Source organism: Mesorhizobium bavaricum (assembly GCF_056781655.1).
In genome coordinates this window covers 4,246,790-4,303,928 of record NZ_CM165566.1, presented here as the reverse complement: position 1 = coordinate 4,303,928, position 57,139 = coordinate 4,246,790, and the positions used below count along the sequence as shown (strand labels likewise).

Genomic DNA, 57,139 nt, shown 5'->3' with positions numbered 1-57,139 from the left:
GAAGCAGTTTGTTTTTCCTCGCCTCTTCTCGGCCGACGGCAGGGCGCCACTCAACGTTCCGGCTCAGATGTCATCTCCTGAAAAGGCTGCCCGCACTTGCGCACGGACTGCCGCGTGCGTGTCTGTTCCGGTGGTCGAAAGGCCAGAGCCGCTCCGGCTCAGTGATCCATGGCCTTGACGATTTCTTCGGTCATCTTCTTGGCGTCGCCGAGCAGCATCATGGTGCCGTCCTTGTAGAACAGCGTGTTGTCGATGCCGGCATAGCCGGAGCCGAGCGAACGCTTGACGAACAGGCAGGTGCGGGCCTTGTCGACGTCGAGGATCGGCATGCCGTAGATGGGTGAGCTCTTGTCATCTCGCGCGGACGGGTTGGTGACGTCGTTGGCGCCGATGACGTAAGCGACGTCGGCCTGCGCGAACTCCGAGTTGATGTCCTCGAGTTCGAAGACTTCGTCGTAGGGCACGTTGGCTTCGGCGAGCAGCACGTTCATGTGGCCCGGCATGCGGCCGGCAACCGGATGGATGGCGTATTTGACGTCGACGCCGTTGGCCTTGAGCTTGTCGGCCATTTCGCGCAGCGCGTGCTGCGCCTGGGCGACCGCCATGCCGTAGCCGGGCACGATGATGACCTTCTGCGCGTTCATCATCAGGTAGGCGGCGTCGTCGGCCGAGCCCTGCTTGACGGTCCGCTCAATGCCGTCGTCGGCTGCTGCCGCCGTCTCGCCGCCGAAGCCGCCGAGAATGACCGATATGAACGACCGGTTCATGCCCTTGCACATGATGTAGGACAGGATGGCGCCGGACGAGCCGACCAGCGCGCCGGTGATGATCAGCGCCAGATTGCCGAGCGTGAAGCCAAGTGCTGCCGCTGCCCAGCCCGAATAGGAGTTGAGCATCGAGACGACCACCGGCATGTCGGCGCCGCCGATCGGGATGATGAGCAGGACGCCTAGGGCAAGCGATGCCGCCACGATCAGCCAGAAGATGAGCTTCGACTCGGTGGTGACCAGCAGGATGATCAGCACGACCAGCGCGATGCCCAGCGCCGCGTTGATGAAGTGGCGGCCGCCGATCATGATCGGCTTGCCCGACATGCGGCCGTCGAGCTTGAGGAAGGCAATGACCGAGCCGGTGAAGGTGATGGCGCCGATGGCGACGCCAAGGCTCATCTCGATCAGCGCCTGAGCGTGAATGTCGGCGACGGTCCCGATGCCGAAACTTTCCGGCGCATAGATCGCGGCAGCCGCCACCATCACGGCGGCAAGGCCGACCAGCGAGTGGAAGGCGGCGACCAACTGCGGCATGGAGGTCATGGCGATGCGCCGCGCGGTGACCGCACCGACCGAGCCGCCGATGGCGAGGCCGAGGACGATCAGCCAGTAGCGGCCGGCTGAGGGGACAGACGGGGCCGCCAGCGCCAGCGTGGTGGCAATGGCGATGCCCATGCCGATCATGCCGTAGAGATTGCCCTGGCGGCTGGTGGTCGGATGAGACAGGCCGCGCAGCGCCATGATGAACAGGACGCCGGAGACGAGATAGAGGAAGGACGCGAAGTTGGCGTTCATGGCGCTCTACTTGTCCTTCTTCTTGTACATGGCCAGCATGCGCTGGGTGACGAGGAAGCCGCCGAAGATGTTGACCGAGACCAGCATCAGCGCGACGAAGCCGAAACCGGCGGCAACACCGGAGGCGGCAATGCCAACCGCAAGCAGCGCACCGACGACGATGACCGAGGAAATGGCGTTGGTGACGGCCATCAGCGGCGTGTGCAGCGCCGGGGTCACCGACCAGACGACATAGTAGCCGACGAAGATCGCCAGGATGAAGATGGCGAAGCGGAAGACAAAAGGATCGATGGCGCCGCCGGACAGAGCGTGCGCGGCATCGCCGGCCGCATCCGCACCGCCAGGGGCATTGGCCAGGTTCTGCACCGCGAGCCGGACGGCGGCGGACGCCTGATCGAGCTGATCGAGGGCTTTCTGCAAGGTCTGATCCATTACGCGATCCCCTTCGGCTTGGCAGCGGGCGACTTCCTGGGTCCTGCTTTCTTCGGCGCTGCGTCGGCAACCATCGTCTTGGCCGGGATTGCGGCCGGCTCGACATGCGGTTGCTCGTCAGCCTTGGCAAAAGCCGGATGCACGACCTTGCCGCCGTCGGTCAGCATGGTTGCCTTGACCAGATCGTCGTCGCGGTTGATGGCAAGCGTCTTCGTGGTCTTGTCGACCAGCGTTTCGACGAACGCGTACAGGTTGCGGGCATAAAGCAGCGAGGCGGACGCGGCGACGCGGCCCGGCACGTTGAGATGGCCGACAATCTTGACGTTGTTGGCGGTGGTTACAACCTGACCCGCCACGGCGCCCTCGACATTGCCGCCGCGCTCGACGGCGAGGTCGACGAGCACCGAACCCGGCTTCATCGAGGCGACCATCGCCGCCGAAACCAGTTTTGGCGCCGGCCGGCCGGGGATCAACGCCGTGGTGATGACGATGTCCTGCTTGGCGATGTGCTCGGCGGTGAGTGCCGCCTGCTTGGCCTGGTATTCCTTGGACATTTCCTTGGCGTAGCCGCCGGCGGTTTCAGCCGCCTTGAATTCCTCGTCCTCGACGGCGAGGAACTTTGCCCCGAGCGAGGCGACCTGTTCCTTGGCGGCGGGGCGCACATCGGTGGCGGTGACGACCGCGCCAAGCCGTCTTGCGGTGGCGATGGCCTGCAGGCCGGCGACGCCGACGCCCATGATGAAGACCTTTGCCGCCGGCACCGTGCCGGCCGCGGTCATCATCATCGGCAAGGCCCGGTCATATTCCGAAGCGCCGTCGATCACCGCCTGGTAGCCGGCGAGATTGGCCTGCGAGGACAAGACGTCCATCGACTGGGCGCGGGTGATACGCGGCATGAATTCCATTGAGAAAGCGGTGACGCCGGCCTTGGCCAGTGCTGCGACAGCGGCATCGTTGCCATAGGGATCCATGATGGCGATGACGGTGGTGCCCGGTTTGTAGCCCTTGAGCTCCGCCTCGCCCGGCCGACGCACCTTCAGCACCACATCGGCCCTGGCGGCGTCGCCGGCCTTGCCGATCGTAGCGCCCGCCTTGGCGAACTCCTCGTCGGGAATGCGCGACCTGGTTCCGGCACCGGTTTCGACAACCACGTCGAGACCCAGCGCCGCCAGCCGCTTCACCGTATCGGGTGACGCCGCAACGCGTGGCTCGTTGGCGTCGAGCTCACGAGGGATGAATATGTTGGCCACTCTTGTGTCCCTCTAACGATTTGTCGGTCCGCCCGATGGCATCGGATGATGCCATCGGGTCGCATGCTGCCTTGGGAGGCGAAATTCGCCGGACCGCTCTGAAAACCGAGCCCCTGAAATTGCGGATCAATAGGGTCCCCAATCGCCCTGCCACACTATGCCAGTTTCCTGCCCCGGAAATGCCGTCCGCACCATGTCCATCGTCGTGTCCGGATTACCCGGATCGTGAGGGGCGCACCGGTGTCACTTCCCGCTGTTTTTCTTCGATTCGCTTTCCATGTTGACGCCATTGAGTGCGCCTACATGGTCACTCAGCATCGGCACATAGTCGTCCGCTCGACCGATCGCCTCGACGTGTGCGTAATAATGCCGGGCCGCCGAAGCCATGACGGTTACCACGCGGGCATCCGCCGCAATATTGCTGATGTAGCGAAGGTCCTTAGCGGCATTCGAGATAGCGAACTTGTGGGCGTCCCTGTCGCGATCGACGACGTAGCGCATGAAGGTCTCGAAGAACCCGTTGCCCATACGGCTTGGGCCGATCACATCCCTTATGGTCTGTGGCGGTATGCCGATCTTGGCACCCAGGACAACGACTTCGGAATAAAGCGCCCCGTACGACATGCCGATGAAATTCATCAGCAGCTTCATTTTGTGACCGCTTCCTACGGGACCAATTCGCTTGATAGTACCTGCCCAGCATTCGATCACTGGTTTGACGATGTCGAAAAGAGCCTCGTCGCAGCCGACCATCGCATCGAGCGTGCCAGCCTCGGCCTCTTTCGGAGTTCGCCCCAACGGGGCGTCGACCATGTGCGCTCCCCTCGACAAGAGCTCATCGGCGAGCTTCACCGTCGAGCCTGGATCGGCGGTAGAAGTGTCGATCACGATCAAGCCGGGACGAACACCCGCGAGGATGCCGTCGCTCCCCCTCAGCACGTCTTCGACCTGAGCCGAAGTTGACAGGCACAGGTGGATGACATCGCATTTGGCCGCCATGTCGGCGGGGCTGGCAGCTTCTTTCGCGCCCATTGCCAGAAGGCTTTCGATAGGCGCGCGGTTGGAGCGACCACGCACCCATAGCTCATAGCCCTTTTGGCGGATGTTCTTGGCCATGCCGTGGCCCATCAGGCCCAACCCGATAAAACCGATAGCCGGTTTTTCTACCATGGTTCTTTTTCTCCTTCGACCTCCGACCGCCAGGTCAGATCTGCCGTGTATTCAGTTGTCGATACTTGCTGAGCCAACTCATGTCGGGTTCGACATTGGCTTCCGGTATGTATTCCGCCCCGATCGGCTTGTCCCAGCCCAGGTGCGCCACGCGCCGCAGCACGTAGTCGTAGTCAAGTTCGCCATGGTCCGGTTTCCCTCGATGCGGCACCGCCGCGATCTGGACGTGCCCGACCAACGGCAGCATTGCTTCGAACCGCCTGGTCACGTCGCCCTCCATGATTTGAACATGGTAGAAGTCGAACATCATCCGGAGGTTGGGAGCACCGACTTCGCGGATGATCTCGGCGGCCAAAGCTGTGTCGCTCAAGAAGTAACCGGGCGCGTTGTAGTGGTTCAGCGGCTCGATGAGAATCGTGACCCCCTCACCTGCCTTGTCGCAAGCGTAAGCAAGATTGTCGCAGAACGCCTTCCGCGCAAGCGGCCCACTCGAGTTGCCCGCCATGACGTGGACAGCGCTAGCGGACACTTCCGAAGCGTAGGCAAGAGCCTCCTCGATCGCCGCGCGTGCCGAAACCTCCCGGCCCGGCAGCGCAGAGAGGCCGTTCTCTCCAGCCGATGTGTCGCCGCGACGCGTGTTAAGGCCCAACATGCTGAGCTCCGTTTCATCCAGTGCCGCTTTCACGGATGCGGCCGACGCGTCATAAGGCCAGTGGCACTCTACCGCGTCGAATCCGGTTGACTTGGCCTCTCTGATAGCGGCCGGCAGCGGGCGGTCCTTCCAAAGGAAACCCAGATTGGCCGAAAACTTCATACGTCCCACTCCACGTTGAACGTCGTGACGACATCCTGGATCTGCCGCTCTGTCAGCAAGCGCGGCCGATGGCCATGCATCAGCACAGCCAGCCTCGCGGTGGCCTCCAGTTCCTCGATGGCGTAGCACGCGGCCTCGACGTCTTTGCCCGCCACGACCGGGCCGTGGTTGGCGAGCATCACTGCCGACCTCTTGCCAGCTAGCCCACGCACTGCCGTACCCATCGCTGCATCACCCGGCCGGAAGAACGGAAGCAACTTGACGCGGCCCAACTGCATGACGGCATAGGGCGTGAGTGGCGGAAGGAAGTCGTCTTCGTCGGCATCGGGCATCATCGACCACGCGACGGCGTGACAGCAATGCAAATGGACGACAGCGCCAGTCTGGCTTCGCGTGTCGTAGAACGCGGAGTGCAGGGGCATTTCCTTGGTGGGTTTGTCACCTTCTATATGCCGACCATGCGCGTCAAAGCGGCTCAGCCGGGACGGATCGAGCCGACCGAAGCTGGTCCCGGTAGGCGAGACAAGCAGGCCTCCATCGGACGACCGCGCCGATATGTTGCCGGTTGATCCGTGGGTCAATCCCCGCTCGAACATCGACCTGGCCAGCGAGCATATCTGTTCGCGCAGTCGGGCATCTTCTGTCACGTTCCCAACCTTTCAAGCGCGTCGGTGAAAAAGCCCTCACCGCCGAAATTGCCGGACTTAAGCGTGATCGCGACTTCATGTCCGGCTGTGCGGGCGAAACACCACGGAACACCAGGCGCGATTTCGGAGCCAATGTCGAGTTGCCGTATCTCGAGGGCTTTCGTGACAGCGCCCGACGTTTCTCCGCCGGCCACTACGAAGCGCCTGAAACCCAGATCGCGGGCCTTGACGGCGCAAGCCGCCAGAGCGCGCTCGACCACCGCTCCCGCGCGTTCCACGCCCAGCCTTTCTTGCGCCCGTCGCACTTCATCCGGCTCGGCCGTAGCATAGATGATCGGTGTCTGGTCCGGGGATCGGCTAGACAGCCATTCGGCCGCACTCCCCTCCCCCTTTTCCGCAAGATTCAGGGGATCGAGCCGGAGCCCGGGATGACCACCTGCGAGATATGCGGAAACCTGGCGATTGGTCATCGCCGAGCAGCTGCCAGAAAGAACAATCGCCGGGCCAGCCTCCGCGCGCGGCCTGCCGACCGCTTGATCCCAGCGGAGGAGCCCTTCCTCCAGCCACAGTTTGGGAAGCGGCATGGCTACCGCACTCCCTCCGGTCATCAGCGTCATGTCGCGACACGCGTCCGCGATGACATGAAGATCGTCATTGGAGACAGCATCCACGACAACGTGGGCGACGCCGTCAGCGCGAAGCCGCTGCAGCTCGCCGCGAAGCGCAGCCGCGCCCTTGGCAACGGCGAGTCTGTTCACGAGACCAACCGGGTGGGTTACCTGGGGCCGCAAGAGCCGCATCAGATTGGAGTCGCGCATGGGAGTCAGAGGATGGTCCTTCATCGGACTTTCGGAGAGCGGCTGCTCGCCGACGAAAAGGTTCCCCATGAAGATCGCACGGCCGTTCTCGGGAAACGCCGGGCAGTATATCGTTTGGTCCGTCCCCAAGGCGTTCATCAGGGCTTCGGCCACGGGGCCGATATTGCCCCGTGCGGTCGAGTCGAAGGTTGAGCAATACTTCCAGAAAAACCTCTGCGCGCCCGCCCGGCGGAGCCAATCGAGGGCTGCCTGGGTTTCGGACACCGCTTCTTCGACCGGAGCCGTCCGACACTTCAAAGCGATGATCTCGAAGGGCGATGTGTCATTGGGAGGCGTTTCGGGAACACCCATCCGCAGAGACACCGGGACACCTGATCTCGCGAGAAGACCCGCGAGATCAGTCGCTCCAGTGAAGTCGTCCGCTATAGCGCCGAAAAAGGTCTTGTCGACGTTGTTTCGGGCCTGGCTTGTTCCTGCAAACTCCATCACGCGCCCTTCTCCGGCAGCGTGAGGCCAGCATTCCGTGCGTAGACCTTGGCCACCGCGGCGTCGTCCTCGCGTCCGAGCCCCATGCCTGAAGCCGCGACGAATTGCTGGAGCGCCGCCGCCGTGATAGGCGCGGAGAACTTGGACAAGCGCGCGACATCCATGACAATTCCTAGGTCCTTGAGCCAGATATCGACGGCGGAATGGGGCGTGTAGTCGCCTGCCGCGATATGCGGCGCTCGGTTCTCGAGCATCCAGCTCGTGCCGGCGCAATTCGGAATGACCTTCAGGAAGGCGGCTGGATCGATCCCCTGCGTCATCCCAAAGGTGATGGCCTCGGCCATCACCGCGATGTGGGTGCCTGCAAGCAGCTGGTTGACGGCCTTCATGGCAGAGCCAGCGCCCGCCTTGTCGCCGACCTCGAACACGTTTTCCGCCATCGCATCCAGAGCCGGGCGCGCGACGGCGAATGCCTCCGGCGTGCCTGAAGCCATAACCGAAAGCTTGCCCTGCGCCGCCTTGACGGAGCCACCCGAGATCGGCGCGTCGAGAAAGTGCACACCCCGATCGCCGCATCGCCGCGCGACATTGCGCGCGTAGTCCGGCGCGACGGTGACGCACAGCACAACGACGGATGCCGGGGAAAGCCTGGCTACCAAACCACGATCGCCGAAAAGAACGTCTTCGGCCTGCGCGGCGTTGAGAACCACAACCACCAGCGCCTCAAGTTCGGAAGCGGCGGATGAAGCATCGCCCTCCGAGGCTCCTTCCGAGCGCAAGCGCTTAATCGCTTCCGGGTTGATGTCAGCGCCGAAAACGCTGTGCCCCGCCCGGAGGAGCGACGCGGCGATCCCATACCCCATGGAGCCCAGTCCGACGACACCGACTTTCATTTCTTGCGCTCCATGCCATGACCGAACATATCGGACGCTTTACAGTCGGAACCGATCGGCAAGCGCATCGGTAGCGTTCCGTCGCCTGGCGGAAACCAGGAGACCGCCCGCCAGCACGTGCCCGTGCCGCATTGGCATCTTTCCGTCTTCGACTCGCAGGACGACGCACCTGCCGCAGACCCCACCGCAGTCACCGGATGAATTCGGGCAATTGGCCCGCCTCTTCTTCGAAGCCGTAGACAGACTTGATCTCGAGATACTCCTCGAGGCCGAAGGCTCCCATGGAGCGGCCGATGCCAGATTCCTTGTATCCGCCCATGGGGCTGTAAGAGTTGGTTGCCGCGCCGTTGAAGCAGATACGTCCCGCCTTGAGGTTGCTGGAAAATTCGTAAGCCTTCTTCCGGTCGGCGCCGAAGACGTAACCACCGAGACCGTAGGGAGTATCGTTGGCGATCCGGAGCGCCTCCTCTTCCGTCGAGTAGGGCATTACCACCAGGACCGGCCCGAAGATCTCTTCCCTGGCGATCGTCATTTCGGGGGTGACGTCCGCGAAGACTGTGGGCCTCACGAAGAAGCCTTGGTTGACGCCGTCGGGCTTGCCCGAACCGCCGCACACTAAACGCGCGCCTTCGTCCAGCCCGGACTGGATGTAGTTCTGGATGCTGTCGTACTGCGCCTTGTTGACCACTGGTCCCATCGTGGTGGCGGGATCGCGCGGATCGCCAAGTTTGTATTTTGCGACTTCATCTGCCAGATAGGGCAATACCGTTTCCATCTGGCTTTCATGCACCAGCATGCGGCTCGGCGCGTGGCAGGATTGTCCGCTGTTGAAGAAGCAACGCTGGATGTTCCAGCGTGCCGCTCGCTCCAGGTCAGAATCCATAAGGACGATGTTGGCCGACTTGCCGCCTAGTTCGAGCGATGTCCGCTTGATGGTCTGCGCGGCGGCCTCTCCCACTCGAGTGCCCGCCCGGGTAGAGCCGGTGAAGGATATCATGTCTACCTCGGGATGCCTGCACATGGCTTCGCCGACGACGCTTCCACGCCCGATAACGAGGTTGAAAACGCCCTTCGGAACGCCCGCCTTCTCGAAGATCTCCGCCAGGATGACGGCACTGACCGGGGACGCGTCTGACGGCTTGAGCACCAAGGTGCAACCGGCCGCGATGCCGTAAATGGCCTTGATAACCGGTGTCTGCGTGGGCCAATTCCAGGGTGAGATGAGGGCGCATACGCCGATAGGCTCACGCCGTACGATCGTATCACCGATTTGGGTCTCAAACCTGTAGGTCTTGAGCAGATCGCGCGCCACTTTCATATGACCGACCGGACCTGTCACTTGCGCCTTGGCGCTTACCGGAATGCCGACCTCTTGGGCCATCGCCTCCGCAAGATCGTCGGCGCGCGTTTCGTATGCCGCGATGATACTGTCGATAAGCGAAATCCTCTCTTCGAGAGAAGTCTCAGAATATGCAGCGAATGCCCGGCGTGCAGCTCTTACGGCTTTGTCGACATCTTCCGCGTTGCCGCCAGTGGCGACTGTCGCGAACGGCTCCTCGGTGTACGGATCGACGAGAGGTCTCTGGCCGGGGGTCGAAGGATCCACCCACGCCCCGTCGATGTACAGTTTGCCAAAATGTTTCATAACGCTCTCCGCCTCCGGCCGTTAGAAGCTGTGGGTGTACCCACCGTCGCAGGCGATCGTCTGCCCGGTAATGAAAGAGGCCGCGGGCGTTGAAAGGAACATCGTGAGGCCAGCAAGATCGGAGGGCACGATGGTTCTCGGGATACATTGGAGGTCGATGTTGCGCTGGCGGACTTCCGGAGTGAGGCTGGCGGCGCGCTCCGCGACTTCCGTCGCCACCGTGCCGGGGCGGATGCAGTTGACGGTTATTCCTTCGGCCCCGAGTTCGCGTGCCAGGGAGTTCGTCATGCCGATCAGCGCCGACTTTGAAGTGACGTAGTGGAGGTAGTTCTTGGTTCCGCGATGCACCGAGTCCGACGAAATGTTGATAATGCGACCGAAGCGGTTTTTGCGCATGCTGCCGACGACCGCGGAGGCGCAGAAGAACACCCCGTTTATGTTGACGTCCATCACCCTCTGCCATTCGCCCTGCGGAATCTGGTCGAAAGGACGTTTAGCCAGGTTGGAAAAAAGCGAGGCGTTGTTGATCAGGACATCCACGCGGCCGAATTCGGCCAACGTCGCCGCCACCATCTCGTCCACCGAGTCCTTCTTGGCCACGTCCACGACCAGCGCGAGGGCTTTGCCTCCCGAAGCCTTGATCTCCTTCGCCACTGACTGGGCGTTCTCGAGGCCGAGGTCAGCGATGACGGGGATGGCACCGGCCGCGGCGAACTGGCGTGCCAGTTCCCGGCCGATACCCTGGCCCGCGCCGGTCACGATAACGACTCGGTCTTGTACGCTGAAGTTGCGCGCCTCTGCCGGAACCTCGATTTCCGGAGCGATTTGTTCGGCAGTTCCAACAGTCACGGGCTTCCCTCCAGTAAGAGCACGGCCAACCAGGGGCCGGCGGATCGAAGAATGCTTGGACCGCAGCATGCCGCGGTCCAAAATGTCATCGGAACAACCGGGCGGTCGCGGTCGCCGCACTCATCAGGAAACCCGTATCGCTTCCCGCGGACACGTAGCGTCCCCCCAGACGGATCATTTCCTTGGCGAGTTCCGGGCGAGAATTCAGTCCTCCGACACCGAGATGCTTGCCCCTTGCCCGGCAAACCGCCGCCACATGCTCGTATGCCTCGCGCACCCGCGGGTGATCCAGTTCACCGGGCACGCCAAAGGAGTTGCAAAGGTCGTTGGTGCCGACCAACAGCATGTCCATTCCATCGACCGACGCGATATCGTCGGAGTTCTCAACCGCTGTCGCGGATTCGATCATGCCGACGACCAGCGTCGCCGCTTCCATCTTCTCCATGACCTCGGCCGCAGGCCCGCCACGGAAGAGAGTGTGGGCGTTGGTCGCGAGCAGAGAGCGACTTCCCCGAGGGGGGAAACGGGAGGCATCCACGATCTCCTCCGCCTGGGCCCGGTTTTCCACATGGGGCACGATCACCCCTTGGGCGCCCGTTTCCAAAACCCGGCCGATCTCGGTCTTGTTGATCCCGGGGACGCGAACCAATGGTGTAACGCCCAGAGCGGTTGCCGTCAGGCTGATCTGACTGACGGTCTCAAGCGAAAAGCTGCAGTGCTCCAGGTCTATGTAGAGGCAGTCGAAGCCCGCACTCTTGGCGATAGCCGCGATCTCGACACCGCGCATCAGTCGGACGACCATTCCGACGGCCACTCCGCCTGAATCCATCTTGGATTTCGTCAGGTTCTTCGAGGGCGTTTCCAAATTTAACATGGCTGATCCAGAAGACTCGCGAACAGATCGCGAGTTGCTTTAATTCGCCCGTTCAGGCGGTGCCTTAGGTTTTGCAATCAACACTTACGCTTATCAAGGCCTTACGCGCTCGAGACCCCACCCGGAATAACGTGATGTTATAGCTGCCGAAATTGGAGGATACCGAGACGCCCCCGTTTGGGTTTATCTGGGGACCGGCAGTTCGGTCCTGGAGACCGACGGTTTGGTCCACAAGACGAGAGGAATGAGAAGATGCGTATCGGAGAATTTGCAACAGCCGAGGGTGGCGCGGTCGGTTCGATGAGAGATGGCAAGCTCGACCAGAAGTTTCTTCTGCAGGGCGACGACGATTCCCCCAACAACTATCTGCTGAATGTCGGCCTTACCGGATCAGGCGGCTGGGGCACGCCCCGTCACCGCCATAACTTTGACCAGATCCGCTACGTGCTGAAGGGCAGGTATCCGGCAGCTCCTCACAAAATCATGGACGAGGGTTCGGTGGCGTATTTTCCTGAGAGCGTGCATTACGGTCCGCAGGACCGGCCCGAGGGGCTGGAAATGATGGTCTTGCAGTTCGGTGGTGCTAGCGGCGCGGGCTTTCTGAGCACACCCCGGCGGGAAGCAGCCAATGAGGCTCTGAAGGCAAAAGGCGAATTCAAGAGCGGCGTTTTCACCTGGGTGGATGAAAAGGGCCAAAAGCACAATATGGATGGCGCGGCCGCTTGCTACGAAGAAGCGACCGGAAGGAAGATGGTCCTCGCCAAGCCACGGTATGACGATGTCATCATGATGGATCCCGACTCGTACGATTGGATCGAAACGGGAAGGCCAGGTGTGTACTCGAAGCTTTTGGGCACGTTCACGGAACGCAATACCAAGATGAGCTTCATCAAGGTCGAAGCCGGGGCGACATACAATACGGGATCGCGGTCTCAGGTCGACGTGCTTTTCATGAGCAAGGGGAACATCACCGTCGAAGGCAAGACGTACGGCGACAAGACGGCGCTCGAATTGACCCCGTCGGACGCTCCGGTCGACATAAAAGCCAATGAAGACTCGCTGTTTTTCGTGGTGACGCTGCCGAAGTTCTGATCCATCCCTTTGCAACAAGGCACCCGCCGCCCGAAGTCGGCGGGTCATGCCCGATTGCCTGGGTCCACAGGTTGGCGCATTGCCGGGCGGAGATGCGCGGATGGTAGTCCCGCAGACTGAAAGACGTTCCCGCCCGCTAGGGACTGGGGCTCCCTGGAAGGCTTTTATTGGCCCGAAGATCTCAACGGCGATTAAACGTGACGAACGTCCTGATGCCCGTTGTGGTCGTGGCACAGCTCCAAGCCAACTTCCGCGATGCAGGTAACTAGATCCTTTCGCGGCTGGTCCATTTGGTAGCCTTCCCGAAAAAAGACGGCGATGTCGCGGCTGAGCACGGGATCGTCGAACGCAAGCGGAAGCAGGCGTTGTTCGGCGATCTCCTCATGAACAGCATGGGCCGGGAGCAAGGCTATATTATCGGTCTCGGCCACCAACGACTTTAGGAGCGATACTGACCCGCACACGGTCACCTGGCTCGGAAGCGCTAAGTTCATGGTTTTCAGGATGTGGTCGAGGACGGTGTGCGTGCGGCGGGATGTGGGACTTATCCACGGGTACTGCACGAGCTGCTCCCATGTCAGGGTTTCCAACTTTCGCAACGGGTGATCCACTCGAGCGATGACGCGCAGGGTATCCCGAAACAAAACCCTCTGGCGCAACCCGTCCAACATGTCGAAAACCTCGGTGAACCCGACCACGAAGTCAAAGTCCCGGCGCAGCAATCCGATCAGAAGGTCGACCTGAGCATTTTCGACGACCTGCAGCTGTCCGTCTTGATGTGCGTCGCGCCATTTACGCATGGCCATCGGCACGATCTTGCTCGCCAGGCTGGGCAGGCTTCCCAGCCTGATCGCCTCGTTGTGAACATCGAGCGAGTTCAAGAGATCTCGTTCGGCGAGCTCCACTTCCTCGCGGATCACTCTTGCGTGGCAGTAAAGAATATCCCCGCTTCTCGTTGTCACGATGCCCTTGGGACCGCGCTCGATCAGCTGCATTCCCAGTTCCGCCTCGAGCCTGTTCATGGAGGTGGACAAGGCGGGTTGGGAAACGCTGAGCAATTTCGCGGCGCGATTGAGGCTGCCCTGTTCGATGACAGTGGCAAAGTATAGCAATTTCTTAGGATCGATTTCCAACAGCACCGACACAATTCACGCCCGCCAACGCGGGCGACGCCTTCTGGTTTCTAGACTCGCACACGCCTTTCGGCAATCGTTTTGGAGACTGTGTAGCTGTTCCACATCTCAAGTCCGCCTTCCCTGCCGATACCGCTCTCCCGATATCCGCCGAAGGGAGCATCCGCCCCGGGGCTGGTAAACACGTTGAGCGCGACGGAGCCGACCTGCAGTTCGCGGGAGAGATGGTCCGCGCGCTCCATCGAATTTGTAAACACGAACGCGGCCAGACCCATGTCGAGACTGTTGCTGATCGAAAGCGCCTCATCCATGGAATCGACGGGAGCGCAGGGGGAAAGCGGGCCGAACGGCTCCTCTTTCATGATCCTCGCGTCCAGAGGCACGTCCGCAAGGACAGTGGGGGCGTAGAACCATCCCCGGTTACCGACGCGCTGGCCGCCTGTGACCACCCGCGCGCCGTGTGCGACCGCGTCCTCGACCAGACCGGACATTGCGTCCAGACGACGGCGATTGGCTACCGGTCCCATTTGCGTGTCTTTGGCAAACCCGTCACCGACTACAAGCCTGCTCGCCTTGGAAGCGAGGCTCTCGACGAAATCGCGGTAGACCGAGCGGTGAACCAAGAACCGTGAGGGCGCGGAGCAGAACTGGCCCGCCATCCGGTATTTCCAGTTCACTGCGAGCTGGGCGATCGCATCGGGATCAACGTTCTCATCCACCAGCACCGGGGCATGTCCGCCCAATTCCATCAGGACCGGCTTCATCGTCTCGGCGGCGAGCCGCGTCAGATGTTTCCCGACGTTGATCGATCCAGTCAGGGTGACGAGGCGGGTTATCGGGGAAAGCACGAGAGTGCGGGACACCTCGTCCGGATCGCCGAAGACCACATTCAAGACGCCCTTGGGCAAGCCGGCATCGAGGAAGCATTGGGCGAAAAGACATGCTGTCGCCGGTGTCTCTTCCGCAGGCTTGAGAATAACGGAACATCCTGCCGCCAACGATGCGCTGATCTTTCGCGACGGTGCGCTCATCGGCACGTTCCAAGGCGTGAAAGCTGCGACAGGACCGATCGGCTCGCGCACCACAAACTGTTGTATAGGCGGGTCTGTCGGAACGATGCGGCCATACAGGCGCCGGATTTCCTCCGCGTCCCAGTCGAGAAACGTGGCCGATCTTTCGATCTCGGCGAGAGATTCTGAAAGCGTCTTGCCGAGTTCCATTGTGAAAATCGGCGCGATATCGGCCGCCCGCGCACGAACGAGACCCGCCGCACGGCGCATGATCGCCGCACGCTCGCTCGGAGGTGTTCTGCGCCAGACCTCGAAACCTCGCGCCGACGATTCCAGAGCGTTCTGGAGGTCTTTCGCTGTAGCCTTTGGTACTTGGCCCAGGATGGACTCATCGCTGGGATTTTCCACATCACAAAGAGCCGGGCGGTCGTAGATCCATTCGCCATCGATGAGAAGGCCAATGGGTGGATACGGATGGTTGGGCTTGTCGCTCATTTCTGGTTTCGTCCCTTTTCAAGCCGTTTCGCTGGCCAGAGGTTCAAATGGTCCGACCTTCGCGCGTCGAGCTGTCGGACGGAAAGCCATTATGCTTCTTCGCCGTGGAGGAATCTCAGGACCTCGGTCTCTGCGATCCTGGCCCCCCGCGCCCGCTGGCCCCACGTCTGCCCCCCGATGTGCGGAGATAGGACGACATTGGGCAACGCGGCGAGACGTTCGGGAACATCGGGTTCGCTATCCAGTACATCCAGCGCCGCCCCGGCGATGATGCCCTTCTCCAGCGCTTCGATCAGCGCGTCCGTGTCGACGAGTTTCCCGCGGCCAACGTTTACGAGCCGGCCTTTGGGACCCAATGCGACAAGTTCCTCGGCGCCTATGACATGCTGGAGGTCAGGCGTCCCCGGCAGCGCCAGGACGAGTATGTCCGACGCCGCGCAAAGGGCCTTCCAGTCCGCGTGCAGAGACGCGCCAAGCCCCATGTTCGATGGACGGTCCAGCCCGGCGATTTTCATTCTCGATACGGATGCCCGCGCGGCGATCGCCTGACCGATCCGACCGCTGAGGCCCGCGATGCCCATTGTCATGTCGACCACACTGTCACCAACCTCGAATTGACCATTCTGCCATTGGCCGCTGCGCGCGAAGGCATCGGCGCGCACGAGCCCGCGGCAGGACATCAGGGTCAGAGCCATGGCAAGATCCGCGACATCGTCGGTCAAGGCTTCGCCAACGGGGCGCACCTTCACACCGCGTTTAGCCAATGCGTCCCCGTCGATAAGTTCGGTTCCGACCCCTTGCGATACGACAAAGCGCAAGTTCGGCAACGCTTGGGCAAGCTCCGCGCTGCAGCCGCGCGACGCGCTGGTCATCAGGACCTGGACGGCGCAGCGGTCGGCTTCCGGCAACGCAAGGACATCTCTCGGCCCAGGCACGATCCGCAGAAGGTCGCGCTCTTCAAGCGAGGGATAGGTCATTCCCGCGAGCGCGGGGAAAGAAAGCACGGGATGCATTTGGGCGCCGTTCCAACATATCGATGAGTGGCCACGCTATCGGCGCGCCCGTCCGCCGGCAACGCAAAGTCGGATGCACGGCAGGGAGTTATAATGGTTCCTTATATCCGTATCTAACACCTGGGCTTGGGCTACGCGCCAGCCGGGACGTCGACGTCGATCGTGAAGATCGCACTGTTGCGCTTGCCCGCCGCCATGTCGCGCTCGGTTCCGATGAAAGCGGTCATGAACAGCGTGCTGCCCGAGCTGCCCCCGAGCGTGCAGGAAATGCCGGAGCCTTCGAACTGAACGAAATCGGTGATCTTGCCGCCATCGAGGACCCGCAAGAATTCACCGGTGTTGTAGACACCGACCCAGATCGCCCCCTCGGCGTCAACGCAAATGCCGTCGGGCTGCCGTTTTCCAAGATCGGCGAATAGCCTTCTTTTGCTCAGCCTACCAGCTTCGTCGATGTCGAAGGCAGTGAGGCGGCCTTCCCAGGTCTCCGCAACAACGAGGGTTCTGCCGTTATCGATGACGACGGAACCATTTGGGAAATCGACTTCGTCGGCGACTTCTTCGACGGTGCCGTCCGGATCGACCCTGTGGAGCGAAGTCGTCTTGCGTTCTTCACCAGCCGCGAAATCGTACCCGAAGTTTCCGACGTAGATCCGGTCATGTTCGTCGATCGCGAAATCGTTCAGCCAACCGGCCGCGTGTTCTGACAGGTCGGCGTAGTCAACCAACTGTGTGCCAGGGAAATACCTGAGGAGCTTGCGATCCTTGGCGGAAACCACAATCAAGCTTCCGTCGGAAAGGAATCCCAGTCCGGAGGGTCGGTTGGGCACATACAAGAACGTCTTGGGGTGCCCTTCGGCCGAGAGGGCGCAGACCTTATGATCGAAAACGTCGGATACCCACAAGCGGTCATCTCGCCATTTCGGCGCTTCGAGGAACATGAAATTGTCCGCGAACAACGTAGGTTTCTGGGTTGCCAATTTCGTCCTCCCCGGCGAACTTGACCGGCGTCACCAACCGCCGTCGCAATGGATGTCCTGTCCCGTGATCAGGTCGGCCTCGGGCGACGAAAGGAACACGACCAGATTGGCAATGTCTTCGGGCTCGATCCTCCGCTTCAGGCTCTGCCGCTCCAGAATCCACTTGTGATATTCCTCTCGCTTCTCGCCGAAATGGCGCCATTCGGCCTCAGACACCACCGCACCCGGCGAAACGCCGTTCACATTGATGCCGTAGTGACCGAGTTCGCGCGCCAACGCCTTGATAAGACCGTACATCGCTCCCTTCGAGGCGACATAAGGGACGAAGCCTTCCCAGTGGCCGGTCAGGGTCGCGGACGTCATATTGACGATCTTGCCGTATTTCTTCTGCTTCATCATGGCGCTGCACGCCCGCGCTACGACGAAGGCAGCAGACGAATTAATCCGGACCTCGTTCTCGTATTCCTCAATCGTGAATTGCTCGTGCGGCTTGTTCACGACGAATGCCGCATTGTTCACGAGGACGTCGATGCCACCCACTTCTTCGGCCAGCGCGGTCACGGCCTTCTCCGTGCCAGCGAGGTCGCTGAGATCGCAACCGAAATAGCGGACATCGCGAGCGATCTTCCCAATTGTTTCGGAAGCATTTTCCACATGGGGGCGGTCCGAAGCGATGACCGTGGCCCCGGCTTCGTGATAGCGAGCCACCAAAGCCTTTCCGATCGTTCCCAACGCCCCGGTGATCAGAACTGTTTTTCCGGCCAGATTTGCCAACATATCCTCCCAATGTCTTGTCCAGGCAAAATTCCATCTCTCGATCGAAATGAGAACACGGAAACTCACCTTAGTATCGGCCCATATAGCGTCTTGTTATATCTCCGTCGGATAAAGACCTTGCCGCGTGAAGTTATGGATGCGGCACGACATGTGACGTGAGATTGCTGCAGATACGAGATGGCCGCCGGCGCGGGCGGGCGTGTATGGAGGAGATTGCGACTATGCCCACCGAACCCGATCTCGTGCATGTTTTTGCCCGGCACGCGGCGGAACTCTCGTACGACGCTCTGCCCCCAGTCGCGCGCGAAGCTGCGAAAAAAAGCGTTCTCGACACATTGGGTGTCATTCTCGCCGCGAGCGGGATGGAACCTGCGGTCAGGGGCGTAGTGGAAATCGTGGAGGAAGGCGGCGGAAAGCCGGAGTGTTCCGTGATTGGCTTTGGCGGTCGTCGCCCCGCAATGATGGCAGCGCTCGCGAACGGTGCGATGGCACACTGCCTGGATTACGACGACCAGACCCCATGGGGACAGCACACAGCGAGTTCCATCGTGCCTGCGGTGTTCGCAGTCGCCGAACGCCGGGGCGGCGTTTCCGGGAAGGATTTGATAGCCGCGGTCGCTGTAGGGCAGGATATCTTCGGCCGCTTGCGATGCAACGTGGATTGGAAAAAGGACTGGAACCTCTCGACCGTACTCGCTGTCTTCGCCGCAACAGCTTCTGCGGGCCGTACGATGGGACTGTCTTCCAGACAGGTCGCGCACGCTATGGGCATCGCTACCATGCAATGCAGCGGCATCATGGAGATGGTAGCAGGGCGCGGTAGCGATCTTCGTGGCATGTACGCCGGATTCTCAGCCAAAGGCGCTGTCCTGGCCGCCCTGATGGCAGAAAAAGGCATCACAGGCATCGATCGCATGTTTGAAGGCCAGTACGGTTTTATGAATACCTATTTTGGCGGCGGTTTCGATCGCGAAGCCATGGTTCGCGATCTGGGCCGGGATTTTCTTGGAAGTGGGACGCTGTACAAGCGTTGGCCATGTGTGGGTACCGCCCACAGCCATATGAAAGCCGCGATCGACATCGTCACGAAAAACGATGTGCAACCAGACCAAATAGCCGAAATCCGTCTCCATGTTGGCGACTACCACGAGTTGATGTGTCAGCCGCTTCAGGAACGGCGGAGCCCGGCGACATTGGCTGATGCGAAATTCAGCTTGCCATTTCTCGTTTCAATCGCCATCGCCCGACGGGGCATGAGCGTCTCGGATTTTACCGAAGATGGCCTTCACGATAGAGCAGTGCTCGAGATCGCGACCAAGATAAGCCTTGTGAACGATCCAAATCTCAATTGGAAACTCGAACTCCCACCCGGCCGCGTGGAGATTCTCACCCATGACGGCCGCCGATGGTCGGAGGAAGGCCGAAGCGTTCCTGGCAACGCGGACAACCCCATGGGCTGGGACGACATCTGCTCGAAATTCAGGGAATGCGCGACGATCTCGGTCACCAGATTTGCGGACGAAGTCGTGACCCGGGTAGCGGGTCTGGCCCGTCGGCTCGAGGAACTCTCTGATGCAACGGATCTGGTGAAACTTCTCTCTCCGCCGGCACGCGAGGCTTAGAACATGCGTCGAGCGCCATGACGCTCCATACAGACGTCCGGTGGAGTCAAAAATGCCTCTATCGAGACTGTTTCACTGCCGCTAAATGCCGGCGGTCTGCCCGCCATCAACAACCATGGCATGACCCGTCACGAAAGCCCCGGCGTCGGAGCAAAGCCAGAGGACCGTGCCAGCGATCTCTTCTGGGCGTCCCATGCGTCCAATAGGTTCTTGCGCAATCACGCGAGCCCGGCCTTCATCAGTATCGCCTGTGTAGCGGGCGATCATCGGCGTATCGATGATGCCCGGGCAGATCGCGTTCACCCGAATGTTCTTGTTTGCATACTCAAGGGCAGCGACCTTGCTTACGGCCACTACACCGAACTTGGAGGCACAATAGCTGGACTGCCCGCGGATCGCCAGGACCCCCGCGCCCGATGCGGTGTTGACGATTGAGCCGCCTCCTTGGCGCAGCATGATTTCGATCTCGTGCTTCATGCAGATAAAAACGCTTTTCAGGTTCACGGCGATGGTCTTGTCCCAAACGTCCTCGGACAATTCCGCGATCGGTTGCGCGGGCTGTTCGATGCCCGCGTTGTTGAACGCGATGTCCAAGCGGCCGAACTTATCCACGGTCTGGTCCAAAGCCGCCTTCACGTCAGAGCTTTTGGTCACGTCGCAGATGACGGGCAGCACCCTTCCGCCACGTCCTTCGATTTCGGCGGCTGTTTCCTTCAAGCCCTTCTCGGAAATGTCGGCGGCCGTCACAGCCGCGCCCGCCATGGCAAATGCGATCGCTGCGGCGCGGCCGATACCGCTACCTGCCCCGGTGACGAATGCGACTTTGCCGCCGAGATCCACTCTTGGTATGTCAGTCATGTCTATTGTCCGGTTTTCTGTTTTTTGAGGCAGAGCTAATGGGTTGCGGGCCGCCGGTCGCGCTGAAGCGCCGCCTGCTGCTCAGCCGCCAGTTTTGGATTTCGCCTTGGTGCCGCCTACGGTGTAAATTGCCGCTGCGACAACCACCACGACGCCCTCGATGAGGCCCTGCCAGTTCGCACCGAGGTTCAGAATGTTGAAACCGTTGGTCAACGAATAGAGCAGCAGCGCTCCAGCCAGTGTCTTGATGACACTGCCTGCGCCGCCGAACAGCGAAGTCCCACCGAGGATGGCAGCCGCGATAACCGTGAGTTCCGCGCCCGAAAGACCTGCCGGATTGATGGATCGCAAGCGACTCGCGAAAAGGACGCCGGCAAATCCGGCCGCGCCGCTACAGAAGACGAAAGCCATCAATTTATATCGCGTGACGTTGATGCCGGACAAGCGGGCCGCCTCTGAATTGCCACCGACTGCATAGACGCGGCGGCCAACCATAGTGAAGCTAAGCGTGAACCAGACGATCGCGGTGAAGACGACCATCATGATGACAGGATTCCGCAGGATCAACTCACCGCCGGAGGCCCAGGAGACCAGCAGGAAGAAAAGGCCAATGCCGACCATTCCGAGCGTCGCGGGCCGCAGCCTTTTCCCCGCCATGCGGGTCTGGAAAATCCGGAATGCGGCCACTGCCATGAGTGCAAGTCCCGCCACCAATACGAGCCAGAAACCATCATGGCGTCCACCTTCGAAGGATTTCATGGTGGCGATCACATCTGGATTTGCAACTGAAAGCGATCGTCCGTCGGTGTAGATCAACACCAAGCCGCGGACCGCGGTCATCGTGCCGAGGGTAACGATGAACGCATTGATCCCAACGTATTGAACGATAACTCCATTCAGAAGACCGATGCTCATAGCCACGGTCACGGCAAGTGCCGCTGCCGGCCAAAAGCCGATCGCGTCGGCATTGCCGATCAACATCACTGCGGCAAGAGCCGCGACCGACGCCACCGATAGGTCGAAATTGCCGCTGATCAGAACCACAGTCATTGCTACCGCCATGATTGCGATCAGCGAGGACTGATAGACCACATTGGAAAGATTTTGCACACTGAGATAGTTAGATTGACCGAGATAGGTTGTAATGATCGTCAAAGTGACGATCAATAGCAGCAGCGCGTAGTAAACGCCCATCTCTTGAAGTCCGAATAACCTCCGCCAGTTGGTTTTGGCGCTGGTTTGCACATCCTGACCAAGCACATCAGACTGATCCAAGCGATTCTCTTTTATTATGGTCATGTTCAAATCTCGCTGTGAGATGCCCGCCGGTCAGTGGCGCGCGGCTTCGGTCGCTGCGCTCTTGCCGCCAGCCAGCAGAAGCAATTCATGCTCTGAAGTGTCACGAGCGTTGCGTTCGGCAATGCACTGGCCATCACGCATCACAAGAATGCGATCGCAAACCGTCAGCAGTTCCTCGAATTCCGAAGATACGATCATGACTGACTTGCCTTCGCTTGCCAGTTGTCGAACCAGACGCAGAATGTCCGTCTTCGCCCCGATATCGATACCCGCCGTCGGCTCGTCGAGCAGGAACAGCTTGACGTCACTGAACAGCCATTTGGCGATTGTGACCTTCTGCGCGTTGCCGCCACTCAGTTCCTTGACGAGGATTTCCGGCGAGATGGCTTTGATCCCAAGCATCCTGATGGCTTCCCATCCTCGTTCCCGTTCGCGCTCGCCCACCGGAATCGCGTTCCACATTGAGACGCCGCCCAACGCGGGCAATGTGGTGTTTTTCCAAATCTCAAAGTCGGGAACCAGGCCTTGAGCCATTCGGTCCTCGGGAACCATGCCGATGCCAGCCTTGACCGCCGCGCCGGTGTCCCGCGCGACGCGTTTTCCATCGAGCACCACCTCGCCCGTCGCGCTCTTGTCTGCGCCGAAGATCGCATGGAGCAGCTCGCTCCGGCCGGATCCCAAAAGCCCTGCGACACCCACGACTTCCCCAGGCGCAACGCTCATCGAGATCTTCTGCAGCTTGCCCCTGGAGGCAAGATCACGGAGTTCCAACCGCGGGATCTGATCGTTGCCAACGACAGTCAACGGCACGCGGTTTTCAGCCTGACGCTCAAGAGCGACAATCTGCTTTCCAACGATTGCCTCAGCGATACGGCTTTCATCGAGATCACAAGTGTTGGCGCGCATCACAGCCAAGCCGTCGCGAAGCACTGTAACCTGATCCGTAAGCGCCATCACTTCGTCGAGGAAGTGAGACACAAACAGAATGGCTTTCTTCTCGCCTTTGGACAGACGCCTAACGGTGTTGTAGACCAGCTCACGCTCTTCTGATGCGAGAGACGCGGTCGGTTCGTCCATGACGATCAGATCAGCGCCAGTACCGAGCGCTTGGAATATGGATACCATTTGGCGCTCGCCGATCGAGAGCGAGCTGACCAAGGCGTCCGGATCCAACCAGTATCCCACGCGTTCGCACAGTTGGTTGAACTGGGTCCGAATGGCTGACGACCGTCGCCAGCGCCCCCCGTTGCCCAGAAAAACATTCTCGAGAATGGAAAGTGTCGGGACCAGTGGAATATGCTGGTGGACAGTTGCTACGCCCATGTCATTCGCGGCTTTGGGGCTATCCCATTGGACCGGCTGTCCACGCCAGATGATCTCGCCTAACGTGGCCCAGTAGGAACCGGACAGAATCCGGATCAGGGTCGATTTGCCGGCGCCATTCGCCCCTAGCAGACCGTGGACTTTGCCCCGCTCGATATCGAGATCGACACCGCGCAGGGCCAGTGTTCCATTGGGAAACCCCTTCACGATACCACGCAACTGCATGATTGGACCGTTGTCTTGCATCAGTTGGGTTTCCCAATCTGTTTTGCTATCGACGAAGGAAGTTTATCACCACTTCTCTGGGCAGTCGTCCAACTTGTCCTTGGTAATCGGCGGCATGTCGTAAGTCACGAAACGTCCCTTCGGCGTCTTGGGATCGGTCGCGGCCTCCTGCATTGCCTTGAACATCAGTTCGCCGAGCAACAGTGGACGGGTGCAAACCGAGCCGTACATTTCCCCGGCTTTGATTGCGTCATAACCCAGCTTTGAGCCCCCGCCGGTCGCGATGAGCTTCCCCTTCCAGCCTGCGGCTTCGATCGCACGTGCGCAGCCGATCGCCATGTCATCCGCTTGGCTGAAAATCACGTCCAGGTCCGCGTGTGCGGTCAGAAAGTTTTGGCACACCGCCTCGCCTTCATCCGGCGTCCAGTTTGTCGGCTGCTCGGCAACGATCTCATAGTTTGCATTGGCTTGTTTCAAAGCCGCTACGAAGCCGTCAGTGTCCAGCTTAACCACCGCGTAAGCGGGATCGCCTTGGACAATTGCGATTTTGGCTTTGCGGTCTTTGGGGAGCACCGCCGCGGTCATTTCTCCCGAGACGTAGCCGGCCTTAAAGTTGTCGGTTGCGACCAACGCCGACAAAGCGGGGTACGGATCTTTGACGTCGCGCTTTTGAGGGTCACCGACCTGTGCCGCGATAGCAACAACAGGGATTCCGGCATCGCTGATTTTGTCGACGAAGGATTCAGCCACGACAGAGTCAAGAGGCAAGAAACCAATGGCGTCGACTTTCTGGGAAAGAAGATCGTCCAAGGCGTTGCCCTGCTTCTCCACACTGCCGCGCGGATCGAGCACAACGGTCTTGACGCCCGCCTTCTTGGCCGCCTCTTGGAAGCCCTTCGCGGTCATAACATTGTAGGGATACTCAAGACTTGCGGGGACGTACCCGAAGGTGAGATCCTTCGCACCGGCCGTTCCGGCGCACAGAAGCGCCGCGATGGCAGCCGTGCCGAATTTCAGTTTCAATCCGCTCATGAGTTCCTCCCTGGAGCAAGTTTTGCTACGTGCCGGTTGAGATGGCATTGTCGGTTTCGGCACTATGAAACCGGGCCGTGCGTCGCCGCGCAGAACTCGAAACAAATGAGATTCAGCGAGAGCAACCGCCTTGGCCGATGACAATTAATGGTTCAACACGCAGTTGAAACTGACAATTGTCTCGGCAAGTATGTACAGTGGAAAGAAACGCCATCTGGATTTACTGAGTCCCGGCGCATTCTGATCCTCCCATAAAGTTCATTAAGCGCTAAAGTATCAAGTCGATGCTGCTAGCGGTATCGGCTGGTTTCCGCCTTATACCGAAGTTCGACCCGCCTCCTCCTGCGTTAATCTTCTCTAACATGATGAAATTTTGAGCGACAGAGGTCCGGGGCGACGGTTATAACACCAGCTTATGTCGCGCCCCCCCCGGACAAGGGTCGGCGGCTATCAGGACTGGAAGCCTTTTGCAGGGTATATCGGTTGTCCCACGCCAATTAGCCCTAGCATCGGAAAGCCACATATAAGATTAAGTTATATGATAGCTCCGCGACCGCAGCGAATGGGGCGAAAACGGTTGTCTCAAGAGTTCGGATTTGCGACCCAGCTTGGTAACAGCCCGATCACTTGAGCGTCGGCGTACCTGAAAGCAATGTTGGAGGTCATGGCGATGAGAGGGGTTGTTTTCCTCGGCGAAGGCGCAATGGAACTTCGCGAATTCCCAGACCCTGTTCCCGGGCCAGACGAGGTCGTTATCCGGGTGAAGGCCTCGGGCATGTGCGGGAGTGACTTGAACCACCTCTATGAGCCCAAGCGAACCGAAGACCAGATCGTCATCGAAGGGCATGAGCCATGCGGCGTCGTGGAGATGGTGGGTTCGGCTGTGAGACCTCATGAAGCGAAAGTCGGCGACCGGGTGATGATCCACCATTATGACGGCTGCCGCACGTGCTCCAATTGCCGTTCGGGCTGGACCCAGAACTGCGACAGGGGGCGGATCGCTTTCGGTGGAAATGGCCATGGTAGCCACGCGGACTTCATGAAAGCCCCCGTTCACACAGTAATCAAGCTTCCCGACGTGCTGTCGTTCAAGGCAGGTGCTGCGATAGGTTGCGGAAGCGGGACTGCTTACGGTGCTTTGAAGCGGATCAACCTGCTTGCCGAAGAAACCATCGCCATCTTCGGTCAAGGCCCGGTCGGATTGAGTTGCACCATACTCGCCAAGGCCTTCGGCGCGCGGGTCATCGCGCTCGACGTTGGCGAAGAACGCCTCGCGATGGCCAAAAGGTTCGGCGCTGATTTCCTCGTCAATCCATTGGAAGGCGATCCCGTCCAGGCCATCAAGGATGTCACCCGCGGTTTGGGTTGCGACAAGGCGGTCGAATGCAGTTCGAACCCGGTCGCGCGTGAGCAGGCGGTCAACTGCGTCTGCCAATGGGGTGTCACCTGCCTTGTAGGCGTTCACGGAAGCATGCAGTTCGATTGCAATGAGGTCATCACGAAGCAGAAGACCCTCGTGGGTTCGCTGACCTTCAGCAAGAACCAGCAAGAAGAATGCGCTCAGTTCATCAGCGAACGAGGCATAGACGTCGATTCCCTTTTCACGCACGAATTTAGGCTCGAAGACGCCGTAGAGGCGTATGCTCTTTTCGAGCAGAGAAAGATTGGCAAGGGCGTGTTCGTCTTCGACTGAACCGCGCCTTTCCAGTCAGACTTTCCGGATGCCGCGGTCGGTGCACCATATTTTCAACTGCCTGTTGTCTCGGTCGCGCCGATAGGATCGGGCGATAAGCTTCGCTATTCATTCGGCTTAGGTGATGGTCGCCCTGACTTCGCGACGGGTTCCAAAAGGCAAATGGGTGTTGACGCTCTAACCGGGTGATTTTGCCCAGCGCCACACCCCACCCCAAAGTCCGCCACAGTTGCCGGGCGTTGCGCGGAAACCGCCGGCAAGGCGGCCTGCGCGTTGAGAGCCCGTTCACATTTGCACCGGAGGCCAAGATGTTTGGCGTTCGGGAACATGTTTGATCGTTTCGGTATCCGCTACTTCTTAGAGATCGGCGCGCGGACGTATTTCGCACTAGCGGCGCGAACGCTTGGCCCGACCCGCGAATGATCTGGGACCCAGGCTGGTGGATTGGAGACGTTGCCATGAATATTGCCAGCAGTGTGGCAGCCAACGAGGCTGATTTCGCCGCGCGATGGCTGACGTCATTCGAAGCCGCGCTCGGAGCTGGAGACGCCGATGCACTTGGCCGGCATCTCGCAGACGATTGCCATTGGCGCGATCTGTTGGCTTTCAGCTGGAACATCACGCCTCACCAATCGAGGCAGCCGATCATCGATGGGCTTCTAAAGGCGCAGCCGGATGTGCGGGCGAGAAATTTCAAGCTGGCGGAAGACCGCACCCCGCCCCGCCGCGTAACCCGTATCGGCGTGGAATCGATCGAAGCGATCTTCACGTTCGAGACGAAGGTCGGGCGCGGCTACGGGTTTCTCCGGTTGGTGGCCGACGCGCCGGATACAGCATGGGCATTAATGACATCGCTTGAGGAATTCAAAGGTCATGAGGAACCGATCAACGATCAGAGGCCAAGTGGTTCTGCGTATTCGAGAAACTTTGGCGGCGACAACTGGAGCGACCTGCGTGCGAAGGAGCAAGCCTTCACAGACCGCGAACCCGCCGTACTGATCATCGGCGCGGGCCAAGGCGGGTTGAGCATAGCCGCCAGGCTGAGACTGCTGGGTGTGGATACCCTGATCGTGGACAAGATGCCACGCGTCGGCGACATCTGGCGCAGGCGCTATCACTCGCTAGCGCTCCACAACCAAGTGAAACTCAACCACCTGCCCTATTTGCCCTGGCCGCCAAGCTGGCCCAAATACCTGCCGAAGGACATGATCGCCAATTGGCTGGAAAGCTACGCCTGGGCCATGGAGTGCAACGTCTGGACGGAAACGACGTTCGTCGAAGGGACTTTCGATGACCAAGCTGGTCAATGGAACGCCAAGGTGCGGAGGGCGGACGGATCGGAGCGGGTTCTGAGGCCGAAGCACATCGTCTTTGCCAACGGCGTGGCGGGCCGCCCGCTGAAGCCGAAGGTCGCGGGTCTGGACTCGTTCAAGGGCGAAGTCATGCATACGCATGATTTCACGAGCGGCGAGGATTGGGGTGGAAAGCGCGTGCTGGTTCTCGGCGCGGGCACGAGCGGTCATGATGTGGCACAGGATCTCCACGGCCACGGCGCGCAGGTAACGCTGGTCCAACGGGGGTCCACCACTGTCACCAGCGTGACCGCCGCCGGGCTGGTGCATTCCGTCTACTATAACGAAGGTTTGCCCGTCGAAGACTGCGACCTGATCGCTGCCACAAGCACGTATCCGCTGCTCATCCGCAGTTACAAAGCAGCCGTCACGAAGATCAAGGAAATCGACCGCGAACTTCTCGCCGGGTTGGAGGCAAGGGGCTTCAAGCTGGATTTCGGCGACGACGACACTGGCCACCAAATGAAGTTTCGTCGCCGTCATGGTGGCTACTATCTCGACTGCGGATGCTCGGAGCTGATCATCAATGGCGAAGTCAGCCTCATGCAGTGGGAAGAGATCGACGAGTTCGTCGAGGATGGCGTGAAGCTTGCCACCGGAAAGGTCGCTAAGGTCGACCTGATAGTGATGGCCACCGGTTACCAGAGTCAGCAGGACCTGATCCGCGACCTTTTGGGCTCAGAAATGGCGGACAAGATCGGGCCGATCTGGGGTATCGCGCCCGATGGGGAACTAGCCAACATGTTCCGGCCCACGCCCCAGCAGGGCCTTTGGTTTACCGGAGGCGGTTTCGCGCACGCGCGCATCTACTCGAAATACATCGCCCTGCAGATCAAGGCCCGCGAAATGGGGTTGTTGAGCTGATGCCACTCGATTTGTCTGGCAAGATAGCCTTTGTAACGGGTGCCGGATCGGTCGGCGAAGGCTGGGGCAACGGAAAGGCGACGGCCGTGCTTATGGCGCGTCAGGGCGCCAGGGTGTTCGGCACCGACATAAACCCCGAAGCGCTGACCGATACCGGGTCGGCGATGGGTCGGGAAAACCTCAGCGGGCGATGGTCGTCCTGCCAATGCGACGCCACTAGCAGCGAGAGCGTCGAGGCGGCGGTTGCGCGGTGCGTCAGGGAATTGGGCCGTATCGACATTCTGGTCAACAACGTGGGTGGCAGCGCTCCTGGCGACCCAATCTCGATGAGCGAAGAGGTATGGCAGGAGCAAATCTCAATCAATCTCGACAGCGTTTTTCTCAATTGCAAGCATGTTCTTCCCATCATGGTCCGCCAGTTCGAAGAAGGCGGGAGCGGCGGCGCAATCGTCAACATCGGCAGCGTAGGGTCGATGACCTTCCAGATGGGTGGTCGCGTGAGCGCCGCCTACGCGGCATCGAAGGCTGCGGTCGAAGCCTTTTCGCGCTCTACAGCAATAGCGTTCGCCAAAAAGGGCATAAGGGTGAACACGGTGGTCCCCGGTTCCATGCACACACCGCTCGTCGAGAACAGGCTGGCTCGCCAACTTGGCAAGGACGACGTCGTCAAGCTCATCGCCGAGAGGAACGCGAGCGTGCCCATTGGGCGCATGGGAGACGCGTGGGACGTGGCGAACGCGGTGCTGTTTCTCGCAAGCGACGAGGCTCATTACATCACCGCTACACAGTTGGTCGTGGACGGCGGACTGACCGCGGCACGCCCGGCTTAATTTCCGGAAAATACATGTTCCGAGTGCGGAGGAAAAATGAGCCGACCAGTTATTATCACTTGCGCTGTTACCGGTTCGGGTGACACCACTGCGGCAAGCCCCTATGTGCCCATCACGCCCGAACAGATCGCCAATGATGCTCTCAGGGCGCATGAAGCGGGCGCTGCCATAGTGCATATACACGTTCGCGATCCCGAGACGGGCAAACCCAGTCGCGACATCCGCCTCTACCGGGACGTCGTTGGACGCATACGGCAATCCGGCGCCGATGTCGTGATCAATTTGACGACCGGTGTAGGGGCACGTTTCACTCCCGCCGAAGACGATCCTAACCGGAACGCGGTCTCGGGTCTGGCCTCCCCCGAGGAGCGTATGGAGCATGTGCTCGAGTTGCGACCGGAAATCTGCAGTCTGGACGTTGCAACGATGAACTTTGGCGCGCATGCGTTTGTCAACGTACCCGAACACATCGAGCGTATCGCGCGAGCCGTCCGTGCAGCCAACGTCAAACCCGAACTCGAGGTCTTCGATCTGGGTCATTGCGCGCTCGCCGCGCACCTTTTCAATCAGGGAATATTCACGGAACCTGCCATGTACCAGCTTTGCCTGGGCATTCCATGGGGGGCTCCCGCGACCACCGAGGCGATGTTGTCCATGAAGCAGATGGTCCCGGCCGCAAGCAACTGGAGCGCGTTTGGCATCGGCGCGAAGGAGTTCCACATGGTCGCCCAGTCAGTCATCCTGGGAGGGCATGTACGCGTTGGGCTCGAAGACAACCTTTTTCTTTCCCGTGGCGAGCTGTCCCAGGGAAATGGGCCCTTGGTCGAACGCGCGGCGAGGATCATTGAGGACCTGGGGGCGGAGGTTGCCACGGCTTCGCAGGCTCGCGAAATATTGGAGCTTGGTTGAGCTCATGACAGGAGGATTCATACCTCGCCTCGAACCGTTGTCCAATGACGAGATGACCGCCGCGCAGTCCGAAGTTAGCGCGGAAACAATTGCCGGGAAACGGGGACGCGTGCCCGCCCCGATGATCGCCTGGCTCAGAAATCCGGAACTCGCGCGCAGGGCACAGCGGCTCGGCGAGCTACTCAGGTACGACACCACACTGCATCCGCGTCTCTTGGAACTCGCGATCCTTGTTTGCGCCAGGCATTGGACGTCCCATCATGAATGGACGGCACACAAGCGGCTGGCGCTGGAAGCGGGGCTGAGCCTGCACGTCATCGCCGACGTGGCCGCTCGGCGTCCGCCCGAGATGGCTGGCGACGAAGACCGTCTCGTACACGATATCGCGTTGTGCCTCCTCTCGACCGGTCGTATCAGCCGCGCGCTGTACGATCGAGGCGTTCAAAGCCTTGAGGAACGGGGAATGGTCGAGCTGGTGGCAATCGTGGGTTACTACTGCCTGGTATCGGTGACGCTGAATGCATTCGAACTGGGCATTCCGGAATCGATCGCGACGGAACTCGACGATCCAGATTTTCCCGCGCCGGCGCCCGCTCCGTGAGCCGCGCGCATCCAGACTGCCATCTGAAGGACGAGGCGCCGATCGATCCCGGACTGCCGATCGTCGATGCCCACCATCACCTCTATGACCGACCAAATTTTCGCTATCTGCTAGACGAGCTCAAAGCCGATCTCGCAAGCGGACACAACGTGGTGGCGACGGTGTTCGTCCAGGCCCGCGCGATGTACCGCGACCGCGGCCCAGAAGCGATGCGCCCCGTCGGTGAAACCGAGTTCGCCAAAAGCGTTGCTGACGCGTGCACGGCCGATCCCGAGTGCCAGACGCAGGTTTGCGCGGGAATCGTCTGCCACGCCGATCTGATGTTGGGCGATAGCGTTGAAGAGGTTCTCGGGGAACACGTCCGCGCCGCCGGCGGCCTTCATCGGGGAAATCTGCGCGGTGTTCGACACATCGCAGCGTGGGATGGCGACCAGGAAATGCTCAATAACGCCTATCCGACGACTCCCGACATGCTTGACAACGCCCGTTTCCGGGCCGGGTTCGCCAAGCTCGCGACGTACGGCCTCCGGTTCGACGCTTGGCTTTACTTCCATCAAATCTGCGGCCTGACGGCGTTGGCAAGGTCCTTTCCGCATGTTCCGATCGTCGTCGATCACTGTGGAGGCATCTTGGGCACCAGGGGCTATTCGGGTCGTCATGCCCAGGTCTTCGCCGAGTGGTCGATGGCGTTACGCGAACTGGCGGCTTGCGACAACGTCGCGATCAAGCTTGGCGGCCTCGGGATGCCGATTTCGGGTCTCACCCATCCGGAACTCGGAAGACGGCCTGACTCGGCAGAACTGTGCACGGCTTGGCGACCATGGATGGAGACGTGCATCGAGATTTTCGGAACCTCGCGATGCATGTTCGAGAGCAACTATCCCGCCGACCGAAAGAGCCACACCTATGGCACCGGTTGGAACGCTATGAAATTGGTGGCGGCAGGCGCGACCGAGACAGAACGGGACGATCTCTTCTGGCGGACCGCCGCGAGATTCTACGGGCTGGAAATGTCCGGTACCGGCGACATCGCTCAGGCGGGGCGCTCGCCGTGATGACGGAACAAGGCTACCAAGAAGTCCAAAAATGCGCGCGTCTTGGGAGAAACTTTCCGGCTGCTCGGGTAGACCGCATAGAGGGCGGTGTCGAACTCGGTGGGACTTACTTCGTGGTCCGTCAGGAGAGGTATAAGATCGCCCTTCCTAACGGCTTCCCTGACGGTCGACTCCTGCATGATCACCAAGCCGAGACCGCTTATTGCGCTGGTGACCAGCGCGGCGCCGCTATCCGTCTGGAGGTTTCCCGACACCGGTATCTCCACAGTGGTCGTGTCCTTGGTGAAGCGCCATCGGTTGTCGTAATTCTTCGCCCGATAGACAAGGCAATTGTGTTTGACGAGGTCTTGCGGAGCGGTGGGATGACCGTTCCTTTCCAGATATCCCGGACTGCCGCAGAGAACCCGGCGGCTCGGGCTCAGGCGGCGCGCGATCAAACTCGAGTCCTCAAGATTGCCGAGCCACACCGCGACGTCTATCCCGAGCCCAACGAGGTCGGCCCGCTCGTCCGTAAGCGTGACGTCGATCATAACTTCGGGGTTGTCGACCAGAAAGTCCTTCAGCGCCGGAACGATCACTTCGTTTCCGACGGAAATCCTGAGATGCACTCGCAGCAGCCCTTTGACTGTTTTTTGGTAGCCGCTGACTTCCCGCTTCACGTCATCAATCTGGCGGATGAGTTCGGTTAGCCTCTGATAATACAGGTGGCCGACCTCTGTGAGGGATTGCCGCCGAGTTGTGCGGTTGAGCAGCCGGACACCCAGCGTCGCTTCGAGGCGATTGATTTGCCGTGCGATGGAAGTAACAGATGTGCCCAGATGCCGGGCAGCGGCCGAAAAGCTGCCGTGCTCGACAACGAGAACGAACGCCCTATCCAATTTGAGTTCGTCCATTGCCTCCCCCACCGGTTCTCCTCTCGCGTCGAGAAATGCCTGATCGCAAGCACTACCGCTATCTGGTCGCCCAACTAGCGGGATGCAACAACACACACACTGATAAGGCACCCGTTGAAATTTAACACGCGGCCCGGTTTACCTCCCAGTCAGGTCGCTCCTGGGTAGACATCTTGGCCGTAGGCATCCCTCACGTCGGTCAAGAGTTTTCCGGTCGGGGGCGCGTACGTCATGCGCTTGCTGGTAAAGACACCCGTCAACTGTTTGATTTGAACCGCCAGCTCGGCGGTCTTCACGAGTGCGAGCGGTCCGTTGAGCACGGGCGTGGAATTGATTTCGTGGATGCCCGCCTCGATCAGAACCGTCATCAGACTGCCGCCAGCCGGGATCAAGACCTCGGCTCCCTTTTCGATGCTGCGGTTGGCAGCCTCGGTGAATTGACGGACAACCTCCGCCCTCGCGTCGTCATCTCGGAAGGCGAGATCGAACACGCCCGGTCTCTCGACCGTCATAGTTTCGACGGATGCCAATCGGGACATCACCCCTTGGTTGCGGACCCCTTCCATGATCCGCGGCACGAACTTGGGGTTGACGTTAATGAGAGAGAACGACGCCCCCATGAGGCAAGCCACCTGGATTGACGATTCACGCAAGCCGAGGACCGGAATATTCAGGAGCTCGCGGAGTTCATGCACCCCGGGCTCGAAAATGTTTCCGACCAGAAAGGCGTCGTAGCCGTCCTTCTCCGCCTGCAGACCCTTCTCCGTCACCTCCACGGTGTCCAACAGCTCGAGATAGCGGTACTGGTCCGCGATGGCCCGATGAGGACTGAGTCCGTCCACCGTGATCTCAGTGCCGGGAGCGGCAGCCTTTTGAATGATCCTTTTCAGCGCCTGCGCATACAGTCCGTCTCGGGAGCCCCGAGAGACGCCGAAACTTTGGTAAAAGAGTCTCATCGTCAACTCCTGCTATTCGTCGCGCTTCGTGCGCCCGCTCAAGACAACGCGCTTTCAGACGATGTCGATCAGGTCCGGATTGTATCTGCCCTTCCGCATTCTGTAGATGACGATCTTTTCGAAGATACCTGCTTTGTAGAAGGGCTCGTTGGAGATGAAATCTTCTGCACCCCCCCGAGCCGGGACGTTCAGAATGAAAAGACTTCCCAAGGCCACAGAGGCGTCATCATTTTGGAGCGGGCCCGAGAAGAAGATCCTCGATTTGAATTGATCGAGGTATTCCCGGTGCACCGTCAGGTGCTTTGCCCTCGCCTCGGCGGTGTCCGCCCTGTCAAGGCAATATACGGCCCACAACATCAAAGTTCTCCTTTGTGCACTTTAGTCCCGCGAGTGTCGGTTTTGATCCCGTGACCTCGGTCACATGCGGTCGGAACGGCCCCCATCGACAAACAGCGTTTGCCCTGTGACGTAGCTGGAGTCGTCGGAAGCGAGGAAAAGGACAGGTGCCGCGAGCTCCTGAAGTGTTCCCAAACGACCCAGCACCACCGTGTTCTTGCGGTGTTGCATGTGTTCCTGGACCTCTTCAGGTGTTCGTGTCGACGCGGAAAACGGGGTGAGAAAGCTGCCCGGTGCGATACAATTGACCGTCACTCCGCTCGGGCCGAGCTCGCGCGCCAACGTCTTCGTGAGCATGATGACCCCGGCCTTCGCCGATGCATAGGCGGCGCTTCCACCAGGAGATCCCGCGGTCTTGTGCGGGGCCGCTCCAGTGCCCAGCGCAGAGCTGATATTGACGACGCGTCCATAGTTCTGGCGCACCATATGTGGCGCAACCGCCTGCGTGCAGAAGAATACCCCTTTGAGATCGACATCCAGAACGATGTCCCAATCTTCACTCGTCGTGGTGGCGAACGGACGATACCGTGATACGCCGGCGTTGTTGATCAGGATGTCAACGCGACCGTACTGGGCCACCACTTTGTCCATGAATTCCGCGAGTTGATCGCGCTGGGTCACGTCGACTGCCGAACCGGAGGCTCTGCCCCCAGCCTGTTTGATCGATTCAACTGCCTCCGGGATGGCATCCTCGTTCTTGTCAGCGAGAACCACCGCTGCACCTTCCGCGGCGAAGAGGTCTGAGATAGCCTTGCCGATGCCGGAGGCACCTCCCGTAACGATCGCGATCTTGTCCTTCAGTCGCATTCTCTCACTCCTCCGTGCCACTTCGTTCACGACATTCCGACCCCTGATTGACCGGCGACCTAGGCCGATCGATAGGTCTGCCCGAATGCTTGTCACGCCTCCGCGTGTTCCCGTCTCATGCGGTCCAGCGCCTCGAAGATCGCGTCGTCGACCTCGATGGTACCCGCGATTTGCGCCTCTCTGCGTTTCGCTGCGCTAGACCTGCCGGGTACTCGAACTTTGGATATCCCGGCGGCGGGACGCGAAGCCTCGATCTGATCGATTAGTTTTGTCACCGACGCTCGAAACTGGCCAAGCGGCATCAGAAGCTCCGGATTGAACACCAGGAAGAAGAACCCACAGTCTGATACTTCTTCGACAATGGTCGCGCTCCCGCACAGGATGCCGAGCACTTGCACCACGAGGGAGAGTCCAGATCCGCGGTGTCCACCCCACGGCATGAACGCACCGACGAGTGCTTCTGTCGGGTCGACTGTAGGACGGCCCTCCAGATCGACGGCCATGTCAGGTTCCAACCGCTTTCCAAGCTCTTGGCGTAAAAGGACATCGCCCCAAGTTGTCATGCCGGTTCCAAAATCCACGACCAGAGGATCCGGGTCCGCGGGGAAGGCGAAGGCGACCGGATTGGTGCCGAATATCCGGTCAATGCCGCCCGTGGGCGCGACCCTCGCCATCGTGTTTGCAGTGTGCATGGCGATGAAGCCTTTGCGCGCAGCGCGCTCCACATAATAGGCAAGGCGGCCGCTGAACCAGGTGTCGGTAACGCCGACAACACCCACGCCACTTTGCACGGCCAGTTCAAGGGCCTTATCGATGCCCACCAACGAAGTGACATAACCATTGGTCCCTCCCCCGCAGACAACTGCGGAATTCGGGGATTTGACGGTCACGGTTATCGGCTTTGCCGGTGGCCTCTGTTTGAGGTTTTCAACAATTGCCAGGACTCGGGGCAAGCCCGCGAACGCGTGACCGGCAGCGGCCGCGTCGACCAGGTGATCCGACACAATCCTGGCATGCTGGGGATTCACTCCATGTTTGATCAAAACGTCGGTCGCCAACGCGTGGGCGTCTGAAAACGTGACCTGCATCTACCTGCCTCCGAGAGGGCTAGCTTACTTTAAGCCGGACGCCCCATTAACACCGACATTCGCCCACGATCTTAACGCCTGGCGCAAAGATGAACTCCTTCGTCTTTGTCTCACACCCGCACAATGAACCGAAGAAGTCGCCAATCGCATGTGAAAGCGGCGGGACAGCATATGCGGGGAAAAGCGGATTTCGTCGGGGAGGGCGATAATCCACCGCCTTTGACTATTTTGGGCTACCGCTTTCGAGTCGAAGACTCCGCCCCTTGGCGCGTTCGAACCCGCTGACCATCACCCCGATGTCGGATTGGTGGCCGAACTCGTTGGACGCGCGCTCGAATGTAGCAAGCACCGCGTTGCTCACAATAGCCGGGACGCCGTACTTGGCACTCAAGCGTGCCACGTTCCGCAACGCCTCAAGCATCCCCTCAATGGTCTTACCCGCTCTGTAAGGCTTGCCATGGGAAATCGAGCCGAGAACCCGCTCGGATGCAAGGCTCCAAGCGGAACCCGAGTTCAGAACCTCATTCATCGGCTTCGTCATAAGGCCATACTTTATGCCCATCGCCACGCATTCGAAGGTCGCGATGTGGTTACATGCGTCAACGGCGCTCTCGATGGAGGCAAGAACGGAGCTTCGGTCTGTCTCCGCCATAGCGGCAACATCCGAGTCTGCATCGTCGCGGTCGAAATCGACACCAGCCAGGGAACCTACGATCCGGAAAACATCTTCGAGACGCGCTCCCCCGCCCAAGGTGTTCAAGCCGACTTGCATAATATTTCGAGCAGCGGAAGTAATGTGCATCGGAGAACCAGTTTGAAGTCCGAGTTCCAATGCCTCGTTAAGATCCTTCACCATAAGGGCCAGCGAGAAGTCCGTGGAGGCCTTCCCCTCCAACTTGGCAACCAACATCTTCTTGGTGGTGAAGTTGGCACCGTCGCCCGCGTTGAAGCGATCGGTGATCTCGCCGAGCGAAAATCCGGACTTCAGCCCCAGGGCTGCAAGCTCCAGAACCACCATCCGATAGCCCGCCCCCATGGCATTGTTGACAAGCTTCAGAGCTTGACCGTCGCCAATGCGATCGCTGCAGCGGAAAACTTTCGAGCTCATCGCGTTGAGGAGCGGAGCGGCCATCTCCCATGCCGCATCTGGTCCCGAAGCGATGATCGACACCGCACCTGCCTGCGCGGCGGGAATTCCTCCGCTTACAGGGGCATCCAGCATCAGGACGCCGAGCTTCTCCAAGCGTTGTGCGATCTCGGCCGTCTCTTGAGGAACGCCGCTGGTCTGATCAACGACAAGCTTCCCTGCGGCAATCCCATCTTGCAGGCCGCCTGAACCGAAGATCGCCTCGCGAACGTTCGATGTGCGGGGAAGGCAGAGCATCACAATGTCGCAAGCACGGGCCAATTCGGCTCCGGTCGAAGCCGCCGTCGCTCCCATTCCCACGAAATCTTTGACCGCCCTCTTGTTGAGATCGCAAACCATCAATTCGTGGGAGTTCACGAGATGCCGCGCGAGAGAGCCTCCCATCGCTCCCAAACCGATGTATCCCACCTTCATGTCAATCGCTTCCAGTCACGGCTTCTTCCAAGAGGCAACCCGGCACCTTGCCACGTCGGCCCTTAGCCCAACCAAAGTTGTTCCCTTTATGCCGGATGGTCACAACGAAATGAACCTCGTCGTCCTCCCGGCGCTCGCAATGGAGTTTCGCGCTGCGCGTTACAATAGAAACTCAGCCAGGCGACCCACCTGTTGACGCGGCAGACTGATCCATCAAATTGCCGTGTCGCCCAGGCAATCCAGGCCCTGCTCGGTTTTCGCTAGTTCGTTCGTATTGATCCGGCGGCCGTGCGCACCCGCCGCGCGACCTCTCGTCAATAAGGTCGTTGTACATGGGACCGACACCGCGCGAGCAATCCTGTGGCTGCCGCTCCATGCTGGACCGCATTGTAACTGTTTGGACTGTGGGAACGCGTAAGCTCTCGATGGCGTCGAAATCGAGTCCGTCTCGATACCAGCCGATGGCTGACCCACGGATATATATATCCGCCATTCATAAGTCCTTGCAGGATTGTGGGGGTAATCGCGCGATGCTGCCTGTGCTAACTAACATTCGCGTATCCGTGACGACTGCGCCAAGTGCGCATGCGTCGACCTTCCTCACCGAGCAAGTTTATAGATTACCTCACCGCGGGCAGCGTTGGGCGGCGCGTTCTCCCAGATGCCTGATTCTGGCGGCCGGCTGGTCGCCTTTCTGACGTGGCCGAATTCGCCAAGCGATAGAAAGTATACGAAACTCGCATGAGCCCTCGCCTCGCCCATCTTGAAGCACAGCCGGGGAATTCGTCGGTCGCGGTGAAACTGCTGCCCCTGATGGGGATCGTCTTTGTAGGCTTCTTGATCATAGGTCTGGCGCTACCGGTTCTTCCGATCTATGTCCACGACCAGCTAGGCCTCGGCACGATCGCAGTGGGATTGGTGGCGGGCAGCCAGTTCGCAGCGTCTCTGCTGTCAAGGTTCTGGGCAGGAAACTACGCCGACCGCCGCGGCTCGAAGCCGACCGTGCTACTGGGGCTTGCTGCCGCGACCGTCGCAGGATGCCTCTACCTTGTGTCGTTGTTGCTGGTCAGCACACCGGTATTGTCGGCCTCCATTCTTGCGATAGGTCGAGGCGTTCTTGGCGGGGCGGAAAGCTTCATCATCACCGGTGCGCTGAGCTGGGGTTTCGGTACCGTCGGACAGCAGAACGCGGGCAAAGTGATCGCGTGGGCAGGAACGGCTGTGTTCGGCGCATACGCCGTCGGAGCCCCAGTTGGGACGGCATTGTTTTCCGAATACGGGTTCGTTTCCATAGCGGTTGTCACAACTGTCGCGCCCTTGCTGGCTATCGCGATCGTCGTCCCCATAAGACCAGTGGCAACGATTCCGCGCGAGCACGGCTCGCTGCGTGCGGTGCTGTTCGCGGTGTGGTTACCGGGCTTTGGCGCCGCCCTGAGCAGTGTCGGTTTCGGAGCAGTTATCACCTTCGCGGTTCTATTGTTTGCCGAACGAGGGTGGGAGTCCGGCTGGTTGGCCGTCTCTTGCTTCGCGGGGTCTTTGATCTTGGCACGCATCCTGTTCGGCCATCTCGCAGACAGTATCGGCGGTGCAAACCTCGCACTCTGCTCGCTGCCTGTCGAGGCACTGGGTCAGATGCTGATGTGGCTGGCTCCGAACCCGACAGTTGCGCTCGCGGGAGCGGCCGTGACCGGCTTCGGCTATTCGCTCGTATTCCCGGGATTCGGCGTCGAAGTGGTCAAACGCGCTCCCATCGAAAACCGTGCGCTTGCGATGGGAGCCTATACGGCCTGTCTTGACCTGGCGATGGGGGTCTCCAGTCCTTTGCTTGGCGCGGTAGCGGCCCATGGGGGAGTCGGAATGGTGTTCGCCGTTAGCGGCGTCCTTGTGCTGCTGGCATCGGTCGCCGCCTTGAAACTCAGATATCGACAGCCAACCATGTCGGGGGAACACATATGAAAGACGCCGCTCTGCTGAGTTTTGCGTCTCCTCACTCGGTCGTCATGTCGTTGAGAACGCTGTTGCCCGCATCTCAGGTCGGCTAAGTGACTGCAGAGGGGTAGGTAACCGGCAACCAATAGCTTCCTCCTGCAATGCGTGCGCTGGCAGGACAGCCAGGTAATCGCCGTTCACCACCACCGATTTCAACAGGGTGACCGAGCCACATACGGTGACGTTTCGGTCGGTAGCAACCTCGCCGCTCTGAACGCTGCATCCAAGATCGCGTGTGAGTGCCGCGCAGTCGGCAGGACCCAAGGGTAGCCGACCAATTTCGGCCGATCCACCTCCCGCTCATCGCCGAGTGGTTATCCGTTGCGCGCAACCTCATCAACGCTTGTCTGCCGTCGGGCGATTTACCGAGGACCATTAATTTTCAACCGGACGCGGTACAGCCCGTTCATCGCACAAATGTACATAATGTTTCGCCTCGGTCCCGCGAAGGTGAGGTTGGCCACGATCTTTCCAAGCTTGATCTTGCCGAGCAAGGTTCCACCTGACTGATAGCAATAGACGCCCTCGCCCGTGCTGATCCATATGTTGTCGGCGTCGTCCAGGCGCAGACCGTCGAAAATCCCTACCGGGCAGTCCGCCAAGACTTCGCCCCCGCGCACGTGCATATCGCAGTCCACCTTGAAGGCGCGTACATGGGCCGGTCCGTCCTCAAAGTGGCTCTTGCCACTGTCGACGACGTAGAGCGTGCTTTCGTCCTTCGAAAAAGCGAGACCGTTCGGCATTACCATGTCGGTGATCTTGGCTTCCACTTCGCCTGTGGTCGGGTCCACGCGGTAGACATGGCAGCCTCCGATTTCAGGTTCGGCTTTGATCCCGTCGAGATCATGGAGGATGCCGTAGGTCGGATCCGTGAACCAGACGGCACCGTCTCGGGTCACAACGGCGTCGTTGGGAGAGTTTAGTTGCTTGCCGCGCCAACGATCCGCAACGGTCACGACGGTGCCATCGTGCTCAGTGCGGCTGACCCGGCGGTGGCGATGTTCGCAAGTGAGCAGACGTCCTTGTGGATCGACTGTTTGACCGTTGGGATGGCCGCAGTCCTGGCGGAAGACGCTGACGCAGTCATTCGTCTCGTCCAGGCGCAAAATGCGATCGTTGGGAATGTCGGTGAACAGGAGGTATCGTCCGGCTGGGAAGTAAGCAGGCCCCTCCGCAAATAAGGCCCCGCGGAAAAGTTCCTCCGGGGGAAAGATCGGCGCGACCATATCCCGGAAATCCCTTTCGACGATCTCGTAGTGTTCGGACATCATTCTGGTTTCCTCAATAGTCCCCTTCCTTGGCCTCGCGCTTTGTCCATGCCCTGCCTCAGCCGCGCGCGCCCGGCAGTCGCACCCTGAAAGAAGGGTATGTTGTTAGTAGATCAGCCGCCGCCCGGTCCCGAGCCGCGTCGCGCGGATACTGTCCCGCCTCAGCCGTGGAACGTCGAGCGCGAAGACGCCAGGCTCGACATCACAGGCACGCGGTCTGACCGCCGTCTACCGAGACCACCGCACCGGTCATGAAGCTTGCATCGTCGGTCAGCAGGAAGGCGATGACGGCGGCGATTTCCTCGGGCTCGCCCATGCGGCCGATCGGATGGGCGGCCTTGATTCGCGCCACGGCCTCCGGGTCCTGCAGCATGTATTCGACCAACGGAGTCCTGGTCATGCCGGGTGCGATCGCGTTGACGCGAATTCCAAAAGGACCCAGCTCCGGACACATGGACTTGGTGATGCCCGAGACGGCGAATTTCGACGCTACATACGGAAGTCGGTTCGGGACGCCCATCACCCCTGCGCCGGACGATATGTTGACGATCGCACGGGGCCCTGTGTCGTCCCGGACCGTGCGTGCGAAGGCTTGGCACATGTTGACGGTACCGCCGAGATTGACCGCCATGACCTGTTCCAGCTTGTCGAGTTCGACATCCAAAATGTTGGCCACCCCGGTGATGCCAGCGCAGTTGACCAGACCGTTGAGGCGTCCCAGCCGCACCCGGGTTTCCTCCGCCAGGGCAAGCGCCGCGGCCGCGTCGCGTACATCGATCACAGCACCCTTGACCCGCTCGCTGTCCCCGAATTCAGCGACGAGCTTTTCGACTGCCTCGCGGCTGACATCGGCCGCCACGACGTCGGCGCCTTCGGCGTGCAGCCGCCGCACGCACGCAGCACCTATACCGCTGGCGGCACCGGTCACGATCACTGTACGGCCTTCGAAACGATTCATGCGTCTCCTCCCTGCTATAGTCGACCCGCCTTGCGGATCCGGTCGTCATTTCCGGTTATCGTCCGGGGCGCGACGTGATGTTTCTGCGATAGCCTACGGAGAAGGTATTTGGTCAGCGCCGTCCACTCTCAATTGAGGGCACGGGTGGCAGGCAAGTCCGCAATCGAATCCGGCCGGAACGCGACAGCCGAGATAGTTGTTTTAAAACGGGCACTTATTGGGGCATCCCGACTCAAGAGATGATATGCTGTAGCGTTATACCCAGCTGAAACCATTTATGCGGTCGTCGCGGATCAAGCGCGCATGGCAGTACAAGACCTCCCCGGCGGGCGTGGGCAGGACGCCAAATGGGCCACCCTCCGGAACCCGCATGCCCAGTTCGTCTTCGAGCCTGCTCATCGAGGTTGACAGGGCGGGCTGGGACAACCCCAGCGCTTTCGCTGCGCTATTCTGGCTTCCATGTTCTATGATCGTTGCTAGATGGAGGATCTTGTTGGGATCGATCCTCATGCGGCGCACGGGAACCATTGTCTTACGGCGACCACCCTGCTTCCTTGGCTAGCCAGCCCCCGCGTTCCCTTCCGGTCGCTCGGCCAACCCAAGGCTGGTCGTCGCCAAGGGGATCTTAGCACTGCGACCAAAGAGGCGATGCCACATGAAAACGCGGATCCCGCGATGACGCCCCCCCGATAATCAGTGCTTATACCCCTCTGCCGTCGGTTCGGGTCTCATGTGGCGAATGGGAGGAGCGTCTACTAAAGTCCGTCCGCAAATGATCACCACCGAGAGGAAGTGGCGTCCGCCGGAAACGTCGAACTGTCGCTCGTGATTTGTGACGGTCAGCCTCGCCATTCGCGAACCCGATAACCGCCCTGCCGATCCCGCCAGGATGCGCCAGACTAAACTGAATGCATGGGCCGGTGGTCGCAGAGCTCCAGAGGATGTCCGATGAAACAATACCAGATGTTTATTGCTGGCGACTTTGCCGATGCGGCGGCCGGGGAACGGCTTGATACCGTCGACCCTTATCGGGGCGATGTCTGGGCGCAAATCCCGCGCGGCCGATCCGTCGACGTCGACCGTGCCGTCCGCGCGGCGCAGGACGCGATGACGAAGGGTCCGTGGTCGCGGTACACGGCGACGCAGCGCGGAAAGGCGTTGAACGCGATCGCCGATCTGGTCGATCGGAACCGCGACCGGTTAGCGGAAATCGAGACACGCGACAACGGCAAGCTCCTGCGGGAAACGAGGGGCCAACTCGGCGCGATCGCGGAGTGCTGGCGCTATTATGGTGGTTTGGCGGACAAGATCGAGGGCCATTCGATCCCGCTCGAAAAACCAGACGCGATTGCATTCACCTCACGAGAACCCGTCGGTGTTGTCGCCGCCTTGACTGCCTGGAACTCTCCTCTCTGGTTCGCATCTATCAAGTGCGCTCCGGCGATGGCAGCTGGATGCGCCGTGGTGGTAAAACCCTCGGAATTCGCGTCGGCCAGTACGCTCGAATTCGCCGAACTCCTGAAGGAAGCGGACCTTCCCCCAGGTGTTTTCAATGTCGTGACTGGACTTGGCCAGGAATCCGGGGCCGCGCTGGTCGAACACCCCAGCGTCGCGAAGATCACCTTCACCGGATCTGATGTGACTGGTGCGCGCGTTTACGAAACCGCAGCGCGCAGCATGAAGCGGGTATCCCTCGAACTGGGCGGCAAGTCACCGAACATTGTGTTCGCCGACGCTGACCTCGAACTGGCCGCGTCGGGGGCCGTGTCCGGCATCTTCGGCGCATCCGGCCAGATGTGCACCGCAGGTTCGCGCCTGCTGGTCCAGCGCTCGATCATGGAGGAGTTCACCGGTAGGGTTCTCGATCTGGCGCGCAATATCCATCTCGGCGATCCTATGGATCCGGAGACCGACGTCGGGCCGATCGCCACGCCGCCTCAATTCCAGAAGGTCATGGACTACCTCGACGTCGCTCGGGCGGACGGCGCGCGGTGTATCCTAGGCGGGAAAGCAGCGGAAGGCCCGGGCCTAACCGGTGGCCAGTTCGTTCAGCCCACCGTGTTCGCCGAGGTGAAGAACAACATGCGCATCGCCCAGGAGGAAGTGTTCGGCCCGATTCTTTCCATCATCGGCTTCGACACAGAAGAGGAAGCGATCGAGATCGCCAACGGAATAGATTACGGTTTGGTGGCGGGCGTCTGGACGACCAACATTGGTCGCGCCGTCCGCATGTCAAAGGCGCTCCATGTCGGTACGGTGTGGATCAACACATACCGGGCGTACAGCTACATGGTGCCTTTCGGAGGCATAAAACGTTCCGGGCTGGGCCGTGAGAGCGGCATCGAAGCCGTCAACGAATACCTCGAAACGAAGAGTGTCATCATCTCGATAGCCGAGGCCGCGCCCGGCAATCCGTTCATTATGAGGTAGCTTGGGAAAGGCGTGTGAACGTCTCGCAAATCCGACTGCAAGGGAGATCCACTGAGCAAGCGAAGCGGTGCTGGCTAAAGGGCATCAGACATCTGTTCCCCGCTGCGTGGATCTCACAAGAAAGAATACAGCCGTAGCGTTGCCGGTCTAACTAATCGATCTGAGAGAGTCCCACTGAGAAATCAAAGACACTTCAGCCGTTAGAGCGCAAGTCGGGCCGAGGGGCAGTTGGAGTGTCAGGCCGCCGGCGGCCTGCAGTGTCGCCGCTCATCGCGGGGCCTTGCCTGCCGCAAATTCGTCTAGCCGTCAGGCGGGAATGCGCTTGTGATCGAAAATGAACTTGCGCCACTTCGTCACCGTATATTTGCTGAAAATGCCGTTCTGAAAGAAGGGATCGTTCTCGATATAATCGACAGCTTCTTGTCGAATGTCGGTATCCAGAAGAATAAGACCGCCGTTGGGAAAATCGTCGTCATCAGGGAAAAAGCCACCGCTTGCGATGATGCGACTGGCGTTCTTGGTCACGTATTCGACGTGGATGGGACGCATCGCCTTTTTCTTTTCCAGGACCCCGGGATCATCCGTGAACATGATGGCGTAAGGCATGCTTACCTCTGAATGACGTCGTTGAAAGGAGCGACTTCGCCGAAGGTGGTGCAGTCGCGTGAGCTCGTCCTTATGTTTTTAGCTTTCGATCCAGCAAGCGGCAATCGTACGGTCGATGAGGATATAACGTCCAGTTATGTCAAGGACTTGGCCCGACATCTCAAAGCGGGGTCATCTCACGAAATTCATGTACAGCATGAATAGGTCTAATCGACCTTCCGCGATAATGCCTGGCGAACCTTCGTGGTAGAATACGCATGAAATGGCACGACGAGCGCGACACCGCCTCTCCGTCTCAGTGCGCGCTTCCCGGCCTCCCGTCGCCATTCGGTGCGTTCGGCTTCCATACGCTTCATCCAGACCATTTAATGCAACACCGAGGAAACAACTCATGCTTGGAACAGTCTTGCACGGCCCCGGTAACATCCGTTGCGAAGAGGTCGACGACCCAAAGATTCGGAAGCCCACTGACGCCATTATCAAACTATCGGCTTCGTGCGTTTGCGGTTCCGACCTATGGCCCTATCGCGGACTCCAACCGATGAATGGCCCTGCCCATATGGGCCACGAATACTGCGGCGTGGTGGTTGAAGTCGGGAGTGAAGTGAAGACCATCCGGCCAGGCCAATTCGTCGTCGGGTCCTTCTGCATTTCCGACAACACATGCCCGCATTGCCGTTTCGGCTTCCCTTCGTCCTGCGAGCACCGCGAATTCATGTCCGGAGCGCAGGCCCCTTACGCCCGCATCCCGCTGGCCGACGGAACACTCGTGGCAACCGCCGAGATGCCATCCGACGACTTGATCCCGAGCCTCCTCGCGACCTCGGACGTACTTGGCACGGGCTGGTATGCAGCGGATGCCGCCCGCGTGCAGCCCGGTGCAACCGCGGTCGTTGTCGGTGACGGCGCCGTCGGCCTGATGGGCGTGCTCGCCGCCAAGCAGATGGGCGCGGGACGCATCATCGCGATGAGCCGCCACAAGGCCCGCCAAGAGCTGGCACTTGAATTCGGAGCCACCGACATCGTCACCGAGCGCGGCGACGATGGCGCCGCGAAGGTTAAGGAACTCACGAACGGCATCGGCGCGGAGTCAGTTCTCGAGTGTGTCGGCACCCAGGAATCGATGTCCCAGGCGATCAATTGCGCGCGACCGGGCGGCTCGATCGGGTTTGTGGGTGTTCCGCACAGCGTGCAGCTTGACGGCGCGAACCTGTTTTTCGCCCAGAAAAACCTTTTGGGCGGGCCGGCACCGGTGCGGAAATACCTTCCCCATCTCCTCGACCTCGTGATGACCCGCAAGATCAATCCGGGCAAAGTATTCGATCTCGAAATACCGCTCGAGGACGTGGCCGAGGGCTACAAGGCGATGGACGAACGCCGCGCGATCAAGGCCCTGCTGCGGATGTAACCCATCCGAATGCCAATCGGCAGGACAGGGCGCGAACGGCATCACGCCCTGCCCGCCCGGTCATCCTAGGGCTTTTCCATCGTGTAGTGCGGCCACACCATGCCACCCTCAAGGGTCTCGGTTGAAAGATGCGGCACGGACAGCCTCTTGGGGGATGCTCATCTGGTTTCCCAGCATACTTGAAAATCGCAAGCATCCGGGTTGAGCGGCCCAATGGCTCTGCAGATCACCCTACGGACTGGATGGGGCGCTGCGTCGGTTTGCGTAGCCCAGCCAAGCGACCACCATGTGAAGCCGCTGAGACCCATCCAGTCATGACGTAGTGCGTCAGAATGGCTGGGAGGGCGAGGACACCCGCCCAATGCCCGAAGAACGGCGTGACGGATGCCGTGAAGTCCCAGAAATCCAAGCTATAGGTGAATGTCAGCTTGCCCCACACGCCGAGCACCCAAAAGCTCCACAAGCCGAATCCCGCACTGGCCATCGCCGCCGCGCGGAGCGTCCATGCTCTGAGGGCGCTTCCGCGGGACAGACCCAGCATCGAACGTAGCAGTGCCATGACCCGGATCCAGTGAATGCCAAGATGGATGCCGACGACGATCATCACCCAATAGGCGGAGAACCAATGGACCTCGCGAAGGTTCGCGATGTTTGGAAGCGGCAGGAAAGCCAGCACCGATCTTGAGATGACGATACTCGTCGCCAGAAGAACCGCCATATTGACGATCAGGAATAGATGCAGCAGCGCCGTGAAGACGCGGCGGCCATCGTAGCGACCCCGAAACACATTCCTGAACCACAACCGGTTCATGGCGATGTGCCAGGCGATCAGGACAAACATAGCCGTACCAAAGATTTCGTGCGGAATGTTATCGAGCCACCAGTAGGCTAGCGACAAAAGCAGCAAAGCAGCCATACCGACCGGGACCAAAAGCTGAGGCGCGGCTCTCGTCGTCAGCATGGAGCCCCCTGTCACCCTAAAGCGGATCGTCATTGGAAATCGCTCCGTCATGGGTGAACATGAACTGTTGACTTTGGCGCGACCGGTGGCAGGCGTAGCACTGCGCTACGTTCTCATCGGCCTTGATCGATTGATCCGGCCAGAACCATTGATATTGCCACTCGTCGTCGCCGGCACCGATTTTCTGGCTGACCAGATACCGGGTCAGCACATCGCTTTGGTAATCGACAAGCACCATTTGGGTCCCCACGGGGACCGGTTGTCCGGCCCTCAGGGCTGCGAGTGCGGCCGAGCTTGTCAGCATATGTTCGCGCGTGATGCCGCGACGCACGGTTGTGTAGTGCTCAAGCTGGTCAAGAGGCGGGAAAGTCACAGCATTGGCTTCGGCATATGCCGGCGACGGGCCGGTCCCATGCGGCAACGTCAGGTAGCTTGCGACCAGAGCCAGTGCTCCACAGACTGACGCCAAACCAACCGGCAGGATTCTATTTTTCATGGTGACTACGTCCTCTCGCTCGGCGCGACGGGATGAGGTGATGGACCGGACTATCGTTGAGGCCGAGCCCTACTTGGCTCGGTCGATCTCAACGGTGATCGGGCCAGGGCGATCGAAAATGGACGCATCGCCATCAACGCGGCCAAGAATGATGATCCCCGGTCGCGGAACGCTTCCCTTGCGATAATAGATCACGAAGTCGGTCGACCCCCACAATCCGAGCGTGCCATTGTCGAAGTCAAGCTGGCGTCCGGACTGCGGCAGCGAGGAAGGCAGATTGCCCGTCTTCTCCTGCCGAAGATGATCGTGCATGTCCATCGTGACCGGAAGCATTCCAAGCAAGGCCTTTGTCGCTTCATTGTCGACCAGTTCGGCTGTCAGTTTCCCCCATGGTGATGAGATTACGATCCTTTCCTGTGCCATGGCGGCTCCCGTAAACAGCATTGAGGCAATTGCACCGAGAATGATGTTCCGCATTTTCGCGATGTCGGCCACGAGGGTTTCGATCCCGTCGACTCGCCGCGCCGCAACGACGACACTGGCGCCCTTGGCGGCGAGATGACGGGCAGCTGCCGCGCCCATGCCGCTTGAGGCGCCGGTGATGGCTACGATTTTAGCTGCGATGTTATCGGTCACTATAATTTCCTGACATTCTAGAACGTGGTGGGATGCCGTCGGTGAAAGGTGATCATGTATCGTCATGGCTGAATGCCGCGGGTGACACGCCAAGCCGCCACCGCAAGGAGTGATGAACCGCACAACAGGCCGGCGCTAAGCGCGAAAGTGCTCCACCAGCCGACGGCGTCGAAAAGAAAGCCGCCGGTTGCCGCGCCGGCCGTGATTGCCAGCTGGATCACGGCCACCTGCAGGCCCCCTCCGGCTTCGGCATCGTCGGGCATGGCGCGGGTCAACCAGGTGCCCCAGCCAACGGGTGCTGCAGTGCCAAAAAAGCCCCAGGCAGAAAGCAGCAAGGATACGACGATCGGCACTGCACCGAATAGGACCAACCCAGCTGCCAGCAGCGCCATGACAATCGGAATGACTATCAGGACGCTGAAGAGCCGCTTGTTCAGCAGGCGACCGATGCACCAGGTTCCGGCAACGCCCGCCAGCCCCATCACCAGCAGTATTGCGGACAGATCCGCGATGTCGAGTTGGGTAACCTGTTCGAGGAAAGGACGCAGATAGGTAAACAGCGCGAACTGGCCCATGAAGAAAAGCAGGATGGAGGCCATGCCCAGCGCGACCGAAAGGCGCCCAAGCAGCGTGAAGACATTGGCCGAACCCCGGTCGCGCTGCGGCGCCAATGCAGGCAGGCTGATCCATTGCCAGACCAGTGCGAGGAGGCCCAGGGGAACGACCATGAAGAACGCTCCCCGCCAGCCGACATATGCCCCGAGGAAACTTCCAAGCGGGGCGGCGATCGTAGCGGCGATCGCATTGCCGGCATTCAGCAGTGCAAGGCCCTTGGGCACCAGATCGGCCGGCAGGAGACGCATCACGATTGCCGTGGACATCGACCAGAAGCCACCGATCGCCATCCCGAGCAGCGCCCGGCCCACCATCAGGAAAGCGTAGTTCGGCGCGAATGTGACGGCGAGGCCGGAGACGATAAGCAGCCCTGTGAACGCCAGGACCACGACGCGTCGATCGATACGGCGGGTGAGACCTGCGATGACGAGGCTGGTCACCACCGCGGAGGCGCCGGAGATCGAAATCGCCTGGCCCGTCTGGCCGGCGGTAATCCCTAGATCGGCGGCGATCGGCGACAGCAGGCTGACCGGCATGAACTCGGACGCGATCAGCACCGCGACACAAAGCGCCATGGAAATCACGGCGCTCCAGGCGGAGCGGGAATTCGTCAATCCACTGTTATAGGTCACGTCCATAGCCGCTATCCTTGGGGTCGGCGGGATGACGCCTTCACTAATCGGCCGTCGTGACTGGTAGATATGTACCGCTACATGTTGGACAATCCGTGAAATCTGCATGAAGTTATCGATCTGTGATATGAATGAACGAAGGAGTTTGCCTTGCAACGCGAGCACATGAAGGATTTGCTCTGGTTCCTGGAGGTCGCCAGAGAGCGCAGCTTTACCAAGGCGGCAGCTAAGCTCGGTACTTCGCAATCAACGCTCAGCCTCACTATCAAGCAGTTAGAGGCACGGCTGGGAGTGAGATTACTCGCGCGCACCACGCGCAACGTAGCGCCTACCGAGGCAGGTGAGCGTTTGTTCCGCTCGCTTGCGCCACGTATTGAGGAGATTGATGCCGATCTCGCGAGCTTGGTGGCATTTCGCGATACGCCGTCCGGCACGGTGCGCCTGACCTTGTCCGATCATGCGCTGCAAACGACGGTCTGGCCCAAACTGCGCACCGTTCTCATGACCTATCCCGATGTTAGGGTCGAACTCTACAGCGACAACGGGATGCGCAACATCGTGGAGGAACGCTTTGACGCCGGGGTTCGCCTTGGCGAAAGCGTTGACCGCGACATGATCGCCGTGCGCATAGGTCCTGACTGGCGGATGATCGCCGTGGCGTCGCCCGAATATCTCTCCGCATATCCGATGCCCACAACACCACAAGACCTTGTGGGACACGCCTGCATCAATATGCGACAGACGACGGCCGGCGGACTTTACGCCTGGGAATTCGAGAAGGATGGCCGCGAACTGCGAGTGCGTGTGGAGGGACAACTCACGTTCAACACGTCGATGCCGATGATCGATGCAGCATTGAGCGGCTACGGAGTTGCATTTGTCCCTGACGACCTGGCTCAAGGCCATATCGCGGCAAGGAGACTGACGCACGTGCTCGAAGATTGGAGCCCGCCCTTTAGCGGCTACCATCTCTATTATCCGAGCAGGCGGCAGATGTCTCCGGCGATGACCGTGATATTGGAAGCGCTACGGTACAAAAATCCCGTTGCAACAGGTTCGAAGGCTGCTCGCTAGAGCTGCACCCTCGAACCAGTCGAGCGTATGGACACCGACCTGAGCCTGGCTTGTTCGCTCCCGTGGTGGGCCAAAACCCACCATGGCTCGGGCATCACCCAACGGCACATCTTTCAATCGCGGTACTTCAATCGATCGATCAATAGACGCAACGCTGAACTGACTTGCCGTCTCCCGGAATAGAATAGGTGAAAGCCCTCGAAGGGGGGACACCAGTCTGCAAGAACACGGCGAAGGCTGCCCTGCTTGATTGCGTCACGCACTTCGGGTTCGGTGACGAAAGCGATGCCATGGCTTTCCTTCGCTGCCTCGATGCAGATATCGCTTTCGCTGAATATGAACGGTCCGGAGATCTTTTTGACGATCTCCTCTCCATCCTTTTCAAACTCCCAGTCATATGTTGGCACATGCGCGTTGAAGCGTAGTGCGAGGCAATCGTGGCTATCGAGCTCCGAAGGATGCCCTGGGACACCGTGCTCTTTGAAATATTCCGGTGTGGCAACAGCAGCCATGCGCAGCGGCGGCCCGATCTTTATCGCGATCATGCCTGGCCCCACGAATTCCCCCAGTCGCACCCCGGCGTCGAACCGATCCTCCGTGAGATCGGTGAGACGACTTTCCAGACAGAGCTCGATCTGCACATCTGGATAGTCGCGGACGATCCGTGACAGGATGGGCCAGAGGATAGTGCTCGCGGCGGTCTTGCTTGTGGTCAGGCGCACCAGACCACGCGGGGCATCGCCGAGATGACGCAGCTCTTCCATACCAGCATCGATCTGACCGAAGCTGGGCCTCAAGGTCTCGAGAAGTTTCTGTCCGGCCTCGGTCGTAGTGACGCGTCGCGAGGTGCGGTTCAGCAGCTTCTGCCCAACCGATGCCTCCAGGCGGCGGATCGTATGGCTGACCGCGGATTGAGAAATCCCTATTCGCGTTGCGGCGCGGGTGAAGTTGCTTTCTTCAGCAACAGCCAGAAACACAGCGAGATCGCCAAGTTCTTCGCGCTTCATTGATCATCTCCGATTTGTTTCCGACAGATCATAGCCGCGCTAAGGCCGGTGCAGCACTGCAAACAAACCATGAGCTGGATTCATCGTTGGCATGACCGGGATGGGGGTGATCGCCTGCATGCATAGTCCTAAGTTGCTTGGGAGGGAGGGGCAAATCGAACGAGGACAGGAGAAAGCCTCCATGGTTCCACCCATCGAATTCGAGCTTAACCGAAGAACGCTACTCGTTGCCACCGCCGCTTCGGCCGCAGCAGCCGCCGGGTTCCCCGGGCGGGTCAGCGCGGAGTCTGCTGCCAAAGGTGCTCCGGTCGGCCCCGAGCGGACGTCTGTCTCAATCACTGTAAACGGTGCGCAACGGACCCTTGACCTGGACAATCGAACGACGCTGCTCGATGCGTTGCGGGAAAATATGCAGCTCACCGGCACCAAAAAGGGCTGTGACCATGGCCAGTGCGGCGCCTGCACCGTCACCGTGAATGGCCGGCGGTTGAACTCTTGTCTCAGCCTTGCCGTCATGCATGAGGGCGACGAGGTAAGGACGATTGAAGGGATCGGCACGCCTGATGATCTCGATCCGATGCAGGCCGCTTTCATCCAACATGATGGCTTCCAGTGCGGCTACTGTACGCCGGGCCAGATCGGCTCAGCCAAAGCGGTGATCGAGGAAATCCGTGCCGGCATCCCCAGCCATGTTACCGGCGACCTGGCTGCGGCGATTGAAGTGACGGATGTGGAAATTCGGGAACGGATGTCGGGCAATATCTGTCGCTGCGGCGCCTACGCCAATATCCTGGCAGCAATCACTCAAGTGGCCGAGGCACAGGGATGAAAGCTTTCTCCTACGAGCGCGCCGCGGATGCGGCTGCGGCAGCTTCTCGCGCGGCACAAGTTCCTGGCGCGAAGTTCATCGCCGGTGGCACCAATCTTCTTGACCTGATGAAGCTCGAGATAGAGACGCCGGTGCATCTGATCGACGTTAATGGGCTTGGACTGGACAAGATCGCCGAAACGCCTGAAGGCGGGCTGCGCATCGGGGCTCTCGTGCGCAATACCGATCTCGCTGCCGACAAGCGCATCCGGCGCGACTACGGCTTGCTCACACGTGCGCTTGTCGCCGGCGCCTCAGGTCAACTGCGCAATAAAGCGACCACCGCGGGCAACCTCCTGCAGCGCACCCGCTGCCCATATTTCTACGACACCGCCCAACCCTGCAACAAGCGCGCTCCTGGCGCTGGCTGCGCGGCCCTCGGCGTTGGCGCTTTCTCGCGCCAGCTCGGGATAATCGGCACCTCAGACGCTTGTATCGCCACCCATCCGTCCGACATGGCCATCGCGCTGCGGGCACTTGATGCGGTGGTCGAGACGGTGACCTCGGTGGGTGCGACCCGTAGGATTCCTCTTGGCGAATTCTACCGCTTGCCAGGCGATACACCCGACCGGGAGACGGTGCTCATGCCAGGCGAGATCATCACCGCGGTGACGCTGCCGCCGCCGGTCGGGGGTCGTCACGCCTATCACAAGGTGCGCGACCGTGCCTCCTATGCTTTTGCGCTGGTTTCGGTGGCGCTGGTCCGCCAAGCCGACGGCACCGGCCGCGTCGTGCTCGGCGGCGTCGCCCCCATGCCATGGCGGCGGGCCGAAGCGGATGCGGAACTGCCGAACGGCGCCGGCGCCGTTATGGCGCGCCTGCTGAAAGGCGCCCGACCGACCGAAGAGAACGCCTTCAAAATCAAGCTGGCCGAACGGACGCTGGCCGCCATGCTGGCAGAGGGATAAGATCATGGAATTCAATGAACCGGCAGGGCAGAATATCTTCGACCGCGCCACGATCGTTGGCAAGCCGCACCCCCGGATCGACGGCCCGCTGAAGGTCACGGGCACCGCGCCGTACGCCTATGAGCGCCACGACGTCGTGCCGGGCCAACTTGTTGGCTATCCTGTCGGCTCGACCATCGCCAAGGGCCGCATAACCTTGATCGACGCTTCGGCGGCCCGTTCGGCGCCCGGCGTCGCGGCCGTGGTCACCACGCTCGAGATAGATCCCTTGCCTCTCGGGATGCTCAACGTCGCCCGGCTGTTCGGCGGCAGCGAAGTGCAGCACTATCATCAGGCGATCGCGGTTGTCGTTGCCGAAACGCTCGAGCAAGCCCGGGCGGCGGCGGCGCTTATCAAGGCGACCTACGAGGAAGAGAAGTCTGATTTCGACCTTGATGCCGCATTTCGGCGTCTCGAAGGATCCGGCAAGCCGTCGGTTCTGGTGGGAGACGTTGAGGCGGCTTTCCGGAACGCTTCGGCCGTCATCGATGAAATCTACCGTACGCCCTCGCAATCCCATGCAATGATGGAACCGTTTGCGTCGATCGTCGATTGGTCGGACGGTGACCGGCTGACCGTCTGGACGTCGAACCAGATGATCAACTGGAACCGCGGGTCGCTGGCCACGAGCTTCGGCATCGACAAGGAGAAGGTCCGCGTGGAAAGCCCGTATGTCGGGGGCGGCTTCGGCGGCAAGCTGTGGCTGCGCGCCGACGCGGTGCTGGCTGCGCTTGGCTCCCGCGCCGCCGGCCGCCCTGTCAAGCTGGCGCTGCCGCGGCCGTTCATGATGAACAACACCACGCATCGCTCTGCGACCGTGCAGCGCATCCGGCTAGCTGCGGAAGCCGACGGGAAGCTGACCGGCATCTGGCATGAAGTCGCATCACATACCCTGCCGGGCGGCCGGGGTGAGGACGCTACGGCACAGAGCCCCTACTTCTATGCCGGCGCGAACCGCCGCATCATCCACCACCTGGTCGATATGAACCTGCCGGAGTCCTCGGATATGCGGGCGCCGGGTGAGGCGTCCGGGCTGATGGCGCTCGAGATCGCCATGGACGAGATGGCCGAAAAGCTCGGCATGGATCCCGTACAGTTTCGCATTTTGAACGACACCCAGGTCGATCCGAGCGATCCCAGCAAGCCGTTCTCGGAGCGACATTTCGTTGAATGCCTTGAGCGCGGCGCAGAGGTCTTCGGCTGGAAAAACCGCAATCAAAAACCAGGCGGCATGCGAGACGGACAATGGTTGGTCGGCCATGGCATGGCCGGTGCCTACCGAGGCGGCCCGACGTTGGATTCCAGCGCGCGGGTACGGCTGAAAGCCGGTCGACTTACGGTGGAGACCGACATGACCGACATCGGAACCGGATCCTACACGATCATCGCTCAAACGGCTGCAGAAACGATGGGCTTGCCGATGGAAGCGGTCGAGGTCCGGCTGGGCAACAGCGCGTTCCCCGTCGCCTCCGGTTCGGGCGGTCAGTTCGGCGCGGCGAGCTCCACCGCCGGCGTCTATGCCGCCTGCCTCGCCCTGCAGAAAAAAATTGGCGAGCGCCTGGGCGTTAAGAACCCCCATTTCGAAGCCGGCCACGTTCGGGCTGGCAACACCGTTTTGCCTCTCGCTGAAGTTTCGGCCGATGAAGAGCTGATCGCAGAGGATACCATGACCTTCGGCGACTTCAAAAAGGGTCTGCAGCTAGCCACTTTCGGCGCACATTTCGTCGAGGTCGCCGTCCATATCGGCACCGGGGAGATTCGCGTCAAAAGGATGCTGGCTGTCTGCGACAGCGGCCGCATTCTGAACCCGACAACCGCGCGCAGCCAGGTGATTGGCGGCATGACCATGGGCGTAGGTGCGGCACTTTCGGAGGAACTTGCCACCGATATGGGGCGTGGCTTTTTCGTTAATCACGATCTCGCCGGCTATGAGGTCGCGGTGCACGCCGACATCCCGCATCAGGAGGTCATCTTCCTCGACACGACCGATGCGTCCTCAACGCCGCTGAAAGCCAAGGGCGTCGGCGAACTCGGGCTCTGCGGTGTTGCTGCCGCTATCGCCAACGCAGCCTACAATGCCACCGGCATCCGGGTGCGAGCCTATCCGATCACACTGGACAAGATGATCGATCAACTCCCCGCGGTCTGAACCGGATCATCAACAGTGGACTAGAGCAAGACATTCACAGCGCCCGCGACTTTGGAAGCTTTGCTGGTCCCCTCGCGCCCAAAGCGTCGGCGCCGCGGGGGGCGTAACGTCGGGAACCAGCGTGATTCAGCGGTGGCTGTTGCTCCAACGGTGTTGTCGCCGGGGCGTTGCGAACCGGAACCAACTGCGGCACCTGCCGCTCCAAGATAAAGGCCATCGTCGATGCGGGACGTATGCAGGCAATCGAGTGAAACGAGGCCGGCGCGCATCGCTAAGCGACCCAAGTTGATTCATCTCAATACATTTATGAAGAAGATTCATAAGACCATGCACGCTTAGGCCTCTATTCGCTGAATGGGATGCGTGTTTATTGATGACTACCCGCTATCGCGGGAGAAGCACATCCCACTTTAACGCCGCTAGACGCTTACTCATGCCCCTTCGTCGCAAGGCAAGGGAGCCCCATGAGCGAGAGCCTCGTTTGCGCAGGACTGACGCTGCGCACAGCCAAACCTGGAGAAAAAGAATGAGTGAGAATATCAAAGGCAAGGTCGTTGTTATAACCGGAGCGAGCTCTGGCTCTGGAGAGGCGACTGCTCGTCATCTGGCAAAGCTCGGCGCCTCAGTGGTGCTTGGTGCGCGCCGTGCGGACCGCATCCAGGCCCTTGCCGCCGAACTGACGGCGGCCGGATACAAAGCCAAGGCTGTAGCCACCGACGTCAAGGTCGAAGCGCAAGTGAAAAACCTCGTCGATACAGCCTTCAAGGAATTCGGCCGCGTGGACGTGATCCTGAACAATGCCGGGGTCATGCCGCTCGCTCCGCTCGAAGCCTTGAAGGTGCATGAGTGGGATCACATGATCGACGTGAATTTCAAGGGTACTCTGTATGGCGTTGCCGCCGCACTTCCCTACATGAAGGAACAGCGATCGGGTCACATTATCAACGTGTCGTCGGTCTACGGTCACGTGGTTGGCCCAGCGGCCACGGTCTATTGCGCAACCAAGTTCGCCGTGCGTGCCCTCTCCGAGGGTGTTCGTCAGGAAGTCAAGCCGTATAACATCCGCACGACGATCATCTCGCCGGGAGCGATGAAAACGGAGCTGCTGGAGCACATCAGTGATGCCGAAATTCAGGCCGGCTCGAAAGAATTCGTCGGTGCCGTGGGTATGACTGCAGACGCGTTTGCTCGGATGGTGGCTTTTGCAATGAGTGAACCGGAAAACGTGGACGTCAACGAAATTTTGTTCCGTCCGACCGCTCAGCCCATCTGAAAGAACCGGCGCCGTCCCGAAGGGCGGCGCCTATCAGTTCGCCTCCTGGACCGAAGCCATGCATCGCTGCGGTCAGAGCAACCCTCTGTCGGCGACAGGCGCGTGGACATTGAGGTAAACCGACGATATCGACGAAAGAAGTGCAACTCGCGCGGTGGTCCATGCAGACCACTTCGGGAATTTCACATCAATAGGCCGGCCTATGAAGGCCATCGCCCTTCAGCGGTGCCTCCATCCGGATGCACTGGCACTCCCCGCGCGTTTGACCGATACGTGCCGGGCACTCCGGATGATGTCGAGCGTTCAACCCAGCCTTTGCTGAGTCTCTTCGTCAAATAGATGGATACATCTGGGGTCCGGTGCCATGGTTAGCTTCTGGCCGATCACATATTGATGACGATCACGAACGGCCGAGATCAGTTCATACGTTCCAAAACGCAAGACGAGATGCGTTTCCGCACCTGTCGGCTCGACGACCACCAGTTCCGTAACAAAGCCTTTGTCGGCGGGCACAAGGT

Annotated in this window: 52 protein-coding genes (1 of these 52 only partly in view); 16 read left to right on the top strand and 36 right to left on the bottom strand. The window is 60.2% G+C overall.

The window, feature by feature from the left end:
- Positions 1-158 precede the first annotated feature (158 nt).
- The 11 genes from AC1RZR_RS21065 to AC1RZR_RS21015 form a co-directional block, all read right to left on the bottom strand.
- The gene (locus AC1RZR_RS21065; RefSeq protein ID WP_481825850.1) at positions 159-1,565 is read right to left on the bottom strand and encodes an NAD(P)(+) transhydrogenase (Re/Si-specific) subunit beta; all 1,407 of its coding nucleotides are present in this window, start codon (positions 1,563-1,565) and stop codon (positions 159-161) included.
- A gap of 6 nt (positions 1,566-1,571) precedes the next feature.
- Entirely contained in the window at positions 1,572-1,997 is a 426-nt protein-coding gene (locus AC1RZR_RS21060; RefSeq protein ID WP_140660057.1) for an NAD(P) transhydrogenase subunit alpha part 2, read from the bottom strand.
- Entirely contained in the window at positions 1,997-3,247 is a 1,251-nt protein-coding gene (locus AC1RZR_RS21055) for a Re/Si-specific NAD(P)(+) transhydrogenase subunit alpha (protein WP_481825849.1), read from the bottom strand. The genes AC1RZR_RS21060 and AC1RZR_RS21055 overlap by 1 nt, the downstream gene beginning before the upstream one ends.
- A gap of 243 nt (positions 3,248-3,490) precedes the next feature.
- Positions 3,491-4,417 carry an NAD(P)-dependent oxidoreductase gene (locus AC1RZR_RS21050; RefSeq protein WP_481825848.1) on the bottom strand — a complete coding sequence of 309 codons (927 nt, stop codon included), beginning with the start codon at positions 4,415-4,417 and terminating at the stop codon, positions 3,491-3,493.
- A 34-nt stretch (positions 4,418-4,451) separates the two neighbouring features.
- Complete coding sequence (locus tag AC1RZR_RS21045) at positions 4,452-5,231, bottom strand: hydroxypyruvate isomerase family protein (RefSeq protein ID WP_481825847.1); 780 nt, start codon at positions 5,229-5,231, stop codon at positions 4,452-4,454.
- On the bottom strand, positions 5,228-5,878 hold the full coding sequence (otnC, locus tag AC1RZR_RS21040; RefSeq protein ID WP_481825846.1) for a 3-oxo-tetronate 4-phosphate decarboxylase: 651 nt from the start codon (positions 5,876-5,878) through the stop codon (positions 5,228-5,230). Before otnC ends, AC1RZR_RS21045 begins: the two co-directional genes overlap by 4 nt.
- Entirely contained in the window at positions 5,875-7,182 is a 1,308-nt protein-coding gene (otnK, locus tag AC1RZR_RS21035) for a 3-oxo-tetronate kinase (RefSeq protein ID WP_481829090.1), read from the bottom strand. Before otnK ends, otnC begins: the two co-directional genes overlap by 4 nt.
- Entirely contained in the window at positions 7,182-8,075 is an 894-nt protein-coding gene (ltnD, locus tag AC1RZR_RS21030) for an L-threonate dehydrogenase (RefSeq protein ID WP_023767268.1), read from the bottom strand. Before ltnD ends, otnK begins: the two co-directional genes overlap by 1 nt.
- Positions 8,076-8,265: 190 nt before the next feature.
- A complete protein-coding gene (locus tag AC1RZR_RS21025) occupies positions 8,266-9,720 on the bottom strand; it encodes an aldehyde dehydrogenase family protein (RefSeq protein WP_481825845.1) in 1,455 nt (484 codons plus the stop codon).
- Positions 9,721-9,741: 21 nt separating this feature from the next.
- Positions 9,742-10,569, bottom strand: a complete 828-nt coding sequence (locus AC1RZR_RS21020) for an SDR family NAD(P)-dependent oxidoreductase (RefSeq protein WP_481825844.1) — start codon at positions 10,567-10,569, stop codon at positions 9,742-9,744.
- An 85-nt stretch (positions 10,570-10,654) separates the two neighbouring features.
- Positions 10,655-11,443, bottom strand: a complete 789-nt coding sequence (locus AC1RZR_RS21015; RefSeq protein WP_481825843.1) for an HpcH/HpaI aldolase family protein — start codon at positions 11,441-11,443, stop codon at positions 10,655-10,657.
- 252 nt (positions 11,444-11,695) lie between these two features.
- On the opposite strand from AC1RZR_RS21015, the gene AC1RZR_RS21010 reads away from it, so the two are divergent.
- Positions 11,696-12,535 carry a hypothetical protein gene (locus AC1RZR_RS21010; protein WP_481825842.1) on the top strand — a complete coding sequence of 280 codons (840 nt, stop codon included), beginning with the start codon at positions 11,696-11,698 and terminating at the stop codon, positions 12,533-12,535.
- Positions 12,536-12,726: 191 nt separating this feature from the next.
- Here AC1RZR_RS21010 and AC1RZR_RS21005 read toward each other — a convergent pair whose 3' ends face one another.
- The 5 genes from AC1RZR_RS21005 to AC1RZR_RS20985 form a co-directional block, all read right to left on the bottom strand.
- Complete coding sequence (locus tag AC1RZR_RS21005; RefSeq protein WP_481825841.1) at positions 12,727-13,680, bottom strand: LysR family transcriptional regulator; 954 nt, start codon at positions 13,678-13,680, stop codon at positions 12,727-12,729.
- 38 nt (positions 13,681-13,718) lie between these two features.
- The gene (locus AC1RZR_RS21000; RefSeq protein ID WP_481825840.1) at positions 13,719-15,173 is read right to left on the bottom strand and encodes an NAD-dependent succinate-semialdehyde dehydrogenase; all 1,455 of its coding nucleotides are present in this window, start codon (positions 15,171-15,173) and stop codon (positions 13,719-13,721) included.
- Positions 15,174-15,262: 89 nt separating this feature from the next.
- Complete coding sequence (locus AC1RZR_RS20995; RefSeq protein WP_481825839.1) at positions 15,263-16,186, bottom strand: NAD(P)-dependent oxidoreductase; 924 nt, start codon at positions 16,184-16,186, stop codon at positions 15,263-15,265.
- Positions 16,187-16,317: 131 nt separating this feature from the next.
- On the bottom strand, positions 16,318-17,163 hold the full coding sequence (locus AC1RZR_RS20990; RefSeq protein ID WP_481825838.1) for an SMP-30/gluconolactonase/LRE family protein: 846 nt from the start codon (positions 17,161-17,163) through the stop codon (positions 16,318-16,320).
- Positions 17,164-17,193: 30 nt separating this feature from the next.
- The gene (locus tag AC1RZR_RS20985; RefSeq protein WP_481825837.1) at positions 17,194-17,937 is read right to left on the bottom strand and encodes an SDR family oxidoreductase; all 744 of its coding nucleotides are present in this window, start codon (positions 17,935-17,937) and stop codon (positions 17,194-17,196) included.
- A 224-nt stretch (positions 17,938-18,161) separates the two neighbouring features.
- On the opposite strand from AC1RZR_RS20985, the gene AC1RZR_RS20980 reads away from it, so the two are divergent.
- Positions 18,162-19,562, top strand: a complete 1,401-nt coding sequence (locus tag AC1RZR_RS20980; RefSeq protein WP_481825836.1) for an MmgE/PrpD family protein — start codon at positions 18,162-18,164, stop codon at positions 19,560-19,562.
- A gap of 81 nt (positions 19,563-19,643) precedes the next feature.
- Here AC1RZR_RS20980 and AC1RZR_RS20975 read toward each other — a convergent pair whose 3' ends face one another.
- The 4 genes from AC1RZR_RS20975 to AC1RZR_RS20960 all read right to left on the bottom strand — a co-directional run bounded on the left by AC1RZR_RS20975 (position 19,644) and on the right by AC1RZR_RS20960 (position 24,299).
- Positions 19,644-20,420 carry a glucose 1-dehydrogenase gene (locus tag AC1RZR_RS20975; protein WP_481825835.1) on the bottom strand — a complete coding sequence of 259 codons (777 nt, stop codon included), beginning with the start codon at positions 20,418-20,420 and terminating at the stop codon, positions 19,644-19,646.
- Positions 20,421-20,501: 81 nt separating this feature from the next.
- Positions 20,502-21,719 carry an ABC transporter permease gene (locus AC1RZR_RS20970; RefSeq protein WP_481825834.1) on the bottom strand — a complete coding sequence of 406 codons (1,218 nt, stop codon included), beginning with the start codon at positions 21,717-21,719 and terminating at the stop codon, positions 20,502-20,504.
- 30 nt (positions 21,720-21,749) lie between these two features.
- A complete protein-coding gene (locus tag AC1RZR_RS20965) occupies positions 21,750-23,288 on the bottom strand; it encodes a sugar ABC transporter ATP-binding protein (RefSeq protein WP_481825833.1) in 1,539 nt (512 codons plus the stop codon).
- Positions 23,289-23,333: 45 nt separating this feature from the next.
- Positions 23,334-24,299, bottom strand: coding sequence for a sugar ABC transporter substrate-binding protein (locus AC1RZR_RS20960; RefSeq protein WP_481825832.1), 966 nt, complete (start codon positions 24,297-24,299; stop codon positions 23,334-23,336).
- Positions 24,300-24,969: 670 nt separating this feature from the next.
- Here AC1RZR_RS20960 and AC1RZR_RS20955 point away from each other — a divergent pair.
- The 6 genes from AC1RZR_RS20955 to AC1RZR_RS20930 all read left to right on the top strand — a co-directional run bounded on the left by AC1RZR_RS20955 (position 24,970) and on the right by AC1RZR_RS20930 (position 31,603).
- Complete coding sequence (locus AC1RZR_RS20955; protein ID WP_481825831.1) at positions 24,970-25,992, top strand: zinc-dependent alcohol dehydrogenase family protein; 1,023 nt, start codon at positions 24,970-24,972, stop codon at positions 25,990-25,992.
- Between the two features lie 458 nt (positions 25,993-26,450).
- Positions 26,451-28,208, top strand: coding sequence for a flavin-containing monooxygenase (locus tag AC1RZR_RS20950; protein WP_481825830.1), 1,758 nt, complete (start codon positions 26,451-26,453; stop codon positions 28,206-28,208).
- Positions 28,208-29,038 (top strand): SDR family NAD(P)-dependent oxidoreductase, encoded by an 831-nt coding sequence (locus tag AC1RZR_RS20945; RefSeq protein WP_481825829.1) that lies wholly within the window; start codon positions 28,208-28,210, stop codon positions 29,036-29,038. Before AC1RZR_RS20950 ends, AC1RZR_RS20945 begins: the two co-directional genes overlap by 1 nt.
- Before the next feature lie 36 nt (positions 29,039-29,074).
- On the top strand, positions 29,075-29,947 hold the full coding sequence (locus tag AC1RZR_RS20940) for a beta-keto acid cleavage family enzyme (protein WP_481825828.1): 873 nt from the start codon (positions 29,075-29,077) through the stop codon (positions 29,945-29,947).
- 4 nt (positions 29,948-29,951) lie between these two features.
- Positions 29,952-30,548, top strand: coding sequence for a carboxymuconolactone decarboxylase family protein (locus AC1RZR_RS20935; protein WP_481825827.1), 597 nt, complete (start codon positions 29,952-29,954; stop codon positions 30,546-30,548).
- The gene (locus AC1RZR_RS20930; RefSeq protein ID WP_481825826.1) at positions 30,545-31,603 is read left to right on the top strand and encodes an amidohydrolase family protein; all 1,059 of its coding nucleotides are present in this window, start codon (positions 30,545-30,547) and stop codon (positions 31,601-31,603) included. The genes AC1RZR_RS20935 and AC1RZR_RS20930 overlap by 4 nt, the downstream gene beginning before the upstream one ends.
- Here the strand turns inward: AC1RZR_RS20930 and AC1RZR_RS20925 are convergent.
- The 6 genes from AC1RZR_RS20925 to AC1RZR_RS20900 all read right to left on the bottom strand — a co-directional run bounded on the left by AC1RZR_RS20925 (position 31,582) and on the right by AC1RZR_RS20900 (position 37,304).
- Complete coding sequence (locus AC1RZR_RS20925) at positions 31,582-32,496, bottom strand: LysR family transcriptional regulator (RefSeq protein ID WP_245518370.1); 915 nt, start codon at positions 32,494-32,496, stop codon at positions 31,582-31,584. The genes AC1RZR_RS20930 and AC1RZR_RS20925 overlap by 22 nt on opposite strands.
- A gap of 149 nt (positions 32,497-32,645) precedes the next feature.
- Complete coding sequence (locus tag AC1RZR_RS20920; protein WP_481825825.1) at positions 32,646-33,452, bottom strand: aspartate/glutamate racemase family protein; 807 nt, start codon at positions 33,450-33,452, stop codon at positions 32,646-32,648.
- 54 nt (positions 33,453-33,506) lie between these two features.
- Positions 33,507-33,809 carry a YciI family protein gene (locus AC1RZR_RS20915; protein ID WP_481825824.1) on the bottom strand — a complete coding sequence of 101 codons (303 nt, stop codon included), beginning with the start codon at positions 33,807-33,809 and terminating at the stop codon, positions 33,507-33,509.
- A gap of 60 nt (positions 33,810-33,869) precedes the next feature.
- Positions 33,870-34,655: an SDR family NAD(P)-dependent oxidoreductase gene (locus tag AC1RZR_RS20910; RefSeq protein ID WP_481825823.1), complete on the bottom strand. Its 786-nt coding sequence runs from the start codon at positions 34,653-34,655 to the stop codon at positions 33,870-33,872.
- A gap of 92 nt (positions 34,656-34,747) precedes the next feature.
- Complete coding sequence (locus AC1RZR_RS20905; RefSeq protein WP_481825822.1) at positions 34,748-35,743, bottom strand: Ldh family oxidoreductase; 996 nt, start codon at positions 35,741-35,743, stop codon at positions 34,748-34,750.
- Positions 35,744-35,966: 223 nt separating this feature from the next.
- Positions 35,967-37,304, bottom strand: coding sequence for an NAD(P)-binding domain-containing protein (locus AC1RZR_RS20900; RefSeq protein WP_481825821.1), 1,338 nt, complete (start codon positions 37,302-37,304; stop codon positions 35,967-35,969).
- A 741-nt stretch (positions 37,305-38,045) separates the two neighbouring features.
- On the opposite strand from AC1RZR_RS20900, the gene AC1RZR_RS20895 reads away from it, so the two are divergent.
- A complete protein-coding gene (locus tag AC1RZR_RS20895; RefSeq protein ID WP_481825820.1) occupies positions 38,046-39,260 on the top strand; it encodes an arabinose transporter in 1,215 nt (404 codons plus the stop codon).
- Between the two features lie 395 nt (positions 39,261-39,655).
- Here AC1RZR_RS20895 and AC1RZR_RS20890 read toward each other — a convergent pair whose 3' ends face one another.
- From AC1RZR_RS20890 to AC1RZR_RS20880, 3 genes are all read right to left on the bottom strand, one after another.
- On the bottom strand, positions 39,656-40,564 hold the full coding sequence (locus AC1RZR_RS20890; RefSeq protein ID WP_481825819.1) for an SMP-30/gluconolactonase/LRE family protein: 909 nt from the start codon (positions 40,562-40,564) through the stop codon (positions 39,656-39,658).
- A gap of 199 nt (positions 40,565-40,763) precedes the next feature.
- A complete protein-coding gene (locus tag AC1RZR_RS20885) occupies positions 40,764-41,519 on the bottom strand; it encodes an SDR family NAD(P)-dependent oxidoreductase (protein WP_481825818.1) in 756 nt (251 codons plus the stop codon).
- A gap of 255 nt (positions 41,520-41,774) precedes the next feature.
- A complete protein-coding gene (locus AC1RZR_RS20880) occupies positions 41,775-42,029 on the bottom strand; it encodes a LysR family transcriptional regulator (RefSeq protein WP_481825817.1) in 255 nt (84 codons plus the stop codon).
- Between the two features lie 438 nt (positions 42,030-42,467).
- On the opposite strand from AC1RZR_RS20880, the gene AC1RZR_RS20875 reads away from it, so the two are divergent.
- Entirely contained in the window at positions 42,468-43,949 is a 1,482-nt protein-coding gene (locus AC1RZR_RS20875; RefSeq protein ID WP_481825816.1) for an aldehyde dehydrogenase, read from the top strand.
- 306 nt (positions 43,950-44,255) lie between these two features.
- Here the strand turns inward: AC1RZR_RS20875 and AC1RZR_RS20870 are convergent, their stop codons facing one another.
- Positions 44,256-44,555 (bottom strand): YciI family protein, encoded by a 300-nt coding sequence (locus tag AC1RZR_RS20870; protein WP_481825815.1) that lies wholly within the window; start codon positions 44,553-44,555, stop codon positions 44,256-44,258.
- 391 nt (positions 44,556-44,946) lie between these two features.
- Here AC1RZR_RS20870 and AC1RZR_RS20865 point away from each other — a divergent pair, with 391 nt between their 5' ends.
- Positions 44,947-45,963 (top strand): zinc-dependent alcohol dehydrogenase family protein, encoded by a 1,017-nt coding sequence (locus tag AC1RZR_RS20865; protein WP_481825814.1) that lies wholly within the window; start codon positions 44,947-44,949, stop codon positions 45,961-45,963.
- Positions 45,964-46,189: 226 nt separating this feature from the next.
- Here the strand turns inward: AC1RZR_RS20865 and AC1RZR_RS20860 are convergent, their stop codons facing one another.
- The 4 genes from AC1RZR_RS20860 to AC1RZR_RS20845 all read right to left on the bottom strand — a co-directional run bounded on the left by AC1RZR_RS20860 (position 46,190) and on the right by AC1RZR_RS20845 (position 49,309).
- Positions 46,190-46,924, bottom strand: a complete 735-nt coding sequence (locus tag AC1RZR_RS20860; protein ID WP_481825813.1) for a DUF4405 domain-containing protein — start codon at positions 46,922-46,924, stop codon at positions 46,190-46,192.
- Positions 46,925-46,940: 16 nt separating this feature from the next.
- Complete coding sequence (locus AC1RZR_RS20855; protein ID WP_481825812.1) at positions 46,941-47,420, bottom strand: cytochrome P460 family protein; 480 nt, start codon at positions 47,418-47,420, stop codon at positions 46,941-46,943.
- A gap of 69 nt (positions 47,421-47,489) precedes the next feature.
- Positions 47,490-48,122 carry a cyclophilin-like fold protein gene (locus AC1RZR_RS20850; protein ID WP_481825811.1) on the bottom strand — a complete coding sequence of 211 codons (633 nt, stop codon included), beginning with the start codon at positions 48,120-48,122 and terminating at the stop codon, positions 47,490-47,492.
- Entirely contained in the window at positions 48,119-49,309 is a 1,191-nt protein-coding gene (locus tag AC1RZR_RS20845; protein WP_481829089.1) for an MFS transporter, read from the bottom strand. The genes AC1RZR_RS20850 and AC1RZR_RS20845 overlap by 4 nt, the downstream gene beginning before the upstream one ends.
- 144 nt (positions 49,310-49,453) lie before the next feature.
- Between AC1RZR_RS20845 and AC1RZR_RS20840 the strand changes: the two genes are divergently transcribed.
- Positions 49,454-50,377, top strand: coding sequence for a LysR family transcriptional regulator (locus tag AC1RZR_RS20840; RefSeq protein WP_481825810.1), 924 nt, complete (start codon positions 49,454-49,456; stop codon positions 50,375-50,377).
- A 113-nt stretch (positions 50,378-50,490) separates the two neighbouring features.
- On the opposite strand, the gene AC1RZR_RS20835 is transcribed toward AC1RZR_RS20840, so the two are convergent.
- Positions 50,491-51,384 (bottom strand): LysR family transcriptional regulator, encoded by an 894-nt coding sequence (locus AC1RZR_RS20835; RefSeq protein WP_481825809.1) that lies wholly within the window; start codon positions 51,382-51,384, stop codon positions 50,491-50,493.
- Positions 51,385-51,565: 181 nt separating this feature from the next.
- Here AC1RZR_RS20835 and paoA point away from each other — a divergent pair, with 181 nt between their 5' ends.
- The 4 genes from paoA to AC1RZR_RS20815 all read left to right on the top strand — a co-directional run bounded on the left by paoA (position 51,566) and on the right by AC1RZR_RS20815 (position 56,621).
- Positions 51,566-52,213 (top strand): aldehyde dehydrogenase iron-sulfur subunit PaoA, encoded by a 648-nt coding sequence (gene paoA, locus AC1RZR_RS20830; RefSeq protein ID WP_481825808.1) that lies wholly within the window; start codon positions 51,566-51,568, stop codon positions 52,211-52,213.
- Complete coding sequence (locus tag AC1RZR_RS20825; RefSeq protein WP_481825807.1) at positions 52,210-53,160, top strand: FAD binding domain-containing protein; 951 nt, start codon at positions 52,210-52,212, stop codon at positions 53,158-53,160. The genes paoA and AC1RZR_RS20825 overlap by 4 nt, the downstream gene beginning before the upstream one ends.
- Positions 53,161-53,164: 4 nt before the next feature.
- On the top strand, positions 53,165-55,348 hold the full coding sequence (gene paoC / locus AC1RZR_RS20820; RefSeq protein ID WP_481825806.1) for an aldehyde oxidoreductase molybdenum-binding subunit PaoC: 2,184 nt from the start codon (positions 53,165-53,167) through the stop codon (positions 55,346-55,348).
- 526 nt (positions 55,349-55,874) lie between these two features.
- Positions 55,875-56,621, top strand: a complete 747-nt coding sequence (locus AC1RZR_RS20815; RefSeq protein WP_481825805.1) for an SDR family oxidoreductase — start codon at positions 55,875-55,877, stop codon at positions 56,619-56,621.
- Positions 56,622-56,924: 303 nt separating this feature from the next.
- Here the strand turns inward: AC1RZR_RS20815 and AC1RZR_RS20810 are convergent, their stop codons facing one another.
- Positions 56,925-57,139, bottom strand: the 3' end of a protein-coding gene (locus AC1RZR_RS20810) for an ABC transporter ATP-binding protein (protein ID WP_481825804.1). The gene runs 844 nt beyond the window's last position; only the last 215 of its 1,059 coding nucleotides appear in the window; its start codon lies off the right edge, out of view; the stop codon is at positions 56,925-56,927.

What these genes read in the sequence shown, in the direction of transcription:
- AC1RZR_RS21065 (WP_481825850.1), bottom strand. Translation starts at nt 1,565, where the DNA reads ATGAACGCCAACTTCGCGTCCTTCCTCTATCTCGTCTCCGGCGTCCTG.
- AC1RZR_RS21060 (WP_140660057.1), bottom strand. Translation starts at nt 1,997, where the DNA reads ATGGATCAGACCTTGCAGAAAGCCCTCGATCAGCTCGATCAGGCGTCC.
- AC1RZR_RS21050 (WP_481825848.1), bottom strand. Translation starts at nt 4,417, where the DNA reads ATGGTAGAAAAACCGGCTATCGGTTTTATCGGGTTGGGCCTGATGGGC.
- AC1RZR_RS21045 (WP_481825847.1), bottom strand. Translation starts at nt 5,231, where the DNA reads ATGAAGTTTTCGGCCAATCTGGGTTTCCTTTGGAAGGACCGCCCGCTG.
- otnK (WP_481829090.1), bottom strand. Translation starts at nt 7,182, where the DNA reads ATGGAGTTTGCAGGAACAAGCCAGGCCCGAAACAACGTCGACAAGACC.
- ltnD (WP_023767268.1), bottom strand. Translation starts at nt 8,075, where the DNA reads ATGAAAGTCGGTGTCGTCGGACTGGGCTCCATGGGGTATGGGATCGCC.
- AC1RZR_RS21025 (WP_481825845.1), bottom strand. Translation starts at nt 9,720, where the DNA reads ATGAAACATTTTGGCAAACTGTACATCGACGGGGCGTGGGTGGATCCT.
- AC1RZR_RS21015 (WP_481825843.1), bottom strand. Translation starts at nt 11,443, where the DNA reads ATGTTAAATTTGGAAACGCCCTCGAAGAACCTGACGAAATCCAAGATG.
- AC1RZR_RS21010 (WP_481825842.1), top strand. Translation starts at nt 11,696, where the DNA reads ATGCGTATCGGAGAATTTGCAACAGCCGAGGGTGGCGCGGTCGGTTCG.
- AC1RZR_RS21000 (WP_481825840.1), bottom strand. Translation starts at nt 15,173, where the DNA reads ATGAGCGACAAGCCCAACCATCCGTATCCACCCATTGGCCTTCTCATC.
- AC1RZR_RS20995 (WP_481825839.1), bottom strand. Translation starts at nt 16,186, where the DNA reads ATGCATCCCGTGCTTTCTTTCCCCGCGCTCGCGGGAATGACCTATCCC.
- AC1RZR_RS20980 (WP_481825836.1), top strand. Translation starts at nt 18,162, where the DNA reads ATGCCCACCGAACCCGATCTCGTGCATGTTTTTGCCCGGCACGCGGCG.
- AC1RZR_RS20975 (WP_481825835.1), bottom strand. Translation starts at nt 20,420, where the DNA reads ATGACTGACATACCAAGAGTGGATCTCGGCGGCAAAGTCGCATTCGTC.
- AC1RZR_RS20970 (WP_481825834.1), bottom strand. Translation starts at nt 21,719, where the DNA reads ATGACCATAATAAAAGAGAATCGCTTGGATCAGTCTGATGTGCTTGGT.
- AC1RZR_RS20965 (WP_481825833.1), bottom strand. Translation starts at nt 23,288, where the DNA reads ATGCAAGACAACGGTCCAATCATGCAGTTGCGTGGTATCGTGAAGGGG.
- AC1RZR_RS20960 (WP_481825832.1), bottom strand. Translation starts at nt 24,299, where the DNA reads ATGAGCGGATTGAAACTGAAATTCGGCACGGCTGCCATCGCGGCGCTT.
- AC1RZR_RS20955 (WP_481825831.1), top strand. Translation starts at nt 24,970, where the DNA reads ATGAGAGGGGTTGTTTTCCTCGGCGAAGGCGCAATGGAACTTCGCGAA.
- AC1RZR_RS20950 (WP_481825830.1), top strand. Translation starts at nt 26,451, where the DNA reads ATGAATATTGCCAGCAGTGTGGCAGCCAACGAGGCTGATTTCGCCGCG.
- AC1RZR_RS20945 (WP_481825829.1), top strand. Translation starts at nt 28,208, where the DNA reads ATGCCACTCGATTTGTCTGGCAAGATAGCCTTTGTAACGGGTGCCGGA.
- AC1RZR_RS20940 (WP_481825828.1), top strand. Translation starts at nt 29,075, where the DNA reads ATGAGCCGACCAGTTATTATCACTTGCGCTGTTACCGGTTCGGGTGAC.
- AC1RZR_RS20935 (WP_481825827.1), top strand. Translation starts at nt 29,952, where the DNA reads ATGACAGGAGGATTCATACCTCGCCTCGAACCGTTGTCCAATGACGAG.
- AC1RZR_RS20925 (WP_245518370.1), bottom strand. Translation starts at nt 32,496, where the DNA reads ATGGACGAACTCAAATTGGATAGGGCGTTCGTTCTCGTTGTCGAGCAC.
- AC1RZR_RS20920 (WP_481825825.1), bottom strand. Translation starts at nt 33,452, where the DNA reads ATGAGACTCTTTTACCAAAGTTTCGGCGTCTCTCGGGGCTCCCGAGAC.
- AC1RZR_RS20915 (WP_481825824.1), bottom strand. Translation starts at nt 33,809, where the DNA reads ATGTTGTGGGCCGTATATTGCCTTGACAGGGCGGACACCGCCGAGGCG.
- AC1RZR_RS20910 (WP_481825823.1), bottom strand. Translation starts at nt 34,655, where the DNA reads ATGCGACTGAAGGACAAGATCGCGATCGTTACGGGAGGTGCCTCCGGC.
- AC1RZR_RS20905 (WP_481825822.1), bottom strand. Translation starts at nt 35,743, where the DNA reads ATGCAGGTCACGTTTTCAGACGCCCACGCGTTGGCGACCGACGTTTTG.
- AC1RZR_RS20900 (WP_481825821.1), bottom strand. Translation starts at nt 37,304, where the DNA reads ATGAAGGTGGGATACATCGGTTTGGGAGCGATGGGAGGCTCTCTCGCG.
- AC1RZR_RS20895 (WP_481825820.1), top strand. Translation starts at nt 38,046, where the DNA reads ATGAGCCCTCGCCTCGCCCATCTTGAAGCACAGCCGGGGAATTCGTCG.
- AC1RZR_RS20890 (WP_481825819.1), bottom strand. Translation starts at nt 40,564, where the DNA reads ATGATGTCCGAACACTACGAGATCGTCGAAAGGGATTTCCGGGATATG.
- AC1RZR_RS20885 (WP_481825818.1), bottom strand. Translation starts at nt 41,519, where the DNA reads ATGAATCGTTTCGAAGGCCGTACAGTGATCGTGACCGGTGCCGCCAGC.
- AC1RZR_RS20880 (WP_481825817.1), bottom strand. Translation starts at nt 42,029, where the DNA reads ATGAGGATCGATCCCAACAAGATCCTCCATCTAGCAACGATCATAGAA.
- AC1RZR_RS20875 (WP_481825816.1), top strand. Translation starts at nt 42,468, where the DNA reads ATGAAACAATACCAGATGTTTATTGCTGGCGACTTTGCCGATGCGGCG.
- AC1RZR_RS20870 (WP_481825815.1), bottom strand. Translation starts at nt 44,555, where the DNA reads ATGCCTTACGCCATCATGTTCACGGATGATCCCGGGGTCCTGGAAAAG.
- AC1RZR_RS20865 (WP_481825814.1), top strand. Translation starts at nt 44,947, where the DNA reads ATGCTTGGAACAGTCTTGCACGGCCCCGGTAACATCCGTTGCGAAGAG.
- AC1RZR_RS20860 (WP_481825813.1), bottom strand. Translation starts at nt 46,924, where the DNA reads ATGCTGACGACGAGAGCCGCGCCTCAGCTTTTGGTCCCGGTCGGTATG.
- AC1RZR_RS20855 (WP_481825812.1), bottom strand. Translation starts at nt 47,420, where the DNA reads ATGAAAAATAGAATCCTGCCGGTTGGTTTGGCGTCAGTCTGTGGAGCA.
- AC1RZR_RS20850 (WP_481825811.1), bottom strand. Translation starts at nt 48,122, where the DNA reads ATGACGATACATGATCACCTTTCACCGACGGCATCCCACCACGTTCTA.
- AC1RZR_RS20845 (WP_481829089.1), bottom strand. Translation starts at nt 49,309, where the DNA reads ATGGACGTGACCTATAACAGTGGATTGACGAATTCCCGCTCCGCCTGG.
- AC1RZR_RS20835 (WP_481825809.1), bottom strand. Translation starts at nt 51,384, where the DNA reads ATGAAGCGCGAAGAACTTGGCGATCTCGCTGTGTTTCTGGCTGTTGCT.
- paoA (WP_481825808.1), top strand. Translation starts at nt 51,566, where the DNA reads ATGGTTCCACCCATCGAATTCGAGCTTAACCGAAGAACGCTACTCGTT.
- AC1RZR_RS20825 (WP_481825807.1), top strand. Translation starts at nt 52,210, where the DNA reads ATGAAAGCTTTCTCCTACGAGCGCGCCGCGGATGCGGCTGCGGCAGCT.
- paoC (WP_481825806.1), top strand. Translation starts at nt 53,165, where the DNA reads ATGGAATTCAATGAACCGGCAGGGCAGAATATCTTCGACCGCGCCACG.
- AC1RZR_RS20815 (WP_481825805.1), top strand. Translation starts at nt 55,875, where the DNA reads ATGAGTGAGAATATCAAAGGCAAGGTCGTTGTTATAACCGGAGCGAGC.